57 protein-coding genes, 1 tRNA gene and 2 pseudogenes (1 of these 60 cut by a window edge) are annotated in these 53,504 nt (G+C 43.6%); 15 read left to right on the top strand and 45 right to left on the bottom strand.

All coding sequences use genetic code 11. The features are described from left to right. Window positions 1-296: 296 nt before the first annotated feature. A pseudogene (locus ICN28_RS09590) lies at window positions 297-551 on the top strand (surface-adhesin E family protein); the annotation flags it as partial. Window positions 552-559: 8 nt separating this feature from the next. Here the strand turns inward: ICN28_RS09590 and ICN28_RS00610 are convergent. The 4 genes from ICN28_RS00610 to ICN28_RS00595 form a co-directional block, all read right to left on the bottom strand. Beyond that, window positions 560-1,984 (bottom strand): hypothetical protein, encoded by a 1,425-nt coding sequence (locus ICN28_RS00610; RefSeq protein ID WP_216285434.1) that lies wholly within the window; start codon window positions 1,982-1,984, stop codon window positions 560-562. A 397-nt stretch (window positions 1,985-2,381) separates the two neighbouring features. Continuing rightward, on the bottom strand, window positions 2,382-2,711 hold the full coding sequence (locus tag ICN28_RS00605; RefSeq protein ID WP_216285432.1) for a hypothetical protein: 330 nt from the start codon (window positions 2,709-2,711) through the stop codon (window positions 2,382-2,384). A gap of 722 nt (window positions 2,712-3,433) precedes the next feature. After that, window positions 3,434-4,780, bottom strand: a complete 1,347-nt coding sequence (locus ICN28_RS00600; RefSeq protein WP_216285430.1) for a GIY-YIG nuclease family protein — start codon at window positions 4,778-4,780, stop codon at window positions 3,434-3,436. 5 nt (window positions 4,781-4,785) lie between these two features. Continuing rightward, entirely contained in the window at window positions 4,786-6,057 is a 1,272-nt protein-coding gene (locus ICN28_RS00595; protein WP_216285428.1) for a site-specific integrase, read from the bottom strand. A gap of 367 nt (window positions 6,058-6,424) precedes the next feature. Here ICN28_RS00595 and ICN28_RS00590 point away from each other — a divergent pair, with 367 nt between their 5' ends. Continuing rightward, window positions 6,425-7,021 carry a hypothetical protein gene (locus ICN28_RS00590; RefSeq protein ID WP_216285426.1) on the top strand — a complete coding sequence of 199 codons (597 nt, stop codon included), beginning with the start codon at window positions 6,425-6,427 and terminating at the stop codon, window positions 7,019-7,021. 102 nt (window positions 7,022-7,123) lie between these two features. Here the strand turns inward: ICN28_RS00590 and ICN28_RS00585 are convergent, their stop codons facing one another. Genes ICN28_RS00585 through ICN28_RS00570 form a run of 4 tightly spaced genes read right to left on the bottom strand, consistent with a single transcriptional unit; the run spans window position 7,124 to window position 10,481 of the window. Beyond that, entirely contained in the window at window positions 7,124-7,669 is a 546-nt protein-coding gene (locus tag ICN28_RS00585) for a hypothetical protein (protein ID WP_216285425.1), read from the bottom strand. A gap of 54 nt (window positions 7,670-7,723) precedes the next feature. Continuing rightward, window positions 7,724-9,133 (bottom strand): TolC family protein, encoded by a 1,410-nt coding sequence (locus ICN28_RS00580; RefSeq protein WP_216285424.1) that lies wholly within the window; start codon window positions 9,131-9,133, stop codon window positions 7,724-7,726. Further along, window positions 9,133-10,089, bottom strand: coding sequence for an HlyD family secretion protein (locus tag ICN28_RS00575; protein ID WP_216285423.1), 957 nt, complete (start codon window positions 10,087-10,089; stop codon window positions 9,133-9,135). The genes ICN28_RS00580 and ICN28_RS00575 overlap by 1 nt, the downstream gene beginning before the upstream one ends. Continuing rightward, window positions 10,083-10,481, bottom strand: coding sequence for a DUF3302 domain-containing protein (locus ICN28_RS00570; RefSeq protein ID WP_216285422.1), 399 nt, complete (start codon window positions 10,479-10,481; stop codon window positions 10,083-10,085). Before ICN28_RS00570 ends, ICN28_RS00575 begins: the two co-directional genes overlap by 7 nt. A gap of 186 nt (window positions 10,482-10,667) precedes the next feature. On the opposite strand from ICN28_RS00570, the gene ICN28_RS00565 reads away from it, so the two are divergent. Together ICN28_RS00565 and ICN28_RS00560 are read left to right on the top strand one after the other, a co-directional pair. Beyond that, window positions 10,668-10,751, top strand: a tRNA-Leu gene (locus tag ICN28_RS00565). A gap of 44 nt (window positions 10,752-10,795) precedes the next feature. Further along, window positions 10,796-11,581 carry an SDR family oxidoreductase gene (locus ICN28_RS00560; RefSeq protein ID WP_216285421.1) on the top strand — a complete coding sequence of 262 codons (786 nt, stop codon included), beginning with the start codon at window positions 10,796-10,798 and terminating at the stop codon, window positions 11,579-11,581. A gap of 4 nt (window positions 11,582-11,585) precedes the next feature. Here the strand turns inward: ICN28_RS00560 and ICN28_RS00555 are convergent, their stop codons facing one another. Beyond that, complete coding sequence (locus tag ICN28_RS00555; RefSeq protein ID WP_216285420.1) at window positions 11,586-12,392, bottom strand: ferritin-like domain-containing protein; 807 nt, start codon at window positions 12,390-12,392, stop codon at window positions 11,586-11,588. 129 nt (window positions 12,393-12,521) lie between these two features. On the opposite strand from ICN28_RS00555, the gene ICN28_RS00550 reads away from it, so the two are divergent. Both ICN28_RS00550 and ICN28_RS00545 read left to right on the top strand, forming a co-directional pair. Further along, window positions 12,522-13,748, top strand: a complete 1,227-nt coding sequence (locus ICN28_RS00550) for a nitrate/nitrite transporter (protein WP_255536066.1) — start codon at window positions 12,522-12,524, stop codon at window positions 13,746-13,748. Beyond that, window positions 13,745-13,969: a hypothetical protein gene (locus tag ICN28_RS00545; protein WP_216285418.1), complete on the top strand. Its 225-nt coding sequence runs from the start codon at window positions 13,745-13,747 to the stop codon at window positions 13,967-13,969. The genes ICN28_RS00550 and ICN28_RS00545 overlap by 4 nt, the downstream gene beginning before the upstream one ends. Before the next feature lie 15 nt (window positions 13,970-13,984). Here the strand turns inward: ICN28_RS00545 and ICN28_RS00540 are convergent, their stop codons facing one another. Further along, on the bottom strand, window positions 13,985-14,896 hold the full coding sequence (locus ICN28_RS00540) for a DMT family transporter (RefSeq protein WP_216285416.1): 912 nt from the start codon (window positions 14,894-14,896) through the stop codon (window positions 13,985-13,987). A 110-nt stretch (window positions 14,897-15,006) separates the two neighbouring features. On the opposite strand from ICN28_RS00540, the gene ICN28_RS00535 reads away from it, so the two are divergent. Beyond that, window positions 15,007-15,213, top strand: a complete 207-nt coding sequence (locus tag ICN28_RS00535; protein WP_216285414.1) for a SlyX family protein — start codon at window positions 15,007-15,009, stop codon at window positions 15,211-15,213. A gap of 29 nt (window positions 15,214-15,242) precedes the next feature. Here the strand turns inward: ICN28_RS00535 and ICN28_RS00530 are convergent, their stop codons facing one another. Beyond that, window positions 15,243-15,803, bottom strand: coding sequence for a YaeQ family protein (locus ICN28_RS00530; protein ID WP_216285412.1), 561 nt, complete (start codon window positions 15,801-15,803; stop codon window positions 15,243-15,245). 51 nt (window positions 15,804-15,854) lie between these two features. Between ICN28_RS00530 and ICN28_RS00525 the strand changes: the two genes are divergently transcribed. Beyond that, window positions 15,855-16,181: a DUF615 domain-containing protein gene (locus ICN28_RS00525; RefSeq protein ID WP_216285410.1), complete on the top strand. Its 327-nt coding sequence runs from the start codon at window positions 15,855-15,857 to the stop codon at window positions 16,179-16,181. A gap of 19 nt (window positions 16,182-16,200) precedes the next feature. Next, window positions 16,201-16,827 (top strand): YbhB/YbcL family Raf kinase inhibitor-like protein, encoded by a 627-nt coding sequence (locus tag ICN28_RS00520; protein ID WP_216285408.1) that lies wholly within the window; start codon window positions 16,201-16,203, stop codon window positions 16,825-16,827. A 23-nt stretch (window positions 16,828-16,850) separates the two neighbouring features. Here ICN28_RS00520 and ICN28_RS00515 read toward each other — a convergent pair whose 3' ends face one another. Next, window positions 16,851-17,783: a DMT family transporter gene (locus ICN28_RS00515; RefSeq protein ID WP_370626424.1), complete on the bottom strand. Its 933-nt coding sequence runs from the start codon at window positions 17,781-17,783 to the stop codon at window positions 16,851-16,853. An 85-nt stretch (window positions 17,784-17,868) separates the two neighbouring features. Here ICN28_RS00515 and ICN28_RS00510 point away from each other — a divergent pair, with 85 nt between their 5' ends. Beyond that, window positions 17,869-20,307 carry a YgiQ family radical SAM protein gene (locus ICN28_RS00510; RefSeq protein WP_370626423.1) on the top strand — a complete coding sequence of 813 codons (2,439 nt, stop codon included), beginning with the start codon at window positions 17,869-17,871 and terminating at the stop codon, window positions 20,305-20,307. A gap of 38 nt (window positions 20,308-20,345) precedes the next feature. Here the strand turns inward: ICN28_RS00510 and ICN28_RS00505 are convergent, their stop codons facing one another. The 8 genes from ICN28_RS00505 to ICN28_RS00470 form a co-directional block, all read right to left on the bottom strand. Continuing rightward, window positions 20,346-20,507: a hypothetical protein gene (locus ICN28_RS00505; RefSeq protein WP_216285407.1), complete on the bottom strand. Its 162-nt coding sequence runs from the start codon at window positions 20,505-20,507 to the stop codon at window positions 20,346-20,348. Window positions 20,508-20,840: 333 nt separating this feature from the next. Continuing rightward, window positions 20,841-21,176, bottom strand: coding sequence for a DUF167 domain-containing protein (locus ICN28_RS00500; RefSeq protein WP_216285406.1), 336 nt, complete (start codon window positions 21,174-21,176; stop codon window positions 20,841-20,843). Further along, entirely contained in the window at window positions 21,176-21,901 is a 726-nt protein-coding gene (locus ICN28_RS00495; RefSeq protein WP_216285405.1) for an LrgB family protein, read from the bottom strand. The genes ICN28_RS00500 and ICN28_RS00495 overlap by 1 nt, the downstream gene beginning before the upstream one ends. Continuing rightward, window positions 21,891-22,241 (bottom strand): CidA/LrgA family protein, encoded by a 351-nt coding sequence (locus ICN28_RS00490; RefSeq protein WP_216285404.1) that lies wholly within the window; start codon window positions 22,239-22,241, stop codon window positions 21,891-21,893. Before ICN28_RS00490 ends, ICN28_RS00495 begins: the two co-directional genes overlap by 11 nt. A gap of 40 nt (window positions 22,242-22,281) precedes the next feature. Continuing rightward, window positions 22,282-22,815 (bottom strand): gamma carbonic anhydrase family protein, encoded by a 534-nt coding sequence (locus ICN28_RS00485; protein WP_216285403.1) that lies wholly within the window; start codon window positions 22,813-22,815, stop codon window positions 22,282-22,284. 38 nt (window positions 22,816-22,853) lie between these two features. Continuing rightward, the gene (locus ICN28_RS00480; RefSeq protein ID WP_216285402.1) at window positions 22,854-23,300 is read right to left on the bottom strand and encodes a DUF2721 domain-containing protein; all 447 of its coding nucleotides are present in this window, start codon (window positions 23,298-23,300) and stop codon (window positions 22,854-22,856) included. Window positions 23,301-23,345: 45 nt separating this feature from the next. After that, a complete protein-coding gene (locus ICN28_RS00475; RefSeq protein WP_216285400.1) occupies window positions 23,346-24,056 on the bottom strand; it encodes an SDR family NAD(P)-dependent oxidoreductase in 711 nt (236 codons plus the stop codon). A 7-nt stretch (window positions 24,057-24,063) separates the two neighbouring features. Continuing rightward, window positions 24,064-25,209: an alpha-hydroxy acid oxidase gene (locus tag ICN28_RS00470; protein WP_216285398.1), complete on the bottom strand. Its 1,146-nt coding sequence runs from the start codon at window positions 25,207-25,209 to the stop codon at window positions 24,064-24,066. A 112-nt stretch (window positions 25,210-25,321) separates the two neighbouring features. Here ICN28_RS00470 and ICN28_RS00465 point away from each other — a divergent pair, with 112 nt between their 5' ends. Together ICN28_RS00465 and ICN28_RS09520 are read left to right on the top strand one after the other, a co-directional pair. Further along, on the top strand, window positions 25,322-26,047 hold the full coding sequence (locus ICN28_RS00465; RefSeq protein WP_216285396.1) for a pseudouridine synthase: 726 nt from the start codon (window positions 25,322-25,324) through the stop codon (window positions 26,045-26,047). 85 nt (window positions 26,048-26,132) lie between these two features. Continuing rightward, entirely contained in the window at window positions 26,133-26,261 is a 129-nt protein-coding gene (locus ICN28_RS09520) for a hypothetical protein (RefSeq protein ID WP_255536065.1), read from the top strand. Window positions 26,262-26,352: 91 nt separating this feature from the next. Here ICN28_RS09520 and ICN28_RS00460 read toward each other — a convergent pair whose 3' ends face one another. Beyond that, on the bottom strand, window positions 26,353-26,952 hold the full coding sequence (locus tag ICN28_RS00460; RefSeq protein WP_216286787.1) for an isochorismatase family protein: 600 nt from the start codon (window positions 26,950-26,952) through the stop codon (window positions 26,353-26,355). A gap of 78 nt (window positions 26,953-27,030) precedes the next feature. On the opposite strand from ICN28_RS00460, the gene ICN28_RS00455 reads away from it, so the two are divergent. Continuing rightward, window positions 27,031-27,432 carry a hypothetical protein gene (locus ICN28_RS00455; RefSeq protein WP_216285395.1) on the top strand — a complete coding sequence of 134 codons (402 nt, stop codon included), beginning with the start codon at window positions 27,031-27,033 and terminating at the stop codon, window positions 27,430-27,432. Window positions 27,433-27,510: 78 nt separating this feature from the next. Here the strand turns inward: ICN28_RS00455 and ICN28_RS00450 are convergent, their stop codons facing one another. The 3 genes from ICN28_RS00450 to acnB all read right to left on the bottom strand — a co-directional run bounded on the left by ICN28_RS00450 (window position 27,511) and on the right by acnB (window position 31,557). Next, window positions 27,511-27,774, bottom strand: coding sequence for a hypothetical protein (locus ICN28_RS00450; RefSeq protein WP_216285394.1), 264 nt, complete (start codon window positions 27,772-27,774; stop codon window positions 27,511-27,513). Next, on the bottom strand, window positions 27,771-28,853 hold the full coding sequence (locus ICN28_RS00445; RefSeq protein WP_216285393.1) for a nitronate monooxygenase family protein: 1,083 nt from the start codon (window positions 28,851-28,853) through the stop codon (window positions 27,771-27,773). Before ICN28_RS00445 ends, ICN28_RS00450 begins: the two co-directional genes overlap by 4 nt. Before the next feature lie 118 nt (window positions 28,854-28,971). Continuing rightward, complete coding sequence (gene acnB, locus ICN28_RS00440; protein ID WP_216285392.1) at window positions 28,972-31,557, bottom strand: bifunctional aconitate hydratase 2/2-methylisocitrate dehydratase; 2,586 nt, start codon at window positions 31,555-31,557, stop codon at window positions 28,972-28,974. Between the two features lie 191 nt (window positions 31,558-31,748). Between acnB and ICN28_RS00435 the strand changes: the two genes are divergently transcribed. Next, complete coding sequence (locus tag ICN28_RS00435) at window positions 31,749-31,904, top strand: hypothetical protein (RefSeq protein ID WP_216285391.1); 156 nt, start codon at window positions 31,749-31,751, stop codon at window positions 31,902-31,904. 50 nt (window positions 31,905-31,954) lie between these two features. Here ICN28_RS00435 and ICN28_RS00430 read toward each other — a convergent pair whose 3' ends face one another. From ICN28_RS00430 to soxC, 15 genes and pseudogenes are all read right to left on the bottom strand, one after another. After that, a complete protein-coding gene (locus ICN28_RS00430; RefSeq protein WP_216285390.1) occupies window positions 31,955-32,377 on the bottom strand; it encodes a thioesterase family protein in 423 nt (140 codons plus the stop codon). Between the two features lie 33 nt (window positions 32,378-32,410). Further along, the gene (locus ICN28_RS00425) at window positions 32,411-35,512 is read right to left on the bottom strand and encodes an efflux RND transporter permease subunit (protein WP_216285389.1); all 3,102 of its coding nucleotides are present in this window, start codon (window positions 35,510-35,512) and stop codon (window positions 32,411-32,413) included. Then, window positions 35,512-36,399 carry an efflux RND transporter periplasmic adaptor subunit gene (locus ICN28_RS00420; protein ID WP_216285387.1) on the bottom strand — a complete coding sequence of 296 codons (888 nt, stop codon included), beginning with the start codon at window positions 36,397-36,399 and terminating at the stop codon, window positions 35,512-35,514. The genes ICN28_RS00425 and ICN28_RS00420 overlap by 1 nt, the downstream gene beginning before the upstream one ends. A 9-nt stretch (window positions 36,400-36,408) precedes the next feature. After that, entirely contained in the window at window positions 36,409-36,897 is a 489-nt protein-coding gene (locus ICN28_RS00415; RefSeq protein ID WP_216285385.1) for a DUF2244 domain-containing protein, read from the bottom strand. 12 nt (window positions 36,898-36,909) lie between these two features. Next, a complete protein-coding gene (locus tag ICN28_RS00410; RefSeq protein ID WP_216285383.1) occupies window positions 36,910-37,719 on the bottom strand; it encodes a sulfite exporter TauE/SafE family protein in 810 nt (269 codons plus the stop codon). Window positions 37,720-37,725: 6 nt separating this feature from the next. Next, the gene (locus ICN28_RS00405) at window positions 37,726-38,067 is read right to left on the bottom strand and encodes a TIGR01244 family sulfur transferase (protein ID WP_216286786.1); all 342 of its coding nucleotides are present in this window, start codon (window positions 38,065-38,067) and stop codon (window positions 37,726-37,728) included. Window positions 38,068-38,139: 72 nt separating this feature from the next. Next, window positions 38,140-39,240, bottom strand: a pseudogene (locus tag ICN28_RS00400) (YeeE/YedE family protein); the annotation flags it as partial. 49 nt (window positions 39,241-39,289) lie between these two features. Beyond that, window positions 39,290-39,979: a hypothetical protein gene (locus ICN28_RS00395; protein ID WP_216285381.1), complete on the bottom strand. Its 690-nt coding sequence runs from the start codon at window positions 39,977-39,979 to the stop codon at window positions 39,290-39,292. Between the two features lie 23 nt (window positions 39,980-40,002). After that, window positions 40,003-41,724 (bottom strand): thiosulfohydrolase SoxB, encoded by a 1,722-nt coding sequence (gene soxB / locus ICN28_RS00390; RefSeq protein ID WP_216286785.1) that lies wholly within the window; start codon window positions 41,722-41,724, stop codon window positions 40,003-40,005. 75 nt (window positions 41,725-41,799) lie between these two features. After that, a complete protein-coding gene (soxX, locus tag ICN28_RS00385; RefSeq protein WP_216285379.1) occupies window positions 41,800-42,408 on the bottom strand; it encodes a sulfur oxidation c-type cytochrome SoxX in 609 nt (202 codons plus the stop codon). Window positions 42,409-42,426: 18 nt separating this feature from the next. After that, on the bottom strand, window positions 42,427-43,227 hold the full coding sequence (gene soxA / locus ICN28_RS00380) for a sulfur oxidation c-type cytochrome SoxA (protein WP_216285377.1): 801 nt from the start codon (window positions 43,225-43,227) through the stop codon (window positions 42,427-42,429). Between the two features lie 69 nt (window positions 43,228-43,296). Further along, on the bottom strand, window positions 43,297-43,608 hold the full coding sequence (gene soxZ / locus ICN28_RS00375) for a thiosulfate oxidation carrier complex protein SoxZ (RefSeq protein ID WP_216285375.1): 312 nt from the start codon (window positions 43,606-43,608) through the stop codon (window positions 43,297-43,299). Between the two features lie 54 nt (window positions 43,609-43,662). Next, window positions 43,663-44,118, bottom strand: coding sequence for a thiosulfate oxidation carrier protein SoxY (gene soxY, locus ICN28_RS00370; protein WP_216285373.1), 456 nt, complete (start codon window positions 44,116-44,118; stop codon window positions 43,663-43,665). A 71-nt stretch (window positions 44,119-44,189) separates the two neighbouring features. Further along, window positions 44,190-45,257 carry a c-type cytochrome gene (locus tag ICN28_RS00365; RefSeq protein WP_216862344.1) on the bottom strand — a complete coding sequence of 356 codons (1,068 nt, stop codon included), beginning with the start codon at window positions 45,255-45,257 and terminating at the stop codon, window positions 44,190-44,192. 4 nt (window positions 45,258-45,261) lie between these two features. Then, window positions 45,262-46,623 carry a sulfite dehydrogenase gene (gene soxC, locus ICN28_RS00360; RefSeq protein WP_216285371.1) on the bottom strand — a complete coding sequence of 454 codons (1,362 nt, stop codon included), beginning with the start codon at window positions 46,621-46,623 and terminating at the stop codon, window positions 45,262-45,264. Between the two features lie 359 nt (window positions 46,624-46,982). On the opposite strand from soxC, the gene ICN28_RS00355 reads away from it, so the two are divergent. Continuing rightward, on the top strand, window positions 46,983-47,984 hold the full coding sequence (locus tag ICN28_RS00355) for an MBL fold metallo-hydrolase (RefSeq protein WP_216285369.1): 1,002 nt from the start codon (window positions 46,983-46,985) through the stop codon (window positions 47,982-47,984). Window positions 47,985-48,029: 45 nt separating this feature from the next. On the opposite strand, the gene ICN28_RS00350 is transcribed toward ICN28_RS00355, so the two are convergent. The 6 genes in view from ICN28_RS00350 to accD are tightly spaced (at most 33 nt apart) and all read right to left on the bottom strand, a layout consistent with a single transcriptional unit that may run on beyond the window. Next, entirely contained in the window at window positions 48,030-49,232 is a 1,203-nt protein-coding gene (locus tag ICN28_RS00350) for an O-succinylhomoserine sulfhydrylase (protein WP_216862343.1), read from the bottom strand. A gap of 9 nt (window positions 49,233-49,241) precedes the next feature. After that, window positions 49,242-50,783, bottom strand: coding sequence for an amidophosphoribosyltransferase (gene purF / locus ICN28_RS00345; protein ID WP_216285367.1), 1,542 nt, complete (start codon window positions 50,781-50,783; stop codon window positions 49,242-49,244). 23 nt (window positions 50,784-50,806) lie between these two features. Beyond that, window positions 50,807-51,322, bottom strand: a complete 516-nt coding sequence (locus tag ICN28_RS00340) for a CvpA family protein (protein ID WP_216285365.1) — start codon at window positions 51,320-51,322, stop codon at window positions 50,807-50,809. 20 nt (window positions 51,323-51,342) lie between these two features. Next, window positions 51,343-52,089, bottom strand: a complete 747-nt coding sequence (locus tag ICN28_RS00335) for an SPOR domain-containing protein (protein ID WP_255536064.1) — start codon at window positions 52,087-52,089, stop codon at window positions 51,343-51,345. Window positions 52,090-52,122: 33 nt separating this feature from the next. Then, entirely contained in the window at window positions 52,123-53,424 is a 1,302-nt protein-coding gene (gene folC, locus ICN28_RS00330; protein WP_216286780.1) for a bifunctional tetrahydrofolate synthase/dihydrofolate synthase, read from the bottom strand. 19 nt (window positions 53,425-53,443) lie between these two features. Next, a protein-coding gene (gene accD / locus ICN28_RS00325) for an acetyl-CoA carboxylase, carboxyltransferase subunit beta (protein WP_216285363.1) crosses the window boundary here: on the bottom strand, window positions 53,444-53,504 show its final stretch. It continues 812 nt past the right edge of the window; only the last 61 of its 873 coding nucleotides appear in the window; the start codon falls outside the window, past its right edge — the gene reads right to left on this strand; its stop codon occupies window positions 53,444-53,446.

Genomic DNA, 53,504 nt, shown 5'->3' with positions numbered 1-53,504 from the left:
ATGGGTAACGGTGACTACATGCTGCCGAATGGTCAACTCCTTTTAAATCTAGATTAGTTTCATGAAAATAATTTGTGAGCAAACTGCAATCTAGCTAATATTGATTTCAACAATTAATTCACTAAATCAAACATGAATTTAAATCAGTAGTATTAATTCTATGTTTAGAAAAATATTATTCACAACACTCCTGATTTCATTTAATGCACAAGCCGACTGGGTAAAAGTAGCGTCTACGCTCAATGATGATGCTGTTTTTTATGTCTCCAAAGATAGTATAAAAAAGACGGGCACACACCAGAAGTGCATGGGAACTCGTTAACCATCCAAACTATTCAAGAGAAGGCTATTTATCTGCAAAAGTACAGCAGGAATATGATTGCAAATCCGATAAGGTTAGATTGCTATCGGCTTCTGCTCACAGTGAATTATTTGGCAAGGGTGTCACTGTCACGACTGCTCAAGAGAGACCCCTACCATGGCAAGAGATGCCTAAAGGCTCAGTAGCCACTTTTGCTAGAGACTATATTTGCAGCCAAAAAGTAAAGTAACTCATACATCAACTCAAATTTATAACAACATTGGATTTATTGCCATTTGAATCTGTCCACTTTGCCGCTATCGTTCCATACTGACCAGCTTCCATTAAGACAACTCTCAGTGACGACCTGAGTATCTCTTCAATCAGGAACTTTTTATCCTCTGGGACAAGATATTCTTCGTGGATTGGAATGATGGGTAGTTTCATAATCTCAGCAAACATGAGAACTTGAGTTGTTATTGCACCATCAAAGCCCTGAAGTTTTAGTCCGATACCAGTTCCAATCATATCTATGAAGTCTGTATGCTGAAACTTAAACTGACTAATAAAAGCTCTTATTTCAGATAAGCTCTTAAATATTGGATTTCCTTGGCGAACCGCCTTAGTTTTAAAGGTTTTAATCTCAAGCTCACCCGTTTCATCATCAATCCACCAATGAGTATTTCTTAAAGATTTCTCAGCAGATTTCTCGCTATCGGCGTTAAAAAGAGTATTGATTGCTTTCTTACGAATGCCTCTATCTAAATACTCAAATCCTCTTACATCGTAGACCTCTTCACTAAATTTTCCAAACAAACCACCCTCTTCTTCTTTACCCTTAAAAGCCCTCAATATGAGCATAGGATGACACTGGGTGATGTCTAGGCTACCGACAGATTTTCCACCGATTGTGATGCTGTTTCTGACGCTTTTGGGCTTGTTCTGGAAGTTGCAATACCACCTGCCACCCTTGCCGAATGTCTCAGTGAATTGCCTCGTTAAAAGCAGTTCTGAGGGTGCTATGAGGTCACCATTAGCCCACCTTGCTTGATGCTCTCTGAGGCGGTTTAAATTGCTCTGCACAAGGCTTTGATGCCTTAAATAGTTCTCTGTCAAATAGAAGCTTTCTGGCTCTTCTATGACTCTCTTCTCCACATCTTTTCGAACAACACAGGGTAGGTCAGGATTAACCGTTAAATCTTCAAATCCAAGCCAAGTCAGTAGACTTTTGAACTTATCAGTAGCTCTATAAACGGTTGAAAGCCCTTGTTTATTTTTTGCTAAATGAGGCGGAATAGCACCTTTGACCACTTCAACCCATCCAAGCTCTCTGGCACAGTTAAAAAGCTCAAGAGTTCTGCTGGTCATCCAGACTTGCTTTCGCTTGCCTTTGCTGAAGTACTCCTCTTTTGTTGTGAACCTAAATAAACCATCATGTAACCAGATTGAGGCAATCAGCTTCTTAGCATCTCTTGGTAGCTTGTCTCTGTTTTTGATTCTTTGTCTGGTTCTACAGTATTCATTTACCAAGAGCTCTGCAGCCTTATAGACCTCTTGATGCTCTGAATAAGCCTTGATTCCTAAGAAGACGATGTCCTCCCTTACGGCTTCCCTATACCCCTGAAGACCCCCTAATGAGTCCTGAGAATAAGAAGAAGGAGAGGTAGAAGAAATATTATTCATTATTACCTTCAATAGAGCTTTCAGTGTGCGGTATCAGAGCTATTTAAGTACTTGTAGTTATTGATAATTCATAACAGCTAAAGAATACACAACTACAAGAACCTTAGAGGCTTAATTGCCTATTATTTAAGCAAATAATACCGATAATTCAGAGGCTTCAGAGGGTGCTAATTTGCTATATACACTCGTTAATCTGAGGACATTCTATATCTACACTCAGAACTCAATCTTCTTCCAAGAATCTGCTCAAACCTGGCTTCATCATCATTCACTGCAGCGAAGATTCTGAAGCATGTATCTGTGTAATTACTACCAGTGTTGTAATGACTAAGGACAGAGTAACCAAGAACAGCAAGAAGAATGAAGCAAATAGATTTATAGGACTGTGGACTCATCTTTATTTCCTATTCTTGTGTAAGTTATGACGCTCAACGAAATTGATAGCATCGTAGGTCATACGATTTAGGTCCTTGAGTAGCTGCAATTGCTGACTGACATCAGTCCAAGAATTAATACTGAGTTGACTACAATTATTGAATCCAGTCTGCATGGATAGGGTAATCCAGAACTCGTTCTTATCCTTCAATTCAGCCTTGTATGAGGCAAAACCCTCAATTTCTGGATAGAAAGCCGCCTGTTTTTCAGCATCAAGGACTGGCTTAACTTTCTCGTAGGGGTGACGAGGTATGTAGCAATCTTGTTCGTCACCGATGTTCTCTATGGTCATATCTAACTCCTTTGTTAATAGATATGCCTCTGTATCAGTTTTGAAATATCAAAGTCAAGGCTTTCTGGCAGGATTTTGATATTTATTTCTATGGTAATCTTTATTTGTGAAATCAATAATAAGCCTATTAGCACTAACTGTACTTGGTGGAGCTGTGCATGCAGCAGAGCCAGTGAAGATGTCTAAGTCTGGGATTTGTCACGCACCGAACACAACTTATTACAAACAAACCAAGAATTACACCCCATACCCAACATTACAAGCTTGCTTGAATGCAGGCGGAAGGATGCCCAAGAAATGAAATTCATTTCTATTTTTACTTTGTTGTTAGCAACATTCGTATCGCCAGGATGGGCTAGTGAACTGAGATTAGCCTGTAAAGGTTCATCATATGATTTTTCAGTGGATGGTAATCCCAGACCGCCGCACACTTTAAATATTTATGCTTTGAATGGTGTCGTTAGTCTTAGTGATACATTTTTTCTACCTATAAGGGAAACTCTGTTCGGTATAAGATTTACGAAGAATCTGATGCTACGATTAAATTTAGGTTTCTACCCGAAAAAACTAATTTAATATATGTTGGTGAGTTAAATAGATACACTGGTGAGTTGTTGATTCATGAACTAAAAGATAATGGTGTAAAAAGAGACGGTAACTATATATATGATGTGGGCAAGCATTACAGAGGCGAATGTTCTACTACAAGTAAAAAATTCTAATTAAACACCACCTTTTCTTTTTTTTGAAATAATTTCTATATATGCTTGCTCAGCACTTAATCCATCGGCAATCCTCTTCCTAAATGTCTCTTTTGGAATACCCAATTCAGATGCGGCTTTTGCGATTGAAGAGTAGTTGACGCCATTAACTGACAATTCAACTCCGCCAAACTTTGAAGATAGGGGTGGCTTGATAACTCCAAATGCCTCCTCAAGACTCCATCCTTTTGACTTGTATCTATCGTGAACTAGTTTATAGTCAATTTGAAGAGCTTTTGCTGCCGCCCTCAGACTTGTATATGTCTTCCCGCCCAATGTTATCTCCTGTGGTTTGCCTTGCCAGTTCTTAGCAACCAAACCCGCAGCCTCTTCTGGAGTCCATTTAAGGCGATTAATTCTCAGAGAAAAAACACTACTATCAATTCCGTAATACTCAGCAGCCTGGGCAACACTAGGAAACCTCTTGCCATTTACAGTTATTGATTTAGCAGTTCCCAGAGAACCTCCAACTGCTGTGTTGTAGCCATTCTTAATAGAATTTCTTTTTGCAATCTCGTCAATTTCTTGAGATTGCAGCTCATCAAAAGAACCAGCATCACTCCTTAAGAGCTTTATGGAGAATGAGTTCTCGCCATACTTTCGGATTGCATTACTCAATGCATTTTTTCTCCCTCTTCTAGCAGCTGAAAAGTGAGATTTAAGTCTTTTTTCCAAAGACCCAATTGTTATACCAACATATTGCTTATCACTCTGAGTGTTAGTTATCAAGTAAAGCTTGTAACCTTCAGTATCAGGAATTGGCTCAACGCCATTAGTTGTTGTTCTTGTGATTTTCCATTTCGTAGCTCTTGCATGACCTTCAAAATTTCTAAATCTTGGAGGAGCATCCTCTTGATTTAATGCCTGAGAGAGAGTCCACCCTCTTTTAAGACGCCTACTTAATACACTTGAGTTAACCTTGTAAGCCTCCCCAAGAGCTTGAATAGAGTTAAATTTGACACCATCAAAACTAATTTGGATAGAGTTTCCACCGACCTTCTTTTTTAGATTGCCTGAAAAAGCATCATCAATTGAATAACCGTATCTAATTCTTGCAGCTATCGTACCCGCATTCAAATTTAAAACTTTGCATGCCTCATTAATTGTTCTATACCTCTCACCCTGAACAATAACTTCTTTACCATGCCCCGCCCGTTTTTTGTTTTCCAAACCCACGGATTCTTCCACTGACCAACCATCTCTTACCCTTCTAGCTACTGTAGAAGGATGAACCTTGTAGTGACGAGCAAGCTCGACAATTGAGGGAAATGAGATTCCAGCACAGACGATAGAAGTAGGCTTAACCATTTATGTCAGTCAAATATTGAATGGTCGTCATCGATAAAATCAGGCTCTGAAAATAAGTTATTTTGAACATCCTCCAATATAGCCTTAAGTCGCTGATGGGTGTTTTGAATATATCTTGCTGTAACACCTTTTTTCTTGTGGTTCAATATTTTTCCAATAGCATCCAAGTCATATCCGCACTCATCTGCAACAGTTGCAACAGTTCTCCTGAGGTCGTGAGCAGTAAATTTAAACCCTATTGCCTCTGAAAGACGGTTAAATGTTCTACTTGCTGACATGGGCTGCTTATCCGAAAGCGGACTTGGAAAAACATATAGACTTTTAAGACCATATTTAAGATTAGCTCTTTCAGCGAATCTACGCTTGAATAAATGCTCTGTTGCAGATGTCATTGGCAAGGTATGGTTTGTATGATTTTTAGTATCTATAGCCGTAAATGTCTTTTGCTTAAAATCAATATTTACCCATTTCATCTGAAGTGCTTCCTCAAGCCTAAGACCCGTGTGCATCAAAAGCCATGCTAAATCAGCATCTTCCTCTTGAATAGGTCCTTTATATTCGGGATGACTACAAACTCTTAAATCGAAATAAAGGCTGTCTCGCTGCTCGGCATTGAGGAATATCTCTTTTGGCTTTAGAGCCCTTCTCACCTTCTTATCTTTTAGCACTAGAACTGGATTACCTTTGGGAAGTAATTTCTCACCAGCTGCGTCATCACTTGAGAAAGAATTGAATACTGCAGAAAGGTAACGAAAGGCTCTTTGAGCCTCACCCAAACCAACCTCATTATTTGGAATGGTCACAGCCAAGGATTCAGTAACTCGTCTTTTATCAATCCTAGTTTTCTTGAGTAAGACCTCTTTTTTAATTTCCTGAAATCGAGTTAAACAGTCATCTCTTGAGATATCAGCTAATGGTCTCTTATACCAGTCACCAAACCTTCGCTGAAGTGTTGATAATGCATCTTGTCGTGTCTTAGGCTTCCAATGAGCTAATTCTGAATATTGTTCAACCGCCTGAGCAAGAGTGAAACCTCTAGCCTTTGATACTTTTTTAGCATGCTTTCGCTCTGCGTTAGGGTTAATGCCCTGAGACATCTTAGCTAACTCTCTTTTAGCCAATTGGCGAGCCTCAACTGAAGAGATAAGGTCTGCATTACCCAAAGTAACGGTTACAGTACCCCCACCCTTAACTCGAGCACGAACCGCCCAAACTGATTTACTTTGTCTTTCACGCCTATAAAGCGATGATATGACTTTGTCTTTTTTCCATTCCATGACACACCTCCAGACAACACTTGGACAACATAAGAATCAATATTATCATCTAGACAACATATAGACAACATTTAACTACTATAATAAAAACCTAGTAAATCCAATTAAAATATAGGTTTTAAGTTAATTAAAGTTTTATATGGACTTAGATTAAAAGACTGTTAATCCGTAGGTCCCTGGTTCGAGCCCAGGTCGAGGAGCCAAATTAAAACCCTGTTTGCTTAATCGCTACAGGGTTTTTTCATATCGATTCTCCCGAGTCGGCACCCCTGAAGCCCCCAATTAGCTTAAGAGCGTATATGTGGCGGTAGGTATCAATGGTAAATTTGCAAAAATCATTCAATATCAACTCCCTAGGAAATCTCACATGACAGCAAGAAACATCTCTATCAGCCTTTTAACTGCTTCTTTGTTAGGTTTATCAGCTGCAGCAGTAGCTCAGCCTGCCAATACTCAGAATAGAACAACTGCAGCGGCTGCTGTAGCAGGTGACCGTGGCCAGATCTTTAGTGCCACTGTGACAAAGATCGATCAAAAGAACCGTGTGGTGTCTTTTAAGAATCAAGATGGTGAGTTAGATATTGTTGCTGGTCCAGAGGTTAAGAATTTTGCTCAAATCAAAGTTGGTGATCGCTTGGATGTGGCTTACGAAGTTGCGGTAGCCATTGAATTGGTTAAAACTAAAAACAATGACATCCGTAGCCGTGAAAAGGTTAGCGATGTAAAAACTGCACCAGCGGGTGCAAAGCCAGGTATGGTTAAAACCAACATTGTTAAAACAACTGCCAGCGTTGAGGCGATTGATAAGAAAAAACAAATTGTTTCTTTAAAAGGTCCTAAAGGCAATATCGTTGAAGTAAAGGTGAATAACCCAGAACTTCTAAAAGGTATCACTACAAAAGATCAAGTCGACGTCACTTACGCAGAAGCAATTGCTGCGGTGATCAGCACCCCTAAGAAGTAATCTGAATTAAGTACTTCTTGTATAAAAAAAGCCTCTGAATGTTTCAGAGGCTTTTTTGTTAGTGCTGGTATCTATTTTGGTATCTATGTTGATAATGGTAGATCACTTACCTAAGAAGATATCCTTAAACTCTTTTTCACCAATAGCTTTTTGAACCGTGAAATAAGTCAGATAGTGAACAATGATGAGCCAATAGATGAAGGCAATCATGAAAAGGTTGCGAGGTTTAGCATGACCAAACTCTAACAAGCCTTCTAAGAATGGCTTACCGTGGAGCAAGTACCCTTCTATACCTAAAGCATTGGCATGCAAGATCATGACCAAGACCACGTAGATCAATGAATGACCCAGTAGCGACCATAAAATAGGTTTGCCTTTGTTAACCTTAATAGGCAAAAGCATTTCTACAGTAATTAAGAATTTGCCCACAATAGCTGCTTTGATCAATGCCACAGTGACAGAGAAAACCGTATCAGAGCCATCAACACCCAGATGGATTAACTGAGACTGGTTATACAAACCAATGGCATAAAACCATACAGCCAGATAGCCGGTCGCAATCAAAAACTTTTTGGTTTCATGAACTGTACCGTGCTTGATTTTTTGCCAGCGCGTTAATGTTTCTGTTGAATGGGATGTGTCACTCATAAATAACCTTTAATAATTTTTTTAAATACTTTTTAAACATTTGTTATTAGTACTTTAGATGGCCGGACCACCTAAAGATAAATACAAGTTAATACGTTGCATCAAAACTTCTAACTGCCCCTGCTGTTCATTGGAATGGGCCGCATGGGTTTTAATTTTTTGTTGCAAGACTTGGCGCTGATCAATCCTACCAATGGCGAACTCCGCATCCGTACTGATCTGTATATTTTTTTGGTTTTGATAGATTTGATTAAGTTCTGCATATCGGGCATGCCAAATTTGCTCGCCGGATAAAGCTGATTCAACCTCTCTAAAGGCATTGAGACCAACCTTAGCGAAGTTAGCAAAGGCTTGCTGAAGTTCCGCTTCTTTAGCGTTAACTTGCTGCTCTAGTGCCCCGCCGGTAAATATAGGTAATGCCACACCAACACCCGCACTAGGATTAGCTGCATCAGCCTTTAAAACAAAGACCTCACTACTGATCCTGCCAAAGCCTGCCGTCAAACTAACGGTTGGCAACCGAGTAGCCTCCGCCACTTTCACGTTATAGCGAGCGGCATCCACACGAGCTGCTGCCGACCGTATATCAGGCCTCCTCTCTAGCAACTCGGATGGCACACCGGTAGACATCATGGTTGGTAACTGAGGCAACTGGTTATTCTTTAACGGCGTTCCAACTGGATAACGCCCCACCAAAATATCCAATGTTTTTAGTTGTTGTGCACTGGCATTCTGAAGATTGAAAGCTCGATCTTTTGCTTCGGCAAGGTTGATTTCTGCCAATGCGATATCTTGTTTGGATGAAGCACCGACTTTCTCACGTTGCTTAACATGGTCTAAGATTTTCTCTTGGTGCTTGACCGAATCCACTGCATTGCTAGCTTGATAACTCAATACTCTTGCCGTCCACAAGGTTTTAGCCAGGTTCGCCATATAAGACAGTTGGGCAGATTCTTGATCTGCTGCAACAGCCATGGCATTTTGTTGAGCACTAGCGTAACTGGCTCTAACGCGACCCCATAAATCCAGTTCCCAATTAGCACCGATGTAATAACCAGAGGTGCCAGATCCATCCATACCCATTTTGGAACCGGTTTTGCCTTGAGCGCCTACGTTGGGATAGAAAGATCCACCAACAGCTTTCATCATTGCCTCGGCTTGTTCACGTCTCGCCGCAAATACCCTTAGGTCAGGTGCTGATTGCAATGCCAATTTTGCCAATTCTGATAATTCTGGATCATTGAATGACGCCAACCAAGCGATGCTAGCAGTGGAGCTAGTGGATACAAGATTGTTTGGATGAGCTGAGCTGTTCTTATACTTTTCAGGCAAGGTCACGCCCGGCAACGATTGCTCTAGGAGATCCGCTTTTTTAATGGGCTCATCAATAGCGCATGCGCTGAGCACCATCAAGGCACTCAGTGGCAAGAACTGCCATAAAAATTTGGAGGAAGGCTTACGCATCAATGGAGCTTAGGAACGATATAGTTAAATTTGCTATAAACACGCAGCATGACTTTTCTAACAAAGTGCAAGAAGCTCATGTGGTCGGTATAGATCGCACCATGCCCCACAGCACCAGCAGCGATTAACTCAATATCACTGCCCTTTTCTAAAACCAATTTCACTGGGAATCGATTCGGAATAGCTGGACGCAATCCTGTTTGAGGTAGATCACCACTCGCATTAACCTGTCCTTGGCGTTGCGCCCAAATAATGGTTTCAACCTTGGCTTTATAGATTTGACCTGGATTGGTCGGCACGTAAAACTCTGCTTCATGACCCGGTTTAATCTGGTGAAGCTCATTTTGATAGAACAACATAAAGACTTGGGGCTCATCCTCAATGAAGCTCATGGCAGCCCTTAATGGGCTTGCCACCAAGAATGTGCCCGGGCGCAGTTGCGCATTAATAACCGTTCCGTCATTAGGTGCACGCACAAGGGTTTGCTCTAGCTCCCAATAAGAGTTGTTTGCTTTTTCTTGAAGCTCTTCATAATCCGCTTCAGCTTTTTCTAGATCAAATCGATTACCAGAGCCTGTTTTAACTAAAGCCTGGTTTTCTTGAACGCGCTTTTTAGCCAATTTGAGCTTGGCATTTAAGGCATTCACGGAAGCTTGGTAGGGTTCAGGGTCAATCTTAAAAAGCACATCACCCTTTTTAACGCGTTGGTTATCAGTCACCCCTACTTCAATCACTCTTCCCTTTACCTGGGGAATGATAGGCACCTCATGACGCGTGACTCGAACATCTGAACTACTCGGTGCAAAGATGTTCATGAGCAGGATCATGATGAGGACAAAAATAACAGGCGTGGCAAATACGATGATTTTGGAACGCTTATTCCAAGGGTAAAGCTTGCGCTTGAAGAATACCCACCATACGACCAAAGCATAAAGAACTAAGATGATTTCTAGCATGATCCATCCTTAGTTTCTTCTGATTTTTTATTGGATTGAGCAATCGCGCTGACCTGATCCTTCGATAGAGGAACAATGGCTGGCCGGAGATGAGCCCAAACAAAAGCAATCGGCCAAAATAAACCACCTGAAAAACGAGACACCATGCACATGGCATGAATGGCTTCTTGTTGAGGATGCTGGCGTTTTTCAGCAATCTTACTAGGCAAGTAATGAATCTGCCAATAAACAATCCCCAAAATAATGGGAATAATGATGATGGCAATCCAAGAGACGATATCCGCCAAAGAATCGACAAAGCCAGCCGCCTTAGCAGATTGGGAAAGTAGTAATAAAAACCCCACAAGTAAACCTTGTTTCAGTACACGGGGGTTTGAGTGCATCAGACTCATGGATTTATTCCATCTAACAAAAGTGATGCCATTATCCGCTAAAAATACCCCCATTTAACAGTGAGTTATTTGAATTTATGGGGTGTCCGGGGGCATCCAAGCATTCTCATTTAAGGAAACGTAAAAGCCTGATTATTTTCTAGTACAATTCTGGTCTTACCTGAATATATTCACTTTTTCAGATATGCCCTGGTGGTGGAATGGTAGACACGCCGGTCTTAGAAGCCGGTGCCGAGAGGCGTGAGAGTTCGAGTCTCTCCTGGGGCACCATCAATCGATACATTTATTGGCTCATCAAATAGTGAGGTTCGTAAATGGATTTACACATCAAACAAAAAGTAGCCCTCGTATTTGGTGCCGGTAGTGGTCTAGGTCAAGCCATAGCCATTGCTTTAGCCGCTGAAGGTGCTCGCGTGGTTCTAGCTGGGCGAACAGCAGAAAAGCTTCAGTCAACCGCAGAAAAAATTAAACATCTGGGTGGCGAGTCATTGGTTCTTCCTTGGGATTTAGCCAAAGCAAGCGTGATTGATCAGAATTTTTCTTTGATTGAATCGACTTGGGGCAGCGTGGATATTTTGATTAACAATACCGGTGGACCTCCAGCCACTCTGGCGCAGGGGCAAGATCCGGCTTTATGGTTAGAGAAATTTCAAGAAATGGTTTTATCCGTGATCATGATCACTGACCGAGCATTACCTGCCATGAAGAAGAAACAGTGGGGGCGCATCATCACCTCTACTTCATCAGGTGCTGTGAGCCCTCTTACTAATCTTGGGATTTCCAATACCTTAAGAGCTTCCTTGCACGCTTGGTCTAAAACACTCGCCAATGAAGTAGCCGCTTCAGGCATCACCGCCAATATTGTTGTACCAGGTCGAATTGCAACGGATCGAATTAAATCACTCGACCAAGGACTTGCTGAACGTCACAATAAAACAGTGGAAGAAGTGGCTCTTGATAGCCTCAAAAATATTCCAATTGGACGTATTGGTGAACCGAAGGAGTTCGCAGCTGTTGTAACTTTTTTAGCTGGCCAACCAGCAAGCTACGTGACAGGTTCTGTAATTCGTGTCGACGGTGGCTTGATCAGCACTATTTAATTGATCAAGCTTTGATATCTAAAGCTTCTAGCTCCGCATCCGTAAATCCAGCAGCTTTTCTAGCGGCATAGTTAAAGGGGCCTCTGAGTTTAGGAGCTTCGTATTGCTGAGCCAGATTTGCATAGGCCTGTATAGGGTCTAATTGTTGGCGTTGACATTCGTAGTTAAACCAACGGTTACCAATCTCCACATGCCCCACTTCATCGTTCAGAATGATTTGAAGAAGTCTGACTGCTTCATGATCATGGGCTTGCTCGAGTTTTTCCTGAATGGGTGGCAATGCATCCAAACCCCGAGACTCCATCGTTCTGGGCACTAAAGCCATCCGAGCCAAAATCGAGTCAGTTGTTTTACTGACCATCTCCCACAAACTGTTATGCGCAGGAAAATCGCCATAACTGAAACCTTGAGACCCTAGATAACCATTGAGCAACTGAAAGTGATACGCCTCTTCTGATGCTACTTTTAGCCAATCTTCGTAATAGTCTTGGGGCAATCCTTCAAAGCGCCAAATCGCATCAAGAGCTAAGTTAATCGCATTGAACTCAATATGCGCCAGCGCATGGATTAACACTGCCCGACCTTCTTCAGTCACCATCGAGCGACGTTTCACCAAGCCAGGATTGACCAATAATGGCTTTTCCGGGCGGCCTGGGATCTGAATCGTATCCGAGTTAATTTTTTCTGTTGGGGCGATCTTGACTTGACCCTGAAGATATTGCTCACGTAAAGCCTTCACTGCCTGACACTTGGTATCAGGGTCATTCAGGCTTAAACATTGCAATGCTTGGGCTCTTAGTTCTAATGTCATAGTTTTCTCTTGGAGAGATTATCTCGCAATTAATCTGGCCACACACACTTAAAAAGTATATTTAAGGACCTTCACGATGGATAGGCGCTCAGCTACACTTAAGACCTCACTTTAAAGGCGATATTTATTTTGACCACCTACTTAATGCTCATAACCCAAGTCTTATCGATCATGGGATTTGCTTGTTATGCTGCATCACTCACTCTGATCCAAGCAGAATGGCAACTGAGTAATTTTGAGTCTGGCTTTTTAGCGAGCAGCTTCTTTATTGGCTATGTCCTAATCGTTCCGCTAGCCACGACGCTCACAGACAAAGTAGATACCAGGCAGATTTACTTGCTAGGTGGCTTGGTCGCTAGCTTGGGTTTATTGGGCATGGGGCATTCTTCGACGGGCTTCCATGATGCCTGGATTTATCTCATGCTCCATGGAGCAGGTGTCTCAGCAACCTACATGCCAGGGTTGAAAATTATTTCTGATCGGGTTCATATTGGAGAAGTCAGCCGCCACATTTCTTTTTACACGGCATTCTTTGGCATTGGCGCAGCACTCTCTTACTTTGTATCCGGTATTTTGATTGAAGATTTTGGCTGGCGGGCTGCCTTCTTAACAACTGCCATTGGACCTGGATTAGGCGGCATTTTTGCTTGGCTCGGCACCCAACAACTCCCTCATGAAAAATCGCTCTTAGATGCGCAGTTTGAGTGGAAAGATATTTTCCCAATGGAGCGCTGGAAAAAAGTTTTGCAAGTGAAAGAGGCTTTCGCTTACATGCTGGGCTATTCGGCTCATACACTGGAGCTGTTTGCATCACGCAGTTGGCTGGTGGCATTTTTTGTTTATTGCGCCAGTATTGCCAGCCCTGAAAACACCTTTCCAATGACCGCCACCTTGATTGCAACTCTTATCAATTTAATTGGCGTCCCTGCTTCCATCATTGGCAACGAAATGGCTTTACGTATCGGCAGGCATCGCTGGGTTTTCTGGGTGATGATTGGTAGCGCTATGTCAGGTATCGCACTGGGCGCAGCCGTCAACTTGCACTGGAGCATCATCTTAGCCCTTGCACTGCTCCACTCTATTTTGATAATGGCTGACTCCGCCACATTAACTGCAGGTTTGGTCATGAGTGTTCCTCCAGAAATCAAAGGCAGTGCTATGGGGCTTCACTCGGTCATGGGGTTTGGCGGAGGCTTACTCGGGCCAGCTATTTTTGGCGCTACCCTCGATCTCAGTCGTGCTTTTCATCATGATGGCTGGACAGCCGCCTATGCATCCATCGTGATTTGGGGATTACTATTTGTTTTTTACACCCAATTCTATTTTTGGAAAACTAAAAGAAAGTCTAACTCATGATGCCCATGGATAAAACACACCCAGGTCTCTTCCCAATTGGAAGCCGATTGCAGCATAAGAAAACAGGTGGTTTTTACAAAGTGATTGGTTTAGCCAAGGTTGAAGCCACTTTAGAAATGGCCTACGTGTATTTATCTCATCAAACCAATGACTATTGGATTAGACCGCAAGAAGAGATGGAAGATGGCCGATTTGTTTTAGTAACTGAGTCAATCTCGTAATTATTTTTATGGTCTCTAGCTTGATTTAAAACTCAATTTCGAAGAAACAAATATACCGGCCACAATCAACAAAAATGCCAGACCATGAAAGATCTGTGGTGGCTCACCCAGCATGGCTGCTGACATCAAGGCTGTAAACAACGGAATCAAATTAGCAAAGAAAGAAGCAATCGCTGGCCCAATAGCACTTACACCTAGACCCCAACAACGGTAAGCAATGAGTGACGGTCCGATTGCGATAAACAACAGAATCAACACCGTTGAGAGACTGAGTTCAAAGTGAATCGTACCCGTAGCTACCTCACCAATAGAAAATAGAAGCGACCATATCAGCCCTGTTACAACTTGCGCCAACAAAAACTCTGCCCATGGCCACTCTCGCTCGCGACTATGCCCTGGATGACTGATCATCCAACTATAAAAAGCCCAAAAAATAGTGGCTATCACCATCAATACATCACCCAGAAATAATTCCAAGCCAAGTAAAACAGTCAAGTCACCTCGAGATAAAACCAATACCACTCCAAATAAGGAAACTACGGCGCCCAGTAGCTGACGTTTTTGTGGTGTTTGCGCATAAAAAATACCACCCACGATCAACATCCAAATCGGCATACTCGCGCCAATTAGCGTGAGGTTGATCGGTGTAGAAGTTTGTAAGGCGAGGTATAAAAGCGCGTTATAAGAACCCATACCCAAAAAACCCAACAAGATAAAACGTAACTTGTATTGCCAAATAGGTGCCGTTGGTTTGAAAACTTGCCAACCCAAAGGCAATAAGATAATGGCTGCCAATACCCAACGAATACTATTTAACAATAGCGGTGAAATCTCTCCCACAGCCAAGCGACCAACCACGGCATTACCCGCCCATAAGATGGTGGGCAAAATCAAATAAGAGATCGTTCGTAGATTGAGTTGAGTCATGGATGAGTTTTAATTCTTTTATTTATTTTATTTTCAGCAAGTTGGGCATCCTAGCATGACCCACGATCCAACTTCGATTATGCTTGAGTCTTATTGATTGAAAGACCCGTATGCCCAGCGATGAACGCATCACCAATATTGAAGTTAAATTAAGCTTCACGGAAGACTTAGTAGAAGAACTGAGTCAAACAGTCTATAAACAACAACAAAAAATTGATATGCTCATCAATGAAGTAAGAGCACTCAAACTACAAATGGCGAGTAACTCACCTGCAGATGGCAATAGTCCGCGTGATGAGTTACCCCCTCATTACTAAATAGATTGATTGTGATGTGTACTTGGGATTTACTTCCAGCGCTCACAGATAACTTCAATCGTGCCCTTGCCGTGGCTTAGCATCAGCTGACCATCCTGAATCGTTGCCTGAATCTGCATACTGCGTTCTGCCCATTTGGCTAGCTCTTGAGAGATCTCAGAAGGCACTCTGTAAACAGACAGCTTATCCATCCGAGTCAGTTTGTTCTGGATACCCTTCCACCATACCTCAGCGGCATGGTGATAGGCATACACAACAACCTTATCAGCTTTTGAGCAAGCTCGACTAATCGGTTTCTCTTCGGGTTGCCCCACTTCGACCCATAACCTGGTTTGGCCAGTGAAATCTTTTAACCACACATCCGGCTCATCAGGATCCGATAAGCCAGCACCAAATACCAATTGGCCATCACCATTACAAAGGTCATTCAGGAGATGGGCATTGAACGACAACGCCAACAAACGCATCATCATTCGCTCATCGGTCTCACTGGGATGTCGGGCCAGAGTTAAGCTATGGTCGGCATAATAGGAGTGATCAATATCAGCCACCGAGAGGTTAACTTTGAAAATGGTTGCTTTGGTAGCCATGTAGAGTTCTACTTTTCTGATGAATATGCAAGAGTCTGCGAAAATAGCATTATGAAGCAATCAAATATGCCCGAAGAAGAAGAAATTTACGAAAAGCCCAGTAAATCGGAAATTAAGCGCCGTTTAGAGGCTCGTCACAATCTTGCGGAGGAAATGAGCAAGATGACGCCCGATAAATGGAAACAAATGCCGATACCAGAGCGCTTGCTGGAAAGTTTATTAGAAACACCTAAGGTAAGGAGCCATGGGGGCATTCGTCGTCATATCGCTTATTTAGGTAAGATCATGGGAATGCTTCCGGAAGAGGAAGTTGAAGCCATGAAACAAGCTTTAATTAAATTGGTTGGCGTCAACAAAGCCAATAAGATGAAAATCTAAACGTCCTTAGGAGTTGAGCGTGCGAGTAACTAGTACTAGTTTTAATGATCAAGCTGTTATTCCAGGCGAGTTTGCTTTTGCCATTAAAGCTCCAGAAGCACACATCAGCTTATCCTCTAATAAAAATCCAGAGTTATCTTGGGGTGAGGCTCCTGCCGGTACCCGCTCATTTGCCATCATTTGCCATGATCGTGATGTGCCCAGCCAAGCGGATCAAGTCAACCAAGAGGGCCAGATTATTCCGGCGAGCCTACCTAGAGTTACGTTCTATCATTGGGTCCTTGTGAATATCCCTGCATCTACCCATCAGATTCTTGCTGGAACACACAGTGCAGCCGTAACACCCAGAGGCAAAACTACTAGTCAAAGTCCAATTGGTTTAGCCGGTATCAATGACTACACCTTATGGTTCAAAGGCGATGCAGAGATGGCAGGCAACTATTTTGGTTACGATGGCCCTTGCCCCCCTTGGAATGATGAAATCCCTCATCACTACGTTTTTACTGTCTACGCCCTATCCATTGAGCGTCTACCACTTTCAGGAGCATTTACGGGAGCTGAAGCGATGGAGGCCATGGCAAGTCATATTTTGGACAAAGCTACTATCACAGGCGTTTATAGCTTAAACCCTGCTGTTTCGCTGTAATCTGATTGCTTAGAACTTAACTCTTACTCAGCCTCAGCTAGCTCTGGACGAGGCTGTACCATCGCAGGTTTCGAGGTAGCTAATACAGCAACACCGACTAGAACAATAGCCATACCTATTAACTGCATCAAAGTCATGGTCTCTTGTAAAAAATACCAACCTAAGAAAACAGTGGCAACAGGCCCTACCATCCCCGCTTGAGAGGTCAGCCCTGGGCCAATCCGATTGACGGAAATCATCACCAGCAACATGGGTACAAACGTACAAAATGCCCCATTAAATAGGCTCAATTGGTAAACCTCAGCCGGCTGAGTCCATAAACTTGCAGGATCCAAGATTAAAGCCTGAGCGACACTCAAGATGGTGGAGGAGCCACTCGCAAAAGCAACTAAACGGATGCTCCCAACTCGCTTGACGATCTCGCCAGCAAAGATCAAATAAATGGCATAAGCAACTGCGCTTAAAAATACTAACAGCGCGCCCCAGGCAACCAATGAACCTTCCCAACGGATATCTTGCAGAAATACCAAAATCACGCCAGCATAGGCCAAACCCATGGCAACCCACTGTTTAGGCATGATCTTCTTTTTTAAGAAAACCAAGGCAATCAATAAAACGATGGTCGGGTTAAGGTAAAGGATGACCCTCTCCAAACCAACACTGATGTATTTCAAACCCAAGAAATCCAAATAACTGGAAAGGTAATAACCGATAAAACCCAAAAAAATCATGGTCAGCAAATCTTGACGACTAATAGGTGCCATCGGTCGCTGACGACTCTCCCAATAGACTGCCACCCAGAAAAATGGGAGGGAGAAAAACATCCTCAAAGCCAATACCGTTGCCGCATCAGCCCCATGCTGGTAGGCTAATTTAACAACAATGGCTTTGGCTGAGAACATAATTGATCCCAAACAAGCCAATGACAAGGAAATAAGTAAAAACTGTCTCGACACCTAATTAACCTCTAAAAATGGGGGGTCTTCATCATTCCCTAGTGTAAACGAGCGCAAAGTACTTAAACCGCCTAAAATACGCACCGTGAACGCACCTTTCAATCCTTTGCTGATCCCCAGCTCTCCCCGACTAGACTCTTACCCTAAATATTGGGCTGAGTGCTTCGGTACAGCCCCCTTCTTGCCAATGAGCCGAGAAGAAATGGATCAATTGGGTTGGGACAGTTGCGACATCATTATCGTGACGGGTGACGCTTATGTCGATCATCCAAGTTTTGGCATGGCCATTATCGGTCGTTTACTAGAAGCCCAAGGGTTTAGAGTTGGCATCATTGCTCAACCGGATTGGCAATCTGCAGATCCATTTAAGACGCTTGGACGTCCTAATTTATTTTATGGTGTGGCTGCCGGCAATATGGATTCGATGATCAACCGTTATACGGCAGATCGTAAAGTTCGAAGTGATGACGCTTACACACCTGGTGGTATCGGAGGCAAACGTCCGGATCGCTGTTCACTTGTCTACGCTCAGCGTTGTCGTGAGGCCTATCCAGAAGTACCTATTGTGATGGGTGGCATTGAAGCTTCTTTAAGACGCATTGCGCATTACGACTATTGGCAAGATAAAGTCCGTCGCTCCATTTTGATTGATGCCAAAGCGGATATTTTGCTCTACGGTAATGCGGAACGTGCCGTTGTTGAAATTGCTCACCGCCTAGCTAAAGGCGAAGCGATTGGTGACATTATTGATATCCGCGGCACTGCTTTTGTCAGAAGACATCCTGCCCCAGGCTTTACAGAAATTGATTCCAGCACAGTGGATGAACCAGGTGTGATCGATGCGCCAATCAATCCTTACCTAACACCTGATGAGCAAGCCAAAGAACAAGGTACAAGCTGTAAAAAGACTGATGGCACCTTAGAGGAGCCTGCCTCTATTGAAGCCCCAGCAGTTCAAGCAATTACAGTTGTTCCAAGCGCCAAGAAACGCTTGGAACGAGACACGACGGTGATTCGTTTACCAAGCTATGAAGCGGTTAAACGTGATCCTGTTTTGTATGCCCACGCCAATCGCGTGCTCCATTTAGAAACGAATCCAGGTAATGCACGTGCTTTAGTTCAGCAACATGGCGAAGGCGCCTCAATCAGAGACGTTTGGTTAAACCAGCCAGCAGTGCCTCTGACAACGGAGGAGATGGACTCTGTCTTTGATTTACCCTATGCCAGAGCACCACACCCTTCTTACGGTGATGCGAAGATCCCCGCTTGGGATATGATCCGTTTCTCAGTGAACATCATGCGCGGTTGTTTTGGTGGCTGTACCTTCTGTTCGATTACGGAGCACGAAGGTCGCATCATTCAGAACCGTTCATCGAACTCCATCATCAAAGAGATCGAAGATATCCGAGATAAAGTTCCTGGCTTTACAGGCATTATTTCTGACTTGGGCGGTCCTACCGCCAATATGTACCGCATTGCTTGTAAGTCGCGAGAGATTGAAGCACACTGCCGTAAACCATCTTGCGTTTACCCAGACATCTGCCCCAACCTCAATACAGACCACACACCTCTCATCCAGTTGTACCGTCGCGCAAGAGCATTGCCTGGTATTAAGAAGATTCTGATTGGCTCAGGCGTTCGTTATGACTTAGCTGTTAAAGCGCCTGCCTATATCAAAGAACTTGTATCGCACCACGTGGGTGGGTACTTAAAGATTGCCCCGGAACATACTGAGCAAGGTCCTTTATCCAAGATGATGAAGCCAGGCATGGGGGCTTATGACAAGTTCAAAGAATTATTTGATAAGTACTCTAAAGAAGCTGGCAAAGAACAATTCTTGATCCCCTACTTTATCGCTGCCCACCCAGGAACCAGCGATGAAGATATGATGCATCTAGCCATTTGGTTAAAGAAGAATGGTTTTAGAGCAGATCAAGTTCAGACCTTCTACCCATCCCCGATGGCAACTGCCACAGCGATGTATCACACCAATAAAAACCCACTACGCAAGGTGACACGCGATAGTGAAACCGTTGATATCGTCCGTGGTGAGAAACGTCGACGCCTGCATAAAGCATTTTTACGTTATCACGATGCGAATAATTGGCCGCTGCTTCGTGAAGCTCTGAAAAAAATGGGTCGTGCTGATTTAATCGGTAACGGCAAACACCATTTGATTCCGAACTACCAACCTAATACAGACGGTACGTATCAAAGTCCTCGTCGCAAGAACTCTTATCTTGGCAAATCTAGCCAAGCAGCAGAGGCGCATAATCCTCGTGATTTTTCAGTGCCACAAAAGCCTGTGCGTGGTCAGATACTAACCCAGCACACCGGCTTACCTCCGCGCGCGGGCACCAAAGCTGCAACACCAGGTGGCGGACGCCCCATGCGCAATGGCATCCAAGCCATTAAAGCAGCTCAAGGTCCTAGAAGTACTCAGGGCTCACAAGGAACGTCATCAAACTCTAGATCCCCTTCTGCACGAATCAATCCACGATCAAAGCCGGGCTTTAAAAAGTAAACTGTTTTGATGATGGCGACATAAGCCACCATCTTGATTTACGAAACTTCTGTTTTGGTTTCAGCCAATTGATTCTTGCGCTCAGCCCACTCTTTTTCTCGCTCTTTATTAACGCTAATCGTTGCGCGTAATAAAAAAGCACTGAATATAGCCAATAAAATAAATAAAAATAGTTGCACTGTGCTTCTATCAATTGTCATTTTTCTTCTCCAAAATATATGTTCCAAACTTAAATAGCAAAATCGTCACAATCAACAAAGCTATAAATTTAAAGATCAATACAAGTAAGTTCTCATCAGTCAAAAGCAAACTAAATGTTCCAATTGCTGATGACACTGATAGCGCATGGGCGTATCTTGAATAAGCATCTATTTGCTCTCTATTTAAACTTTTAATTCGGTTATTTAAGTAATTAATAAGCCTCCCCCTTTCTTTTTAAGGGAGGATTATATTCATTATATATTTTATAAGTAATTGCTTGATAGATCGATAGGGTCAATCTATCTAAATCTCATCTGAAATATGTAAGAGACTTACGCGACAGGTAAAAGTGTCTCAAGAATTTGGGTGTGCGGCACACCACTAACCTTCACGCGTTTGAGGCGACTGAGGTCACCCGCCAATAATTCAACCTGAGAACGATTGATTTTAAAAATCTTGGATAAGTAGGCGATCAATGCATCATTCGCTTTTCCTTCAACAGGCGGCGCTGCTAAACGAAGCTTTAAACGACCATCGTGCTCCCCTTGCACCTCTGTTTTCTTAGAACCAGGCTGGCAGTGAAAAGCAATGATGAAGGAAAGAGAGCTGGCATTATCTAACTTGAGCCAAACTGGAAGCTGGTCCGTTGACAGGACTTTGGTATCCATTACAAATAATTTTTGAGGAACGGAATGAGCAAGGCTCCTGCAATACCATGCAGTCCCATTGCTAGACTGGCATAAGTACCTGCTTCAGGATGAACAGCAAAGGCTCTGGAAGTACCGATACCGTGAGCAGCCACACCCATGGCAAAGCCACGCTGCCACCAAGCCTTCATCCCTAAGAAGTTCAAAATACTGCTGCCTAACATGGCACCCAATATGCCAGTGATAACCGCGAAAACAGCAGTCAATGTTGGAGAAACACCTAAACGCTCTGCCACACCCATGGCAATCGGCGCTGTCACTGATTTAGGATAGAACGCACCAATGATCGCTGCATCCGCCCCCATCAAGGTTGCAATACCTACGGCGCTAACAATGGAAACAACACCACCACATAACAAAGCAATCATGAGCGGGACAAGTCTGGTTTTAAGCACTGCAATACCACGGTAGATGGGTACTGCTAAAGAGACAGTCGCTGTACCCAATAAGAAATGCACAAACTGCGCCCCCTCGAAATATTTTTGATAAGGCATATCCACCAAGTTCAAAACAACAGCCACCACAATCACAGCAATCGCCACCGGATTAGCCAAAGGATATTTATCTGTCTTTTGATAGAGGTAGCTACCAATCTGGTAAGCCGTTAAAGTTAGGATCAAGGCGAATAAAGGGCTACCTGAAAGGTACACCCAGATCTCGGCGATGTGCAAGTTATTAGGATTCATCAGAATCCTTCTTGGCAAAGAAACGCACAATCAAAGCAGTCGTTGTGATCGTTAAAACAACACTAACAAGAAGTGCTGTCATCACAGCGAATGCATGTGCTTTTAATTGCGGTAGAAAAAGAATTACACCGACAGCAGCTGGTATAAATAAAACACCTAAATGCTGACTAAAAGCATCAGAGACCATGGCTAATGGCGCATTAACCTGACCTTTGATAATTAGAAACCCCAGCAACAAGATGAGACCTAAGACAGGGCCCGGCAAAATCGGCAAGAAAAAATGTGAGATCAACTCACCAACGCCTTGCCATAAAAGTATTTGAACCAATCCTGGAATCATTGCCTGACCTTTGTTACCTTAAGTTCGCTTTTCGTTCACTTTAATTACTCTGCGGAATCTCAACTAAATGTTGCTTGAATAAGTCTTTCTTAGCCACATAACCAGCTGCATTGGCCTTCATCCCAGCAAGTGCCTCAGGGGTTAACTCACGTACCACCTTGGCAGGCGAACCCAATATCAAAGAATTATCTGGAAAAACTTTGCCTTCAGTCACAACAGAACCCGCCCCCACCAAACAATTTTTACCGATCACAGCACGATTTAAAACAACAGCTTGGATGCCAATTAAAGATCCTTCGCCAATCGTGCAGCCGTGCAACATCGCTTGATGACCAATCGTGACATTATCAGCCACAGTAAGAGGACACCCCATATCGGTATGCATCACAGTACCTTCTTGGACATTACTACCCTTACCTAAAGTAATCGGCTCGTTATCACCTCGAATCACAACACCTGGCCAAACACTCACATCTTCACCCAAAATGACATCGCCAATAATGGTAGCTTCTTTAGCAACAAAAGCAGTTGAATGGATTTGCGGGATTTTGTCTTTGAACTGGTAAATGGTCATACTGAACTCCTGGTTTTATTGATACTCACTTCAATGAGTTAATCGTGAGGTTTCCAACGAATTGAATAAGAAGCAATGAGAACTTCAAACAACAATGAAATCAATGCAAAGATGAATGAAGCAATACCACTAACAAATGTATAAAGAACAAAGCTAGAAACTAATAACTTGCCAGATGAGGTTTCCGCAAAGAATAATTCCAGGACAGTTAAGCCAATCATAATGGCGCAAAGAACTAAGAAAATCATGGAAACATTAATGAAACGCCCTCTAGTCATGATGTTCTTCAACTCATCTTGATATGCCTCTTTGGCAGAATCTTTTAATGTGACTTGTGACATTTCTTTATGAATGACCCGAGCCCGGTCAATCACCCTCGCTAAACGCTGAGTTAAGGCGCCGATCATTCCCGCCACTGCGGTTAAAAGGAAAACAGGTGCAACCGCCAATTGAATGCTATCACTTAAGGTACCGGGGTTCATCATAAATAAACTTTAATCTAAAAAATTATTAAATGCTGTATCAAAATACTACCAAGGTAGCTCTTGACCATCGTATGCAAAAAATCCACCGGACTGATCGGGCTTTAAGCCATCTAAGGTTCGAAGCATTTCTTGAGTAGCTATTTGGGCATCTCTCGCATTGGTGCCAGAGCCGCCAGAAAATGGTTTGGATAATTCTGAAATAACTGTTCCAGGATGAATCGCCACCACTAAAGCATCAGGTTTCTGGCGCTTTAGCTCAATCGCAGCAGTTTTAATCAGCATATTGAGTGCTGCTTTGGATGCTCGATAAGAATACCAACCACCCAATCGATTATCACCAATACTACCCACCTTGGCAGAGATAAAACCCATTAAGCCATGGTTAGTTAACAACGGTAAAAAGTACTTCAACAACAAGGCAGGACCAAGGGTATTAACTGCAAAAGTCTCTTGAAGGATACTCATATCAATATCTGCCAAACGTTTCTCAGGCATCAGGTTTTCACCGTGCAAAATGCCTGTTGAAACCAAGATCAAATCAAATGGTCCCTCCAGTTGTAGCGTGTGCGCTGCAAATTGAAGCGAGACCTCATCCTTCAGATCAATGGTGAGGCCAAATTCATTAGGCTCACTGCGAGATAACTGAATAACCTTCTCGCAATTTTTATCACCTTCTAGATCTTTGACAAAAGCAGCACCGATTGCGCCACTGGCGCCGATGATCAAGGCTTTGTAAGAGCTATTAAAGCGCTTCATCAACACCTTAGAAGGTTCCTGGATACAAAATATCTTTTGTCACATTTTGAATATCGCGATGACCTGTGAAAGCCATCGTGATATCAAGCTCCTTGTGGATGATTTCAAGGCATTTGGTGACACCGGCCTCACCCATCGCACCCAAGCCATGCAAGAATGGACGACCAATCAACGTACCACGTGCTCCTAAGGCCCAAGCCTTCAAGACATCTTGACCAGAACGAATACCGCCATCCATCCAAACCTCAATCTCACGACCTACAGCATTCACAATACCCGGCAATGCATGAATACTTGAGACAGCACCATCCAATTGACGACCACCATGATTGGATACGATCAATGCATCTGCCCCTGATTCAACGGCTAAGCGTGCATCACCCTCATCCATGATGCCTTTAATAATCAGCTTTCCACCCCAGAGATCTTTGATCCACTGCACATCATCCCAGCTTAAGGCTGGATCAAACTGTTCAGCAGTCCATGATGACAAAGAAGACATATCACCAACACCAGAAGCATGACCAACAATATTTCTAAAAGATCTTCTCTGCGTCCCCAACATCCCCATACACCAACGAGGCTTGGTCATCATATTGATAATGTTTGGAATCGTGAGCTTAGGAGGTGCTGTTAAGCCATTTTTAATATCTTTGTGACGCTGCCCTAGGATTTGCAAATCCAAGGTTAATACCAAAGCAGAGCATTTGGCGTTTTTCGCCCGCTGAATCAAACGCTCGATAAAGCCACGATCCTTCATGACATATAACTGAAACCAAAAAGGTGCTGTGGTGTTTTCAGCAACGTCTTCAATTGAGCAAATGCTCATTGTTGAAAGACAGAATGGCACGCCAAATTTCTCAGCGGCTTTCGCTGCCAAAATCTCACCATCCGCATGCTGCATTCCGGTTAAACCGGTTGGAGCCAATCCCACTGGCATGAATACATCTTGACCCACCATCTTGGTCTTGGTGGTTCGGTTCTCCATATTGACCGCTACTTTTTGACGGAGTTTGATTTTTTGGAAGTCCGTTTCATTCGAGCGATACGTTGACTCGGTCCAAGATCCAGAATCGGCATAGTCATAAAACATCTTGGGAGTACGCTTCTTGTGCAACACCCGTAAGTCTTCAATATTGGTAATCACTGGCATCTTTTTCTCCTCAGTTAACCAAAGTTCGACAAGCTTGTATTGATCCAGCCAAGAGCCTGTAAAATCTTTAATTAGTATTATTTTTATCCATTATATGTATACCTGACCCAGCATGGCAAAACCCCTTACTTTAGAAAAAATTCTGTTTAGCCAAGGCTTTGGCACCCGTCGCTACTGTAGTGACTTGGTCTATGCTGACTTGGTTAAAGTGAACGGGGTTTTAGCGGAGGATCCTGAAGAAAAAATGGTTCCGGAGAATCTGCTTTTAACGGTAGATGGCCAAGACTGGGAGTTCCACGAAAAAGCGTATATTGCCTTCAACAAGCCCACTGGCTATGAATGCTCCCATAAAACAAGCCATCATCCCAGTATTTATGGATTATTACCCCAACCGCTCGTGGAGCGTGGCATTCAGTGTGTCGGTCGACTCGATTACGACACCACCGGCTTAATCTTGATGTCTGATGACGGTCAATTTATCCACAAAATGACCACCCCAAAGAAGAATATTGGCAAGATCTACCAAATCACAACATCTGAGCCAATTAGCACCAAACAGATGGACCACCTCTTAGGTGGCGTAGTGCTCGATGATGATCCCGCTCCCTGTTTTGCAAAGGCTTGTGAGCAACTGGGTGACCACCTTTTAGCGATGACCATTGTGGAAGGTCGCTACCATCAAGTAAAACGCATGATGGCGGCGGTTGGTAATCACGTTGCTGGCTTGCATCGCACCACCATTGGTGACTATGTCATGCCTGATGATTTGGCTGAAGGCGAATGGCGCTGGCTTTATCAAGAAGACCTAGCTCAACTCGGCAAAAGCATCCCAGGCTAAATAACGGTGTTTTTTGTAATTTATTTGAGTTAAATCAAAGCACCTCCCCTCCTTCTCCCCTAAAGTGAGACCAAATAAGGGGGAAATGATGCTGAACGAACTTTTTGGGTCTTTCGCAGGTCAATTAAGCCTTGCGATTATTCTATTTATGATCATCGCAAGCTACATTGCAGTTAAGACACTTCTAAAGAAAATGGCTGAAACTCAAGATTAATTGAGTGACACTTATGAGATAAGGCTGACCCATCACAGGTCAGCCTTATTTTTTTGTCTAACGAATGGATGCTTGAACTTAACCAGACGCCTTACTTCACCAGCTCCAAGGCCGACTTAAAGTCAGGGTGCTCGCAACTTCTGATGAGTTCAAAGATAGCCATCTCTGTCGTCACCAATTCAGCACCGTTACCCGCTAAGCGATCAAAGGCTGCATCACGACTGGCCTCTGTACGAGAACTGCATGCATCCGTCACCACCCACACATCAAATTCCTCTTCTAATAAACCTAACGCTGTTTGCAATAAGCACACGTGTGCTTCACAACCTGCGATGAGAACTGTATTGCGCTCTTCTTGACCTTCTTGTTTACGCTGAATATGTTTTGGCAAACTGCGCGCATTACCCATCGGCTTAGCAGGCGCTCTTAGCAACTCAACGAGACCATCGTCACAAGCACCAAAATGCATTTTAGAAAGGGTTTTTTGACAATACGCCTTCAGAGTCGCATCGTTAGAACCCAATTTTTCAGGGTTTTGTTCAGTACCAAATATAGGTAGATCCAACATCTTAGATATTTTTGCTAAACGAATCGCATTGGCTAAAGCTTGTTCACCTTGGTGAATCACCGGCATCAATTTAGCCTGATAATCAACCAAAACCAATTGGGTATCTTCTGCTGAAAGTAAGATCGACATAACTATTTATTCTCTCTATTAGGGATATATGTTATTTTCATCTAAATATTAAACATAGGAGTCATTATTTTGATGCTTGCATTTTTAGTCATCATACCTTTGATCGCTTTTAGCTTTTATATTTACGCCATTAAGAAAACTTTGGCAGTCATTACGCCATCGTGTCGAACTCAAAAACCGGCCATGGCTTGGCTGCTCCTGATCCCTATTTTTAATGTGATTTGGTTCTTTTTCTTACTTCAAGCGATTCGACAAGGCTTTGATGCCATGCTTCAAAAGAATCTGATCCACAACCCCATTGACTCGGGATACCACTATGGCATTGCCATGGGTTGCTGCTGGGCCGCCTCATTTATCCCCGGGCTATTTTTTATTGCCGTACTCCCCATGTTTGTTTTTTCCATTTTGCATTGGACTAAATTGACCAATGCTCGCGCTCAAATCCCCAACGACACCGGAAATATAGAAAACTAAAACTTAAGGTTTCTTAAGATAAATTTGTGCACGCAAAGATCATCTCCAACTGAACGCCATCGTTACCCTGATAAACGTTCACCCACTCTTGAACTGATAGGCTTTTTCAAGCCAAACTCCCAATGCATTGGCTAAATCTTTTTTGCTAAACGAGCAACTCTCTTCTGTAAACAAAGAAGACGATTCAATCCTTGATAAAACTTGATCAAGAGCATCTTGATACTTTTGTGGCAATTGCCATTCCTTGCACAATGATCTGAAGTTTTCAATAAGCTGGGCACTATCTTGCTCCGCCCTTACCCAAGCCTTTAGCTGCTCTTGATATGCTGTTAGTTGTATCATGAACCCTTTTGGTTAAATGCTTGCAAAGCGTCTTCATATTCTTGGTGAAGTAGAGTCATCAATTCGCTGACAGGCATAGCGCGAGATTTTGCAAAGGCTTGACCAACCCATAAACTTTGATAATCCGACTGATCATTTTCAGTAGCCCAACGCCTCATGGCACCGGTCATCGTATTTTGAATCGGAAACGGTAAAACAGCTTTACCTTGCATCTGCTCAATAAATTGATTTTGAATACCTTGCGCCCATCGACCTGAGAATGCTTTGGTAAATACGGCTTTTTTGTCACGATGCTCAAGAATCACGCGACGGTGTGCCGAGCTAGCACCTGATTCGTGAGCCACAAGGAAAGCAGTTCCCATTTGAGCAGCCACAGCACCCCATTGCATCGCTTGATAAACATCATGACCATGCATGATCCCCCCAGCAGCAATCATAGGTAAATGGATATGATCTTTTAAATCCGCCATCAAGTCTTTTAATGTTTTCTTCTGATCAGGTGGGAAATGAGGATCCATCTGAAAAGTCCCGCGATGACCCCCCGCTTCAATACCTTGTACAACAATAAAGTCAGCGCCCCTCTTTTGAATATCCAAAGCTTCAGCAAGAGATGTCGCTGTCACCCCCACGGCTATGCCTAGAGAATGGGCTTTATCTACCACTGCAGAACTGGGCAAGCCAAAATGGAAACTCAATACCTCTGGACGCTCGATCCAAATAGGCTCCAACATGGCATCTAAATTAGGAATAAAAGGTTGCTTGGGTAATTCAGCAAAAATGCCAAGAGGACTCAAAATATCATTAAGATCCCTTAACGCCGATTCACATTCGGATGCTGACGGCAAAAAAGATTCTTGAAAGACAAAAAAGTTGGCTTGAATTCTGCTGCTTGGAACTTGCTTGATCAAAGCCTTGGTTGCCTGAAGATCCGCCTGAATTTTTTCAGGACTGGAATAAGCAAACCCAAAACTACCCAAACCACCGGCGTTTGAAACACCAGCGACCAGCTTGGGTAAGTTAATACCTCCTGCCATGGGCGCTTGAACAACAGGTATCGAGAGATCAGAAAATTGAAACATACCTAAGCATAACCGCTTGCGCATATTTTTTCAGAAGACTATTTTGCTACCCTCAAATGAATAAAGGCTTCCTTGCGGAAGCCTTTAAAGTGAGCATTAAAGCTTAAATCAGAATGATTTAAGCTTTCACCGTATCAGCTACATCACTGAAATCTTTGATTTGGTCAAAGTTCATATATTTGTAAATCTCACCGCTACTTGCATTGAGAACACCAATATCAGACATGTACTCTTCTTTCGTTGGGATTCTGCCTAACTTAGAACAAATAGAAGCCAACTCTGCTGAACCAAGATACACAAAGGTGTTTTTACCCAAGCGATTCGGGAAGTTGCGAGTTGATGTTGACATCACCGTAGCACCTTCACGAACTTGCGCTTGGTTACCCATACAGAGTGAGCAACCTGGCATTTCCATACGAGCACCGGCACTACCTAGAACACCATAGTGGCCCTCTTCAGTCAATTGCTTGGCATCCATTTTCGTTGGAGGAGCAACCCATAGCTTCACAGGAATATCACGCTTGCCTTCGAGCAACTTAGACGCTGCACGGAAGTGACCGATATTCGTCATGCAAGAACCGATAAAGACTTCATCAATCTTCGCACCAGAAACTTCAGACAAGGTCTTCACATCATCTGGGTCATTCGGGCAAGCCACAATCGGCTCATGAACATCGGCTAGATCAATCTCAATCACTGCTGCGTATTCTGCATCAGCATCACCTTTTAATAGATCAGGTTTTGCTAACCATGCTTCCATGGCTTGGATACGACGAGCCAAAGTACGTGCGTCAGAGTAACCATTCGCAATCATCCACTTCATTAAAGTAATGTTGCTCGTCATGTATTCAATGATCGGCTCTTTATTCAAATGAACTGTACAACCAGCTGCTGATCGCTCAGCAGAAGCGTCAGACAACTCAAATGCCTGCTCTACTTTTAGCTCCGGCAAACCTTCGATTTCTAGAATACGTCCTGAGAAAATGTTTTTCTTACCCTTCTTCTCAACCGTTAACAAACCTTGCTTAATTGCATACAAAGGAATCGCATTCACTAAATCACGCAATGTCACGCCAGGCTGCATCTTGCCTTTGAATCTAACCAATACAGACTCTGGCATATCAAGAGGCATCACACCTGTAGCAGCAGCAAAAGCGACTAAACCTGAACCTGCTGGGAATGAAATACCAATTGGGAAACGTGTATGAGAGTCGCCACCTGTACCAACTGTATCTGGCAACAATAAACGGTTCAACCATGAGTGGATCACACCGTCACCTGGGCGCAAAGCAACACCACCACGAGTGCTAATAAAATCAGGCAACTCATGGTGCATCTTCACATCTACTGGCTTTGGATAAGCAGCCGTATGACAGAAAGATTGCATCACCATATCCGATGAGAAACCTAAACATGCTAAATCCTTCAACTCATCACGAGTCATAGGACCTGTCGTATCTTGAGACCCGACGGTTGTCATCTTAGGCTCACAGTATGTGCCAGGACGAACGCCTTGACCTTCAGGCAAACCACATGCGCGACCAACCATCTTCTGCGCCAATGAGAAACCTTTACCAGAATTAGCTGGATTAGTTGGCAAGCGGAACAAAGTTGAAACCGGTAAGCCTAGTGCTTCACGTGCTTTAGCTGTCAAACCGCGACCAATGATCAAAGGGATACGACCGCCGGCACGAACTTCATCAAACAAAACATCAGACTTCACTTTGAATTCTGAAATCACTTTGCCATCTTTAAGTGCTTGACCATCATAAGGACGCAATTCAATCACGTCACCCATGTTCATGCTGTTCACATCTAACTCAATCGGTAATGCACCCGCATCTTCCATCGTGTTGTAGAAAATCGGAGCAATTTTGCTACCCAAACAAACACCACCAAAACGCTTGTTTGGCACATAAGGAATATCTTCACCGGTGAACCAAAGCACCGAATTAGTAGCTGACTTACGTGATGAACCTGTACCAACGACATCACCCACATAAGCAACCAAGTTACCCTTAGCTTGCAAAGCTGCCAACTGTTTGATCGGACCAATCTTGCCCGCCTCTTGAGGCTCAATGCCTTCGCGAGGGTTTTTAAGCATCGCCAATGCGTGCAAAGGAATATCTGGACGACTCCAAGCATCTGGTGCTGGTGAGAGGTCATCTGTATTGGTTTCGCCTGTCACTTTGAATACCGTTAAGGTGAGGCTCTTCGGCACTTCTGGACGGCTTGTAAACCATTCAGCATCTGCCCAGCTCTGTAATACAGCTTTAGCATTGGCGTTACCCTTGTCAGCCAATTCTTTAACATCATGGAATTGATCAAACATCAAAAGTGTCTTTTTAAGACCTTCAGCAGCGATTCCACCAACAGCAGCATCACCCAATAAATCAATTAGAGGGGAAATGTTGTAACCACCGAGCATCGTGCCTAACAATTGAGTGGCTGTTTCACGGCTAATCAATGGTGTTTTTTCTTTGCCTAATGCAACTGCTGCAAGGTAGGAGGCCTTTACTTTGGCCGCATCATCAACACCAGCAGGAACACGGTAAGTAATTAACTCAACTAAAGTGGCTTCTTCACCCTTTGGTGGATTTTTAAGTAATTCAATCAACTCACCTGTCTGCTGCGCAGACAATGGTAGTGGTGGAATACCCAATGCAGCGCGTTCAGCAACGTGTTCACGGTAGGCTTTCAACATGGTCTTTTCCCTCTCTTTAAAGACAATTAAATCGATCAATATTTCAAGACTTATATCTTATATAAGACTTGAAAAACTGGCAAGCCAGAAGCTGACTTTTCAACTAAATTAGCGTAAATTCCTCTCATCCGCCTGACAAAACTCAGATAAATAAAATAAGCTTTTAAATCAATGATGTAAAGTAACGACTTATGAAGAAAACAGACCTTTACAAAAATGCAGGATTGGCAGTAGCCAACCAGATGAAGAATTCAGCCCCAAAACCAAAAGGAAACGCAAAAAACGGTCCTGAAAATGGCAAAAAGTTGAATCCCCTCCTCGCTTCTTTACTCAAAAAACCTGAGTAAAGCATCAAAAGGCCAGGCTAGAGATACCTAGAGCCTTTTTTAGAGGGCATTTAGAGCTCTAATTGAGCTTTTATGTCTGCAGGCCAAGAAGCTGCTTTTTGTGCTTTAAAGTCCACCCAAACAATCGTAGCTCCAGAAGTTGCATAGATCGTGTCCGGATCTGTTGTGAGTGACATGACATTGAATGTATCTAAACCTACCCGAGTTGGGTTTGTAATATAAGTCTTCACCAATAAATCAGCAGGGTACTCAATTTGCTTGGTGAAGTTACAAAAAGCATTCACAACCACGACACCTTGGTCTTTTTTAGAAAAAGACAAACCCAAGCTATCCAACCAATTAATGCGAGCTTGCTCGATGTATCGAAAGTACACCGCATTGTTCACATGCCCAAATGCATCCATATCTCCCCACCGTATGGGGATAATAGATTCATGAACGAATTTCTTATCTTCTGGGATCGGGATACGCATAGTTAAGTTCAATTAGTGATTTTTGGATAAATCTTAAACGCTTGCTTTATCAATCTTGAACCAAGCCGCATACATGGCAGGCAACACCAATAGAGTTAGTGCAGTCGCCACAATCAGTCCACCCATGATGGCGATGGCCATAGGTCCCCAAAAAACACTCCTTGACAGAGGGATCATCGCAAGAACAGCAGCTGCGGCTGTCAAGATAATTGGTCGATAGCGAGTTACGCATGCCTGAATAATCGCATCTCTTGCTGCAAGCCCAGCAGAACGACCCTGCTCAATTTGATCAATCAAAATAACGGAGTTACGCATGATCATGCCCATTAGCGCAATAAAGCCCAGAAGAGCAACGAATCCAAATGGCTTATTAAATAGGAGCAGAGTCAGTGCAACGCCTGATATACCTAAAGGTGCTGTCAGGATAACTAGGAATGCTCGAGAATTACTCTTTAACTGAAAGACCAATAATGTAAAAGTAATAAATAACATAATTGGCATGCCAGCATTAATTGAATTCTGACCACGGGAACTTTCCTCAATTGAACCACCGAGAGTCAAACCATAACCAGGCGGCAATTCATTAATCAGAGGCTCAAATTGCTTCATTAGAGCTGCTGTTGCAGTTGGCCCCTGAATACCTGGCTGAACATCTGCTTGAACTGTAATAGCATATTCACGATTTTCACGCCACACGGTGGCAGGCTCCCAAATAACTTTAACCTGAGCAATTCGACCCAACGGTATAGCCTGACCATTAACACTAGCCAACATGGTGTCATTTAAATCGCTGACTTGATCACGCTCAGATTTGGGCAATCGTAAAATAATGGGGGCCAATAAGTCACCTTCACGATACTGACCAACTGTGACACCTCCAAAATGGCTTGATAATGTTTGCGCAATGACTTGCGGAGGAATACCCAACTCCCTAGCCTTTGCTGCATCCACATCAATCCTAGCCACAGGTTGACTCTGATTCCAATTATCATTAACACCATTTAACAAATCAGATTGACGCATAAGCTGTAAAAATTTATCAGCATGCAGCCTTAATAATTCCGCATCACTTCCAGTCAATCTAAACTGCACAGGATAACTAACCGGAGGTCCATTGGGCAGTAACTTGACACGCAACCTTGCCTCCGGAGCAACATCCTCCAACAGCCTAGGCAATTCAGCATTCAATCGCGTTCTCTCATTTAAATCGGAAATAATCACTATTTGAGCTGCATTTGATCGTGGAAAAATAATATCAAGCGGAAAGAAGAATCGAGGAGCTCCATTGCCAATCCAGGAGGTTACAGTTAGAACACCTTTTTGCTCTAAGATTTTAGATTCGATATTTTTAACGGCTTTTTCTGTAGCCTCAAAACTAGCGCCCTCAGTTAAAAAAACATCAACCAATATTTCTGGCCTAGATGAGTCAGGGAAAAATTGCTGCTGAACATACCCCATCCCGATAACACCTAAAACAAAGGAAGTTATTGCAGCCAGTATGGCTTTACGGTGGTGGTCTATACACCAAGCGATAACTTTTCTAAAGCGATTATAAAAAATGGTGTTATAGCTCTCATGTTCCGCATGTTTAGCAGTTAAAGTTTCAGGTTTTTTTAGTATCAAGAAACCTAGATAAGGTACAAATATGACTGAGACAAACCAAGAAACAATTAAAGCAACTGCAGTTACCGCAAATATGGCAAAGGTATATTCGCCTACAGCAGATTTTGCAATTCCAATTGGCAAAAAACCAACCGCTGTAATTAACGTACCAGTCAACATCGGCATGGCTGTTAGTCGATATGCAGATGTAACAGCACTCACACGATCATAACCCTCCTCGAGTTTGCGAACCATCATCTCAACAACGATAATGGCATCATCTACTAGCAAACCTAAAGCAATAATGAGGGATCCCAAAGATATTTTATGAAGGCCAACGCCAGACAAATACATGACCAAAAATGTTACAGACATTACCAAGGGTATGCTAATAGCAACAACCAAGCCCGGTCTTGGATCGATTCTCCAAGGGTGTCGGTGTAAACCAAGAGCCAGTAAGCTCACAATAAGAACAATAATAAGCGCTTCAATCAGCGTTATTAAAAACTCTCTAACTGAACCAGCTACTACTTTCGGTTGATTTTGTATCAAAGATAAAGTTACTCCCGCCGGCAAATCATTCTCGATAAGCTGACTAACTTGATCTAAAGACTTACCCAATTGCACAATATCTCCACCACGAGCCATTGATATGCCAAGAGCAACTAATTCTTCACCTTGAAACCTAACTTTGCTCTGTGCTGGATCAACAACGCCTTTACGAACCTCTGCAATATCACCTAGACGAATCGAAGCACCTGATGGAGAACGCAGCGGCATAGCTTTAACATCAGCAATATTTTCAAAAGGGCCGCCAACTCGAATAGGCATGGAAAATGAGCGAGTCTCCAGATTGCCACCGGCTTCAATAGTGTTTTGCTGATTTAATTGCTGAGCAACCGCAACTGGTGTCAATGAATACTGCGCCATCTTTTTACGAGAGAGCTCAACATAAACTTGCTCTTCTTGCAGGCCATAAATATTAACTTTTCCAACATCTTTTACTTGTAAAAGTCTTTGCCTTACAAAAGTTGTGAAATCTCGTACCTCAGAAGCCGAATATCCTTTAGCCGACATGGCATAAATGACGCCGTATGTATCTCCAAAATCATCATCAAAATACGGGCCGTTGACCCCAATTGGTAAATACGATTTTGAATCAGCTATTTTTTTTCGAACTGTATAAAATAAATTAGGGATATCTTTGGATGGTGCACTATCTTTAATAAAGAAAATAATCATAGACTCGCCTGGGTGCGAGAAGCTACGAATTTTGTCCACATTAGGAACTTCTTGCAAAGTTCTCTCGATCTTATTAGTGACCTGTTCTGCAACTTGAACAGCAGTTGCACCAGGCCAAAGTGTACGAACCACCATTGCCCTGAACGTAAATGGTGGATCTTCGTCTTGCCCTAATTGAAAATACGCTGCAATACCTAAAACCAGCAAAGCAATCATTAAATAACGAGTAATTGCAGCGTTTTTAATGGCCCAAAGAGAGAGATTGAAACGGTCTGACTGGTCTGAGCTCATCAATCAACCTTTGCAATAAGGCCAATTCGCACTTTTTGACCGACTGTTAAAGCATGCCAACCAGTCGCAACAATTAAATCACCTGCCTTAAGCCCATCTACAACCTCAGCTCGCGAGTCGTCAACAGATTTCACACTGAGCTTAACTAGTTCGAGCGTACCCAACTGTTGAGAGCCTTCAATTAATTTAACGCGATAAACCGATACTCCATCACTATGAATCGACTCTGAGGGGATCTGAAATGCTCCTGATTTAGAGTTGGCTGAGCTTGATGCCTGAGTCGATTGATTTTTCACTTGGGCAGCCAATTTTATTTTTGCAACAGGTTGCTGAGCCATAACCTGCTGACCTATCTGAAAATCAAGCTTAATTAGCGTTCCAGATTCAATCGCACGCAGTGTTACAAAGCCTAACTGCTCCATAGTTGACTCAAATTTTGCACGGGCAAGCTCTATCGTTGCAATACGTTTCCCATATTCAGAGGCAGATATAAAATTCTTTTCTCTTAATTCTGTATATCTTTTGAAATCAGCCTCAGAGGACTGAATCTCTGCGCGAGCAGCTCTATAACTTGTCAACGCTGAAGACTCAGACATCGACATGCTGCTGGGCATCAACCGACCCAAAGCTTGACCCGCAACAACTTCAGAACCAATTTTCGCCAAGACTTCAATCACCTTGCCACCGGCATCAAAACCAAGATTCTCAGAACTCTTCAGTTCTTTATTGCTATCCACCAAGGATTTTGAATTAATAGCGTCTTGACCAACAACAAAAATCTTAACTTGACGTGGCAACGGCTCTTTGACCCCCTCTTTCCCGCAAGCAGCAAGAGCTAATGCAAATAAAATAGTGGTCAGAAATTTAGTGGTATGAATTAAGCGCATCTCATGATTTTAGTGCAAGCCCAACTCCCTTGCACTCCTTATTTTATCGGCCAATTCTTTTCTTTTGTCTCGCAAGATATAAGCTCCCACACAGATACTCTCATCACCATGCTCAATGGTCACCAGGCTATTCTTAGGATCTTTCACACACTTAGGGTCTTTTGAAAACAAAGGGGCTTTGATTCTTAACCATACCAGTGGCCATTGTTGGCTTACCCTTTTCCTTCCAGTGACAATTTCAATATCCATCAAACCATCACGGATGGTTATTTTTTCGTAGTCTGTTGCATGGCGGGCATAAATTAACAACGCTATACCAAGTACCAATAACTCAATCATGGCAAACGGAACAATCATCCATGCGCCTCGCCAGTAAAAATAACTGGCGATCAAACTGGAAAATAGCAGCATGGATAAATAAAAAAGACCTACCTGCTTAGGCGTAAAAGAACAGTTGCGCTTCATTAATAGGATAGATACCGCAGGCTGATCAGTCATTACTTCTCACCACTAAAAAGTGTGAATCAAATTAAACAGCATGATGAGAGCTATCGATAACGCCAAAATGGAAAAAGCTTGTTGCACTCTTGGCCCCGAAATTTTCGTCACCCACTGACGAGCTATGAGTAAGCCTGCGATGGAGCCCACAGCAAATGGGATGGCAATCACCCAGTTCATCGCACCATATAAATTAGAAAACAGCACACCGCTCAACGAAACCAAAGTTAAAACACCCAGAGAAGTAGCAACAATGGATTTCATTGGTAAATCAGTAAACTTTCTGAGCGCTGGCACGATGACGAACCCACCCCCTACACCCAGTAGACCCGAGAGAAAACCCGCTACAGAACCTGAAGCAGCCAATGAGCGTGCGCACGGCAAGGTCCAAGTGAGCTTACCAATGGTCTCATCCAATAAACATGGTGGTCCTACCTCATCAGGTACGCCATTTAATTCTTGGGAAGCTTGAGACCACATGTTTTTGGCAACCAGCAAAAGCACCAAACAGAAAATAAATACTAAAAATGCATTGGGTAACTGATGAGCGATCCAAATGCCCAAGGGAGAGAATAAAATTCCCAACGCTGCCATCAAAGCAGCCGCTTTATAACGAAGAATACGCGCTCTAAATGCCAAAAAAGCGCCCAGGCCGGCAGACAAGGTGACAGCCAACAAACCGATAGGAGCAGCTTCAACAACGGTTAGATGAAGAAAGAACCCGAGGAGTGGCACAGACAATATGGCACCACCTGCCCCGGTTAAACCTAAGATAACTCCAACAGCCAACCCTAGTAGAAGACCCGTTAATGAGACTTCCAACTGAACTTAAACCTGCTGGGCTAGCATGAACAAGTTTGTCGATCTGGCACCAGAGCGGCAGAAAGCCAAAATGGGCGTTGGCATCTCTTCCAATAGACGAGACATTTCTTGCGCTTGCTCAAGAGTGATTTGACCGCTAACCACAGGTAAGTAGGCATACTGAAGGCCTAGAGCCTTTGCCGCCATCTCAACTTCCGCATTCGAGGGCTGATCTGGGCCACCTTCACCATCAGGACGGTTGTTGATAATAGACTTATAGCCCTGGCGTGCAATTTCAGCCACATCATGAGGGCTAATCTGTCCAAGCGTACCAAATTGATCTGTATGACAAGCGATTGGTAGTGGCATGCCACATCCTCCGGTAGTTGATTGATAGTTAGAATGATTTGATGCTAAAACAGGTTCACAAGGTGGCGGCAACATTCTCCATGTTAAGTATTTCATAGCCAACACAGCACCCACACCGTAACCAATAATTGCAATGAACGAGCTGATCGCCAAGGTTGAAATACCGGTTAAACCCTGACCAATCGTGCACCCCATAGCGGTAACACCCCCAACCCCCATCAAGATGGCGCCGATGATGTGGTTGCCTGTATCTTCGGCATCTCTAAAAGATTCCCATTGGAAAGTCTTGGTGACAAGCGCATAAATTGTAGAGCCCACAATTAAGCCACCCACTGAGGCAATACCCAAGGTCACTTTTCTACTAGAGTCACTGTAAAAAGTTAACCACTCAAGAACATAGGCATAGGGTGCCACATAGGTCAAACTTTCCATCCGACCACTGTTTGTTGTGAGAAACACTTCTTCAAGCGTATTGGGATCTTCAGCCACGTAACCAAGAACACCGGAAACCCACCAAATACCCAAAATAGCCAAACCAACGCCAAAGCCAGCCAATAAATTATTAAAGGTCCAAAAGTTCTTTTTAGATAACGCAAAAATCATCAATGCACCACCCACGATCAAGCCTAAGAGCAACTGTAGAGTGGCTTTCGATAGACCTAATGATGCAGATAAGATGCTTGGTAGATCTTGCGTTGTAGTGAGGGTAATAAATACGGTATCGGTTGTGTTAACTCTTAAAACCCCAAAAATACCTTTTAGGGTCATATAAGAAGATAAGCCCAACACCACAAAAACTACAAACGCTTTTAGGCTTCCAGAACCCATTCTGACCAAGGTCTTACTCCCGCAACCAGAGGCCAAAACCATACCAAAACCAAACATCACGCTACCAACGATGGTCGATAACCAAGCAAGGCGACTGCCTGTGTAGATCGATTTAGCCGGATCAATCATGCCACTAGAACTCATAAAGGCCATGCCGATCACAGCCACACCTATAGCCATGAGCCATTGGCGCATACGAGTCCACTCACCCATAATCATGATGTCAGTAATAGCACCCATCGTACAGAAGCGAGTCTTTTGCAGAATAATGGCTAAAAGAATTGTGATTAAAAAAGTGCCCCAAAGCACACTTTGGGAAAGAGAATTTAGATCAATATCAGGCATGGCGGGCACATTAGCTCAAAAGCGCTAGAAAACGTAAGAAGCTGCCATTTTATGGCATTTTTGGAGCTTTGCCTGTTTCTGCATCCAAGTACTCCATATCCTTAAAACTAGGCACCCAATTAGGCCGGTAAATAACAAAAACGGCCAAGAGCATCCCCGATAAGGATCCCTCAGTAAAAGAAAGGATCACCAAGGTAACAAACCAATCCACCATGTCCATGGATAACCCCCAGCTGGCGGCGGAGAAGGACTGATGCCAGAACATCAGCAACACGGAGGGCACGATGATGCTCAATACCCCCGCCACATAGCCATGACCCAATATGAAGATAAAAAGGTGTTTAGGTAGAAAATGACTAATGAGTCTCATCACCAAACAAGCAGCAAACCCTGGCAGCACGCCCAAGAGTAAAAATTGCTTGAGGGCATCAAATAGAGTCCAAGAGGAAATAATCGCGACCATTGTGGTGACCACTGCCAACATGACGATGGCAGGACGAAGCCCATACATAGCTACCAACAGAGATGCACCGAAAAACTGAAACGAGAGACCAACTAATGCTTCAGCAGCCATTCCAGGTAAAGTGGCTTTCACATTCCAAGCCAAACCTAAAACGAGTAAACCACCTAGAACCGAGAAACGGACGGAAGGCTTGAGTAAGACCTTCCAGCAACCACCACTTAGGGCCCACAATAAAACTAAACCAGAAATAGTGAGGTAGATTCCAGTTAGCTCCATTGTGAGGACCTTTCAATAGTTAGTTAAGCTCCAAAACCAGGGTTACCTTTGGCACCCTTAATATTTGGCATATTGAGTGACTTCGCCTTAACAGTCTTGATATCACGCAAATACTTAGCAACCACATCCCAAATCGGCTCGCCACCAGCAGCTTTAGCCTCTTCAGAAACTGGAGCCCAACCAGCCACTTTATAAGTCTTGTTAGGGTCAATCTTCTTACCGTTAAGCATCATGTTGCTGATACGCTTTTCCGGCTGGCCCATTGGGTCGATGTCATACTGCAAACCACCGACACGCACCATATCGCCACCCTGCTGGTAATACGGGTCTGGGTTAAACAAGTTATCCGCAATATCTTCTAAAACTGTCTTGATCATATCGCCCTTCATCATGGTCACAGTTGTCCATGGATATGTAATAGCGGTTTGATCCAACACATGCTCCATCGTAATAGCCTGACCTGGCAATAAGGATGTACCCCAGCGGAAACCTGGAGAGAATGCAATCTCTGCATTTTTAACAGCCATCAAGCCGTCCAAAATCAACTGGTCAAAGCTACCGTTGAAGTTACCGCGACGGTATAACAAACCTTCTGTCACAGCTAACTTCTCACCCAACTTCGTCTCATAAGGTTGACGAACACGATCAATCAACTTATTCATCGCTGGATCAGCTGGAATCATCTCAGAGAAGACTGGCAATAATTTATAACGGAAGTCAGTAACTCTACCTGCGTCAACTTTGAAGTCCAATACACCCAAGTACTTACCGTTAGAACCAGCATTCGTCACCAAAGTAACGCCTGAAGCATTTTTAACTTTCACCGGAGTTGGCACGCCATCGTGCGTATGACCACCCATGATCGCATCAATACCGGTTACACGGCTTGCCATCTTCAAGTCAACGTCCATACCGTTATGAGAAAGCACCACCACTACTTTGGCACCTTTGGCACGAACTTCATTCACCATCTTTTGCATGTTGTCGTCTTGGATACCAAATGTCCAGTTCGCTACCATGTAACGAGGGTTAGCAATCGGCGTATAAGGGAAAGCTTGACCAATCACTGCGACCTTCACGCCGTTCATTTCACGAATGACATACGGATCAAACACTTGATCGCCAAAGTCATTCGTCTTAATGTTTTGCGCCAAGAATGAAATCTTATTCTTGAAATCTTTTTCAACGATCTCTTTAACGCGCTCTTCACCTAGAGTCATTTCCCAGTGAGGTGTCATGATGTCAACGCCTAAAGCCAAACAAGCATCCACCATATCTTGACCGTTGGTCCATAGCGCAGTACCAGAGCCTTGCCATGTATCACCACCGTCCAATAACAATGAACCTGGACGACTAGCCTTCATTTTTTTAACCAATGTAGCTAAGTGAGCAAAACCACCAACCTTACCGTAAGTAGCAGCCGCTTTTTCAAAATCTAAATACGTGAAAGCATGCGCTTCACGTGTACCCGGCATGATGTTATGCGCCTTCAACAAGTGCTCACCCACCAAGTGAGGAGTCTTACCTAATTGAGAACCGAAACCAAGATTCACATCTGGCTCACGGAAATAAATTGGCTTTAATTGAGCATGACAGTCAGTGAAATGTAGAAAGTGGACATTACCAAATTTTGGCAAATCATAAAACTTATTAGCAGCGACTTGAGCACTAGCGTGATCGGTTGCTAAAGACATGCCGCCTGCTGAAGCAACGGCCAAAACTTGTAAAAACTCTCTACGATTCATTGACATAAAAAACCTTATTAATAAATAAAAAAGCCGCAATATCAATTCGATATAGCGGCCCTACTGCTACTGCAATTACTGATTAACTGGTGATGCTGGATCTAATAAAAGAGCCATTACATCACGCATTTGCTGCTCAGTTAATAAATTGTAATGTCCCATACGCGGCATATTGCTGCAAGCGTTATAAGCTTTAGCGTTATAAATCTTACCCCAAGTGTATTGAACAACTGCTTCCGTATTGCCGCGCACTTTGCCGTAATTCCAAAGTGATGGTCCGATATTGCCGTGAGAAATTTCTTTCTTGTCAATTTGGTGACAGTTATAGCAACCGCCACCGTTTGGTGTGCCAGCCTTGTCAGACCATGTTGCACCACGACCACTTTGAGCAACTGTCTCGCCAACTTTCCAGTCGCCTAGATACTTGCCATCAGAAGGCTGCTTGATAGTTGCCATATTGGCTTTCTCAATCGCTTCACGCTTTTTAGGATCACCCTTACCTGCTAGAGCAGCTGGATCAGAACAAAATACTTGAGTTTCATCGCGATTAAGGCGATCTAACTTAGCAATGCCTTTTTCTTTAAAACTAGCTGCATGCTCTTTTTCAAAAGAACTTTGAGCCATTGCAGATGAGGCTGCCGCTACGCACAAAGCTGCAGATGCTAATAAATGTAATTTTTTCATTGTCTTATCTCCCGCGACTTAGCGCTTCAATCCAGGTGTATTCATTTCACCACCATTAGCTTTTACGCCCATATAAACAGACAAAGCAATCGTGACATCGGATGTGTAAATTGGCTCAGGGAAACGCTGTTGACGATAACAATCGTTCAAACGACGTTGCATTGTCCAGAAGTTACCGCTAGAAACGCGATAAGCAGGCCAGTAACCAAAACCTAAAGCAGCACCTTTTTGTTCAGTGATGTTTGGAAGATCTTGTAAACGAATACGCTTACCATCTTCACCATGGCATGAAGCACATGAGAAGTCCATTGGACCACCCTGGAAATAGAAAGCTTTTTCGCCCATTGTAAACATCGCTTTTTCTTTCGGATGCTTATTAGGCACTTTGATCTTCATACCTTTTGAATGTGTCACAACATAAGCCACAACCGCCTCAACATCTTTACGCTTACCTTTTTCAAAGCCAGCATCAATGATTTCTTGAGCGTTATAACCTTGTAATTTCTCCATACAAGTAATGATTCGTGACTCTAAGTCTTGTACTTTATTAGTATCTTTGAAGTAACGTGGCAATTCAGCAGAAGCTCCCTTAACAACGCCAGGACCTTTACCTAAATCACACTTTTGAAGAGAGACATTTTTAGGACCCATTGGTTTTGCCCAAATATCTTCACCAGCTGCTTCGTATAACTCCGCAGGATTGCCATCAGCAATCATCTCACGATACTTTGCAATATCATCAGTAGCGCTCTGAGCAAAAGCCAAGCCAGCAGCCATACTCAAAGAGACTAATAAAGTAGTTTTTATTGTTTTCTTCATCCTACATCTCCTCTTAAGAAAAAAACCCCGCTAACTTTTGAATTAGTCGGGGTTTTAGTGTCATACAAATTAGCTAATCTTCGCTTCGTCTGTACGCTTGTCGTTCTTGTTATCCACCCAAGTAACGCTTACTGTGTCACCTTTAGCGCCACCCTTAAACTTGAAGTTTAGGAATGGGTCTTTAGAAACGGCTGGGCCAAATTGAGCCTCAAAAACTTGCTTACCTTTGCAAGTTGCAGTGATTGTTGTGATGTGGTGAGCAGGAATTACTTTACCTGATGCATCTTTACGCTGACCTGTTTCCATGTCATGTTTCATCAAAACTTTAACGTCTACTACGCCGCCATTTTCTTGGGCGCGTACGCGCATTGGATCTGCCATGTTATTTCCTTTCAGTACAAATAGATTAAGTTGGTGTCTTGTGTGCTCGGGGAATTAACCGCCGCAACCACCCAAAGTCACTTTAACTTCTTTAGTTGTTACAAACCACTTGCCGTCAGCTTTTACTAAAGCGTGAACATTGGATGTTTGACCCATCTTCACACGAGAAGCTACGAATGGCTCTGAATCGCCAGTCATTAAGAACTGAGCTGCTAATGCACTCGGATTCTTCTCAACCAAAATAGCGATTTGCTGTGTTTTTGGCAATGTTGTTGTAACGCCAACAGGCACAACAGCACCGTTTTCAGCGATATCTGGAGCGTTAATGGTAATAGCTGGTGATTTGCTAGCTGATGAGCCACCTAATGACTTCAAAACATCATCTAAAGTTTTACCATCAAATGCAGCCTTGTTCCATTCAGCAGCTTCTGCTTGAGAAATAAGACCTGTTGCTGCCATCAAACCGATAACAGCTGTTAATCGCAATGCATCACGACGCTTTTGGTTCATATGAACTCCTTCTAAAAAAACTAAATATCAAAAAATCAATTAAAAACACTTATAAACAGCATATTACCGTTTTATTTACCTGTGAGCATCCATTTTACGAGGACATCAATATCACCCTCTGGAACGTGTGCATGTGGCGGCATTGGGATAGCACCCCAAACACCAGCACCACCCACCTTCACTTTGTCATGCAACTTTTTAACGGCATCTGCTTGACCTTTGTACTTGGCCGCCACCTCAGAGATAGCTGGACCAATCGCACGGCTAGCTGGAGCATGGCAAGTAGCACAGTTATGCTTCTTGAACAAACCCTCTGGAGTGATCGAGTCCGCTGCACTCATATTCACAGCCATCAAGCCTTTGCCAGGCAACTTCGCTACAGGTGGCTTTGTTGTATCCACACCACGGTAAGGACCGTAAGGACGATTTTGTAATGCCAAGTTCTCATGAGCATTGCGCGCATAGTCTGGCAAGAATGAACCAATGGTGACGTGCTTTGAGCAATCACTCATACAAGCTGTTGCTTTAACGTCAGGCTTACCACCTTCGTTCCACATGCCGTGAGCCTGAGTCATACCATTACGGTTAGGCATCAACTTTTGCACATCAGCGATATTTTTGTCGCTCAACGTGAACTCATCCGGAACGATTTCAGCCATGCTCAAGATGTAACCAAGAACAGCATACGTGTCATCCACACTCAATGTTCGAGGAGCATTCCACGGCATAGCGCGGTAGATATAGTCCCAAAGTGTTGAAACAGTTGCCACCTTCATCAAAGTTGTTCTTTGAGGTTGCTTTTCGCTTGTTAATGAAGCAACACGACCTGTTTTGATATCGTCTTTAGTTGTACCACCCACAATCGGGGTAAATACCTCATTAGATTCACCAAAAGTACCGTGACAAGATGCACAACGACCTTCCCAAACCTCTTGACCACGCAAAGTTGTACCCGAACCAGCAGGCAAACCTTTAAAGTCAGGACGTACATCGATATCCCAAGCCGCTACTTCAGCTTTTGTTGCGTCGCGACCAATACCTGAGTATTTGGATTGCGCTACAGCTGTACCGATTAACACTGTTGAAAGACCAGCTAAAACAAGCGCCTTCGTTACTTTAGAAGTTAATTTATTTGTCATAGGATTAGCCCACTTGAACATTACTTAACTCCCCGTTCGTATCAAGCTTCCATGCTTGGATTGAATTGTTGTGATAGATCGAGCGAGTGCCACGAACTTCTCTCAATTGTTTGACCATTGGCTGAACATAACCTGTCTCATCAGTTGCACGTGACATCAAGATCGCTGGTGAGCCATCCCATGTCCAATCCATATTGAAACGTGTGATCGCTTTTGACAACACAGGAGTCTCTAAGCGAGCACGGCGCCAGTTATTGCCGCCATCCACTGAGATATCCACGTGTTTGATCTTACCGCGACCAGACCAAGCCATACCACTGATGTTATAGAAACCTTTGTCAAGCAATTGCTGACCACCTGAAGGTGTCGTAATCACAGACTTACATTCTTGGATCGTGGTGTATTGACGATGCAATCCACTTGGCAATAAGTCAATATAGTGAACAGCTTCATCTTTAGCTGCGTAGGGCATGTCACCCACTTCAATACGACGCAACCACTTTACAGAGCTAACGCCCTGCACGCCTGGCACCAATAAACGCAATGGGTAACCATTTTCAGGGCGAAGCATCTCGCCGTTCATGGCCCAAACTACCATCACATCTTTGAGAGCCGCATCCATTGGGATAGTTCTAGTCATACCAGAGCCATCACCACCTTCAGCCAAAATGTACTTACCATTTTTAAGGTCTGCACCACACATATCTAAAAGTGTTGAAAGCAACACACCTGTGAACTCGCAGCAAGACAACATACCGTGGGTGTACTGTACGCTAGGTACAGCAACGTTACCCCACTCTAAACCAGTATTAGCACCGCACTCAATAAAGTGAATACGTGACACAGATGGCAAACGCATCATGTCATCCATCGTAAATACTTTTTCTTGCTTAACCAAACCATTGACCATCAAACGGTGTTGCGCTGGATCGATGTCATACCAACCTTGGTGGTGACGCTCAAAATGCAAGCCGTTAGGTGTGATGATGCCAAAGAAACCTTGCAAAGGTGAAAAGGCGACTGATGCAGCAGATACTCGTGTAAGACCAGGTGACTCACGACGCTGTAATGGCGCCTCCCACTGTGATGGCATACCATAAGGTCGAGCAGCAACAGGTTGACCTAAAGTCGTTTGCCATTGTTGCTTCTCTAAAATCACTTTTTCACCGTCGGCTGCAAAAGCTGCACTAACAGCACCACCTGCTGAAGCTGCACCCAATGCAGTCATAAAACTTTTACGCAAGAAGCCACGACGAGTTTCGTCAAGACCATTTTCATAAACATCGTCAGCGAATTGCTGAGTTACAAAATTTTCTGGTGCTCGACGTAATCGTCCTAACACTCTAGGTTTTTTCTCTGTTGTCACAAGGACTCCTAATTTTGATTTAAGTGTATGTCTTAAAGTGCTTAAATTTCACTGTTCATCATTATCGAGCCTTATAGATTTTTTTGAAATATCAAAATAGCAAAAAAGTTGAACGGTTCTCCGAATTAAGGGGAAATACTGATGAAAAATTAGCATCAGTTAGAGGCTTTAACTAACTGATGCCATCTTATTTTGAAACGCTTATGAAATAAGGCTAATTGATATATGCGCATTTGCATCACACAATCACTGATTCGATAATTTCATCAAATTTTCAGCAAAAATAATTTAGACAAATTGTTCGCGGTACGATGTGACAATCCAGCATCAAACGTATAAAAAAATAAATAAGGTTTCTTATGAATCAGCGTCGCACCATTTTAAAAATTTCTGTGGGAGCAATTGGCTTAGTTGCGCTTCCTCAAGTCATCAATTTTGCTAAAGCAGCCGAAGAATTCATCAAGGGGCCGAAGGTCAAAGATCATCCCGCTAAACAACTCAGCAAACACGTTTGGATGATTTACTCACCCGACGGTTTTCCTACTGCAGAAAACCAAGGCATGATGGCCAACATCACATTTGTCATCACTAAAAAAGGTATTGTTGTTTTAGATACAGGCGCCTCCTTACAAATCGGTGAGATGGCCATACGCATGATTAAAAAAGTTAGCTCACTCCCAGTCATTGCCATATTTAACTCTCACTACCATGGCGATCATTTCTTAGGTAATCAGGCTTTCATTGAAGCCTATGGTCAAGAAATTCCGATCTATGCACACCCTTACAGCCTGAATCAAATCAAAGGTATTGAAGGTAATGCTTGGAAGAGCTTAATGGAACGTTGGACCAATCAAGCTACCGTCGGAACTAAAGTGATACCGCCGACGCATACCGTTAAACATGGTGATGTGTTTGATTACGGTGATATACAAATTAGAGTCCACCACTATGGTATTTCTCATACCCCCGGGGATATTTGCCTAGAAGTTGTTCAAGATCAAGTCACTTATGTAGGCGATATCGCGATGGATGGCCGGATTGCGAATATGGATGACGGCTCATACGTCGGCACGTTTAAAACCTATAAAGCACTCAGTGAAGCCACGGGCGAGCAATTGTGGATTCCGGGTCACGGCAATGCCAAGAAAACCCTTCTTAAAGAGTATGGTGAATTCATGGGTGGCATTTATGAGACCTGCGTCAAAGCCATTCAGGATGGAGTCGATCCAAGCGCAGCCAAAGCCTTGGTTCTAAAAGATCCAAGAGTGATGAAATACGCCAAAACGACTGCTGGATTTGAAGGCAATATCGGGAAGTACACAAGCCTGGCTTACCTAGAAGCAGAAAAGGAAGCTTTTTAAGCTTCCTTCTGAGTGTCATGCGGCTGTGAATTGGGTGTTAGATAGTTAAAGCTTCAAGCCTGCTAGCAAGTCGTTTTTGATATCTTCAATATTTTCCAAGCCGACTGCAATTCGCACCAAGCTATCCGTGATACCTGCTGCAGCTCTCGCTTCAGGGCTCACTCGAACGTGGGTCGTAGTGGCTGGATGAGTGATCGTGGTACGCGTATCACCCAAGTTCGCCGTAATCGATAACAACTTGGTGCCATCAATCACTTTCCACGCAGCCTCTTTGCCGCCTTTGAGTGTAAAAGACAAAATCGGACCACCCATTCTTTGCTGGGTACGCGCCAACTCATACTGCGGATGAGATTTCAAACCTGGATGGTAAACACGTTCCACCGCGGGTTGCTGCTCTAACCATTGCGCCAACTCCAAAGCGGACTCACTCTGCTTTTCAACTCTTAGGTTTAAGGTCTCCAAACCCTTGAGGATCACCCAAGCATTGAACGCAGACAGTGTGGGTCCTGCTGTTCTCACATAAGGAAATGCTTTGCCCAAAATAAATTCTTCACTACCAACAATAGCGCCACCTAAAACACGGCCTTGACCATCGAGGTATTTGGTTGCTGAATGAATCACCACATCGGCACCCAGAGCCAAAGGTTTTTGTAAAGCAGGTGTACAGAAACAATTATCTACAACATAAAGCGCCTTGGCTGCTTTTGCAATTTTGGCAATTGCAGCAATGTCAGCCACTTCAGTCAAAGGATTAGACGGTGTTTCTAAATAAAATAGTTTTGTATTTGGCTTGACTGCAGCTTGCCATGCGTTGAGATCAGACATGTCGACATACGTTGTCTCAATACCAAACTTACCCAAGATGGCTGTAAACAACTGAATGGTCGCACCAAAAACAGAGCGTGAACAAACAACATGATCACCTGCTTGAAGATGAGCCATCGCCACGGTCATGATGGCTGACATACCTGATGATGTAGCAATACAAGCCTCACCACCTTCTAAGGCCGCTAAACGGTCTTGGAACATCGCCACCGTTGGATTGGTAAATCTCGAGTAGATAAAGCCTTTTTCAGCATTGGCAAAACCATAAGCGGCATCGGCAGCACTATCAAAGCAAAAGCTAGAAGTTAAAAACATCGCTTCAGAGTGCTCATTAAACTCCGTACGACGAACACCCGCTCTCACACCCAATGTGTCGGTGTGCAAGTTTTTGATATCAATCGGCGCTCTTTTTTTATCGCTCATAACTGAATACTACTCTTGAGATGCTAAATGTAAATGTAATTGTGAGCGAGCCAAATCAGTGCTCTCACCCTGCTGTCGATCAGCTAACGCTTTTGGCGTATTTCTAGAAGCCTCAAGGGCATCCAAATAAGACTCTGTGATATCACCGGTAATGTATTGACCATCAAAGCAAGAGGCATCAAAGTTCTCAATCGCTGGGTTGATATCTCTAACCGCTTTTTTCAGATCTTCCACATCTTGATAGATGAGCTCATCAGCGCCAATTAATTTGGTAATTTCATCATGCGTGCGACCGTAAGCCACTAACTCACTGCGCGTTGGCATATCGATACCGTAGACGTTCGGGAAACGAACCGGAGGCGCTGCTGAAGCAAAGATCACTTTCTTCGCGCCGGCATCTCTTGCCATCTGCACAATCTCATAAGACGTCGTGCCCCGCACAATCGAGTCATCCACAATCAAGACATTCTTGTCTTTGAACTCTAGGCGCATGGCATTGAGTTTTTGGCGAACAGACTTTTTACGCATTGCCTGACCCGGCATGATGAAGGTACGACCAACGTAACGGTTCTTAAAGAAACCTTCGCGATAAGGTACACCCAACAACTTAGCCACCTGCATAGCAGCTGGTCGGCTTGAATCTGGAATCGGCATCACCACATCAATTTGCGATACATCGGTTTCGCGAGCAATCTTCTGAGCCAGATAGTTACCCATCAACAAGCGCACATCATAAACAGTCACGCCATCAATACATGAATCAGGCCTTGCCAAATAAACGTATTCAAAAATACATGGATTGAGTTTGGCACCCTCTGCACATAATTTACTGTGGAACTGTCCTGAGTTATCAATGAAGATTGCTTCACCAGGCGCAACGTCTCTCACCACCTTAAATCCCAAACCCTCCAGAGTCACGGACTCGGATGCAATCATCCACTCCGGACCTTGCGGCGTATCTAAACGACCAATACATAAAGGACGAATACCAAATGGATCACGGAATGCCAATAAACCATAACCGGCAATTAAAGAAACAACGGCATAAGAACCTTTTAATCGCTTTTGAACTTTGCTCACAGCAGCAAAAGCGGCTGCAGCATCCAAAGCAATACTATCGGTCGCTCGTTGAATCTCGTCAGCCAATACATTTAATAAAACTTCTGTATCAGAGTTGGTATTGATGTGGCGTCGATCGCGATAAAACATTTCATCACGAAGAGCTGGAGCATTAGTCAGATTACCGTTATGAGCCAAGATGATGCCGAATGGCGCATTAACATAAAACGGTTGCGCCTCTTCTTCACTACTAGCTGAACCAGCAGTTGGATAGCGTACCTGACCAATGCCAGCATTGCCCGGCAAGCTACGCATGTTGCGTGTACGGAATACATCGCGCACCATGCCATTGGCTTTATGCATGCTAAATGAACTTCCGTTCATTGTGGCAATACCGGCAGCATCTTGACCACGATGTTGTAATAACAACAAAGCGTCATAGAGCAACTGGTTAACAGGACTATTGCCTACCGCACCGACAATACCGCACATAGAAACCTCTATCTTTTTAAAACTTACTTCTTTAACTGCCCAGACACCTGAGCAGCCCACTCATCCGGAAGCCAAGCTTGCGTCATTCCAATCAATAATTCAATTGCTGGAAGAGTCCAAGCCTTACGCCATTCTGTTGTTTGCGAGACAGTTGTTAAGGTTGCCAAACTACTTAGCACCACAACAATCAACACCCCTCTTAGCAAACCAAATGCAAATCCTAAAAAACGATCCATCGGGCTCAAGCCAGCTTGCTGCATCAGTTTGGCTAAAAATTTACCAATCAGTGCGCAAACGATCATGACAACGATGAATAAAATAATGAAGCCCAAAGCCAAACGCATCATCTCGCCGCCAGGTACTCCTGTTAACCATTCATACGCCAACCAAGTCGCGTAGTGATAAGCAACCCAAGAGGCAGCCACCCATCCAACCAAAGCCAAAACCTCACGAACCAAGCCACGCCAAATGCCCATCAACGCTGAAATTGCCAATATGGCAAAAACAATAATATCGATGAGCGTCAGGTTAAAGTCCATGAAATAAATTCTTTAAATAATTAATTAGGCTTTTGCTCGACAACTTTAGGACTTAAGCCCACATAACGAATTTTTTTCTCAGCAGCCTCTGCACTAGCTTTATCAGCATATGGGCCCGACCTTAACAAGTGGAGTTTCGCGCCTTCTTTGTTAGTTCTGAACTCAACGAAGGTATTTACCTTTTGCTCTTTGAGTTTGGCTTGCCAATTCTTCACCCGCTCCTCCGATGAGAATGCGCCAATTTGAATCATGTACTTCGAGGATGTTGCTAAATTTTCTGGTTTTGTTTCAGGTTTTTTATCCTGACGATTCTCAAGAATCGCCACCACTTCCTCACCCTTATCGAGAGTCTTATTAACCGGTGCAGCAGGCTTATCAGACTTAACCTCTTCTTTTTTAGCCTGCTTGGTATCTTTTACGTCTTTAGCTTCTTTAGTGTCTTTGGATTCTTTAGCGTCGTCTTTTTTTACTTCTTTGCTATCGGTAGCCACACTATTTTTTGGGTTTTTATCAGCAGGATCTGATTTTGATTCTGCTAACTTCTGATCTTTGGCGCCCGGCTGAATAATTTGTATAGCAATGTCATGAGGGTGCTGCTTAGGCTGAGAATCAAAAAGAATTGGCAAACCTGCCACAGCGACAGTAACTAAAAACACTGCGCCAATCAATCGATGGCGCGCTTTTTGACGCTCAGGATCTTCGGTGAGCTCATCAGCAGCTCGTGAGTTGCTTTTAGTACTTGGACGGTTAAAAAAAGGTAGGCGCATCAGCTAAATTTCTAAGTCAAAGTGGTGTCATATTTAATGAGCTTTTGCATTTCGATAGGCCAACACACCAGCAACAGTGTAGAAGGAACCAAACACCGTAATTCTATCACCCTCACCTGCCTTTTTAAGCGCTGCTTGGTAGGCTTTTTCAGGACTCTCAAAGGTTTCGATCCCAGAGTCCTTACCCTCCTTGAAACCTAAGGCTTTCAATTGCTTAGCCAAACTCTCTGCCGAGTCTGCTCTAGCTGTCGGTAAGTCACAAAAATACCAAAAATCAATCTTATCAAGCATCGGCTTTAGAACGCCTGCAATGTCTTTGTCGGACATAGCCCCAAATACTGCAATCGTATAGGGGTGGTAAGCCATGTTCTCCAAGTTTTGCGCTAAAGCTGCGCTAGCATGAGGGTTGTGCGCTACATCTAAAATAATGGTGGGCTGACCCGGTAATACCTGGAATCTGCCTGGCAACTCCACCCAAGCCATGCCATTTCTGATTTCTTGAGCTCCGACAGGTAATCGGTCACGCACCGCCATTAAGGCCGCAATGACGGCTGAAGCATTGAGCAATTGGTTAGCCCCCCTCAGAGCGGGATACCCTAGACCTGAAAAACGCTTGGAACGCCCCGCCCATCCCCATTGCTGCTTATCACCTTGGAAGTTGTAGTCACGCCCCATCAGCCATAAATCAGCGCCAATTTGATTCGCATGATCAATTAAAGACTGTGGTGGCACAGGGTCACCGCATACAGCGGGACAGTTGGAGCGGAAAATACCTGCTTTTTCAAAAGCGATCTTCTCGCGAGTGTCGCCAAGATACCCCATGTGATCCAAATCGATACTGGTCACAATCGCACAGTCAGGATCAATGATATTGACAGCATCTAGGCGCCCGCCTAAGCCAACTTCTAGGATGACAGCATCCAAACCGGCCTTTGAAAAAAGGTGCATGATGGCCAAGGTCGTGAATTCAAAGTAAGTTAAGGTTGGCGCATCAGCTAGGCTAACCCTTGCCTGCTCAACAACTCTGAAATGCTCCAGTAATTGTTCATCACTGACCATCTCACCCTGTATCCGGGCGCGCTCATTGAACTTTAAAAAATGAGGGGATGTATGGCAACCGACCTTGTAGGAAGCAGCTAAAAGAATACTTTCAAGCAATGCACATGTGGAGCCCTTGCCGTTGGTACCACCCACCGTAAATACAAGAGCTTCTATCTTTAAATCAAGGGCTTGTTTCACACGATTGATGCGGTCCAAGCCCATATCAATTCCGACAGGATGGGCCTGCTCTAGGTGCTGCAACCAATCATCTAAATTATCAAAGGTCACAGGCAAACCCGAAGTGACGTTCGAGTTAGGCAACAGTGTCGCTTGGCTGCTTTAGCAAAAGAGCCAACAACTGTGCAATCTCTTGG

Source organism: Polynucleobacter sp. 30F-ANTBAC, from assembly GCF_018882385.1.
GTDB lineage: Bacteria > Pseudomonadota > Gammaproteobacteria > Burkholderiales > Burkholderiaceae > Polynucleobacter.
Note: the sequence above shows the minus strand (reverse complement) of the source record. Positions and strands in the feature narration are given on the sequence as shown.

What these genes read in the sequence shown, in the direction of transcription:
- acnB (WP_216285392.1), bottom strand. Translation starts at nt 31,557, where the DNA reads ATGTTGAAAGCCTACCGTGAACACGTTGCTGAACGCGCTGCATTGGGT.
- ICN28_RS00475 (WP_216285400.1), bottom strand. Translation starts at nt 24,056, where the DNA reads ATGAAGCGCTTTAATAGCTCTTACAAAGCCTTGATCATCGGCGCCAGT.
- ICN28_RS00505 (WP_216285407.1), bottom strand. Translation starts at nt 20,507, where the DNA reads ATGACAATTGATAGAAGCACAGTGCAACTATTTTTATTTATTTTATTG.
- ICN28_RS00480 (WP_216285402.1), bottom strand. Translation starts at nt 23,300, where the DNA reads ATGATGAACCCCGGTACCTTAAGTGATAGCATTCAATTGGCGGTTGCA.
- ICN28_RS00335 (WP_255536064.1), bottom strand. Translation starts at nt 52,089, where the DNA reads ATGCGCCTACCTTTTTTTAACCGTCCAAGTACTAAAAGCAACTCACGA.
- soxB (WP_216286785.1), bottom strand. Translation starts at nt 41,724, where the DNA reads ATGAATCGTAGAGAGTTTTTACAAGTTTTGGCCGTTGCTTCAGCAGGC.
- soxA (WP_216285377.1), bottom strand. Translation starts at nt 43,227, where the DNA reads ATGAAGAAAACAATAAAAACTACTTTATTAGTCTCTTTGAGTATGGCT.
- ICN28_RS00420 (WP_216285387.1), bottom strand. Translation starts at nt 36,399, where the DNA reads ATGCGCTTAATTCATACCACTAAATTTCTGACCACTATTTTATTTGCA.
- ICN28_RS00405 (WP_216286786.1), bottom strand. Translation starts at nt 38,067, where the DNA reads ATGCCACTACCAATCGCTTGTCATACAGATCAATTTGGTACGCTTGGA.
- ICN28_RS00500 (WP_216285406.1), bottom strand. Translation starts at nt 21,176, where the DNA reads ATGGATACCAAAGTCCTGTCAACGGACCAGCTTCCAGTTTGGCTCAAG.
- ICN28_RS00585 (WP_216285425.1), bottom strand. Translation starts at nt 7,669, where the DNA reads ATGAGTGACACATCCCATTCAACAGAAACATTAACGCGCTGGCAAAAA.
- ICN28_RS00575 (WP_216285423.1), bottom strand. Translation starts at nt 10,089, where the DNA reads ATGCTAGAAATCATCTTAGTTCTTTATGCTTTGGTCGTATGGTGGGTA.
- soxX (WP_216285379.1), bottom strand. Translation starts at nt 42,408, where the DNA reads ATGAAAAAATTACATTTATTAGCATCTGCAGCTTTGTGCGTAGCGGCA.
- ICN28_RS00355 (WP_216285369.1), top strand. Translation starts at nt 46,983, where the DNA reads ATGAATCAGCGTCGCACCATTTTAAAAATTTCTGTGGGAGCAATTGGC.
- ICN28_RS00455 (WP_216285395.1), top strand. Translation starts at nt 27,031, where the DNA reads ATGCTTGCATTTTTAGTCATCATACCTTTGATCGCTTTTAGCTTTTAT.
- ICN28_RS00605 (WP_216285432.1), bottom strand. Translation starts at nt 2,711, where the DNA reads ATGACCATAGAGAACATCGGTGACGAACAAGATTGCTACATACCTCGT.
- ICN28_RS00595 (WP_216285428.1), bottom strand. Translation starts at nt 6,057, where the DNA reads ATGGAATGGAAAAAAGACAAAGTCATATCATCGCTTTATAGGCGTGAA.
- ICN28_RS09520 (WP_255536065.1), top strand. Translation starts at nt 26,133, where the DNA reads ATGATGCTGAACGAACTTTTTGGGTCTTTCGCAGGTCAATTAAGCCTT.
- ICN28_RS00470 (WP_216285398.1), bottom strand. Translation starts at nt 25,209, where the DNA reads ATGCCAGTGATTACCAATATTGAAGACTTACGGGTGTTGCACAAGAAG.
- ICN28_RS00425 (WP_216285389.1), bottom strand. Translation starts at nt 35,512, where the DNA reads ATGAGCTCAGACCAGTCAGACCGTTTCAATCTCTCTCTTTGGGCCATT.
- ICN28_RS00570 (WP_216285422.1), bottom strand. Translation starts at nt 10,481, where the DNA reads ATGAGTCTGATGCACTCAAACCCCCGTGTACTGAAACAAGGTTTACTT.
- ICN28_RS00560 (WP_216285421.1), top strand. Translation starts at nt 10,796, where the DNA reads ATGGATTTACACATCAAACAAAAAGTAGCCCTCGTATTTGGTGCCGGT.
- purF (WP_216285367.1), bottom strand. Translation starts at nt 50,783, where the DNA reads ATGTGCGGTATTGTCGGTGCGGTAGGCAATAGTCCTGTTAACCAGTTG.
- ICN28_RS00600 (WP_216285430.1), bottom strand. Translation starts at nt 4,780, where the DNA reads ATGGTTAAGCCTACTTCTATCGTCTGTGCTGGAATCTCATTTCCCTCA.
- ICN28_RS00490 (WP_216285404.1), bottom strand. Translation starts at nt 22,241, where the DNA reads ATGATTCCAGGATTGGTTCAAATACTTTTATGGCAAGGCGTTGGTGAG.
- ICN28_RS00395 (WP_216285381.1), bottom strand. Translation starts at nt 39,979, where the DNA reads ATGGAGCTAACTGGAATCTACCTCACTATTTCTGGTTTAGTTTTATTG.
- ICN28_RS00365 (WP_216862344.1), bottom strand. Translation starts at nt 45,257, where the DNA reads ATGACAAATAAATTAACTTCTAAAGTAACGAAGGCGCTTGTTTTAGCT.
- ICN28_RS00555 (WP_216285420.1), bottom strand. Translation starts at nt 12,392, where the DNA reads ATGACATTAGAACTAAGAGCCCAAGCATTGCAATGTTTAAGCCTGAAT.
- ICN28_RS00495 (WP_216285405.1), bottom strand. Translation starts at nt 21,901, where the DNA reads ATGAATCCTAATAACTTGCACATCGCCGAGATCTGGGTGTACCTTTCA.
- ICN28_RS00435 (WP_216285391.1), top strand. Translation starts at nt 31,749, where the DNA reads ATGAAGAAAACAGACCTTTACAAAAATGCAGGATTGGCAGTAGCCAAC.
- ICN28_RS00350 (WP_216862343.1), bottom strand. Translation starts at nt 49,232, where the DNA reads ATGAGCGATAAAAAAAGAGCGCCGATTGATATCAAAAACTTGCACACC.
- ICN28_RS00415 (WP_216285385.1), bottom strand. Translation starts at nt 36,897, where the DNA reads ATGACTGATCAGCCTGCGGTATCTATCCTATTAATGAAGCGCAACTGT.
- ICN28_RS00445 (WP_216285393.1), bottom strand. Translation starts at nt 28,853, where the DNA reads ATGTTTCAATTTTCTGATCTCTCGATACCTGTTGTTCAAGCGCCCATG.
- ICN28_RS00590 (WP_216285426.1), top strand. Translation starts at nt 6,425, where the DNA reads ATGACAGCAAGAAACATCTCTATCAGCCTTTTAACTGCTTCTTTGTTA.
- ICN28_RS00540 (WP_216285416.1), bottom strand. Translation starts at nt 14,896, where the DNA reads ATGACTCAACTCAATCTACGAACGATCTCTTATTTGATTTTGCCCACC.
- ICN28_RS00530 (WP_216285412.1), bottom strand. Translation starts at nt 15,803, where the DNA reads ATGGCTACCAAAGCAACCATTTTCAAAGTTAACCTCTCGGTGGCTGAT.
- soxY (WP_216285373.1), bottom strand. Translation starts at nt 44,118, where the DNA reads ATGAACCAAAAGCGTCGTGATGCATTGCGATTAACAGCTGTTATCGGT.
- soxZ (WP_216285375.1), bottom strand. Translation starts at nt 43,608, where the DNA reads ATGGCAGATCCAATGCGCGTACGCGCCCAAGAAAATGGCGGCGTAGTA.
- ICN28_RS00525 (WP_216285410.1), top strand. Translation starts at nt 15,855, where the DNA reads ATGAAGCAATCAAATATGCCCGAAGAAGAAGAAATTTACGAAAAGCCC.
- ICN28_RS00450 (WP_216285394.1), bottom strand. Translation starts at nt 27,774, where the DNA reads ATGATACAACTAACAGCATATCAAGAGCAGCTAAAGGCTTGGGTAAGG.
- ICN28_RS00610 (WP_216285434.1), bottom strand. Translation starts at nt 1,984, where the DNA reads ATGAATAATATTTCTTCTACCTCTCCTTCTTCTTATTCTCAGGACTCA.
- ICN28_RS00580 (WP_216285424.1), bottom strand. Translation starts at nt 9,133, where the DNA reads ATGCGTAAGCCTTCCTCCAAATTTTTATGGCAGTTCTTGCCACTGAGT.
- ICN28_RS00465 (WP_216285396.1), top strand. Translation starts at nt 25,322, where the DNA reads ATGGCAAAACCCCTTACTTTAGAAAAAATTCTGTTTAGCCAAGGCTTT.
- ICN28_RS00430 (WP_216285390.1), bottom strand. Translation starts at nt 32,377, where the DNA reads ATGCGTATCCCGATCCCAGAAGATAAGAAATTCGTTCATGAATCTATT.
- ICN28_RS00535 (WP_216285414.1), top strand. Translation starts at nt 15,007, where the DNA reads ATGCCCAGCGATGAACGCATCACCAATATTGAAGTTAAATTAAGCTTC.
- ICN28_RS00485 (WP_216285403.1), bottom strand. Translation starts at nt 22,815, where the DNA reads ATGACCATTTACCAGTTCAAAGACAAAATCCCGCAAATCCATTCAACT.
- ICN28_RS00545 (WP_216285418.1), top strand. Translation starts at nt 13,745, where the DNA reads ATGATGCCCATGGATAAAACACACCCAGGTCTCTTCCCAATTGGAAGC.
- ICN28_RS00340 (WP_216285365.1), bottom strand. Translation starts at nt 51,322, where the DNA reads ATGGACTTTAACCTGACGCTCATCGATATTATTGTTTTTGCCATATTG.